Annotated in this window: 54 protein-coding genes (2 of these 54 running past the window's edge); 35 read left to right on the forward strand and 19 right to left on the reverse strand. The window is 71.0% G+C overall.

The window, feature by feature from the left end; all coding sequences use genetic code 11:
- The 8 genes from AWQ68_RS09485 to AWQ68_RS09520 form a co-directional block, all read left to right on the forward strand.
- On the forward strand, positions 1-2,065 hold the 3' portion of the coding sequence (locus tag AWQ68_RS09485) for a sensor histidine kinase (RefSeq protein ID WP_066937917.1). 383 nt of this gene lie to the left of the window's left edge; 2,065 of the gene's 2,448 nt are visible here — the last part of the coding sequence; the start codon falls outside the window, past its left edge; it ends in the stop codon at positions 2,063-2,065.
- A gap of 43 nt (positions 2,066-2,108) precedes the next feature.
- Positions 2,109-2,540 (forward strand): roadblock/LC7 domain-containing protein, encoded by a 432-nt coding sequence (locus AWQ68_RS09490; RefSeq protein ID WP_066937919.1) that lies wholly within the window; start codon positions 2,109-2,111, stop codon positions 2,538-2,540.
- Entirely contained in the window at positions 2,537-2,920 is a 384-nt protein-coding gene (locus tag AWQ68_RS09495) for a DUF742 domain-containing protein (protein WP_084463814.1), read from the forward strand. The genes AWQ68_RS09490 and AWQ68_RS09495 overlap by 4 nt, the downstream gene beginning before the upstream one ends.
- Positions 2,901-3,500 carry a GTP-binding protein gene (locus AWQ68_RS09500; protein ID WP_066937926.1) on the forward strand — a complete coding sequence of 200 codons (600 nt, stop codon included), beginning with the start codon at positions 2,901-2,903 and terminating at the stop codon, positions 3,498-3,500. The genes AWQ68_RS09495 and AWQ68_RS09500 overlap by 20 nt, the downstream gene beginning before the upstream one ends.
- Positions 3,501-3,570: 70 nt before the next feature.
- Positions 3,571-4,254: a YoaK family protein gene (locus AWQ68_RS09505; protein WP_066937928.1), complete on the forward strand. Its 684-nt coding sequence runs from the start codon at positions 3,571-3,573 to the stop codon at positions 4,252-4,254.
- Between the two features lie 79 nt (positions 4,255-4,333).
- Complete coding sequence (locus AWQ68_RS09510; RefSeq protein WP_157545078.1) at positions 4,334-4,567, forward strand: hypothetical protein; 234 nt, start codon at positions 4,334-4,336, stop codon at positions 4,565-4,567.
- Between the two features lie 236 nt (positions 4,568-4,803).
- Positions 4,804-5,910, forward strand: a complete 1,107-nt coding sequence (locus AWQ68_RS09515; RefSeq protein WP_066937933.1) for a calcium:cation antiporter — start codon at positions 4,804-4,806, stop codon at positions 5,908-5,910.
- A 104-nt stretch (positions 5,911-6,014) separates the two neighbouring features.
- Positions 6,015-6,698: a pentapeptide repeat-containing protein gene (locus AWQ68_RS09520; RefSeq protein ID WP_066937935.1), complete on the forward strand. Its 684-nt coding sequence runs from the start codon at positions 6,015-6,017 to the stop codon at positions 6,696-6,698.
- 179 nt (positions 6,699-6,877) lie between these two features.
- Here the strand turns inward: AWQ68_RS09520 and AWQ68_RS09525 are convergent, their stop codons facing one another.
- The 6 genes from AWQ68_RS09525 to AWQ68_RS09550 form a co-directional block, all read right to left on the reverse strand.
- Complete coding sequence (locus tag AWQ68_RS09525; RefSeq protein WP_066937938.1) at positions 6,878-8,029, reverse strand: RNA-guided endonuclease InsQ/TnpB family protein; 1,152 nt, start codon at positions 8,027-8,029, stop codon at positions 6,878-6,880.
- 518 nt (positions 8,030-8,547) lie between these two features.
- Entirely contained in the window at positions 8,548-10,095 is a 1,548-nt protein-coding gene (locus AWQ68_RS09530; protein ID WP_066937940.1) for an amino acid permease, read from the reverse strand.
- A gap of 10 nt (positions 10,096-10,105) precedes the next feature.
- Positions 10,106-10,384 carry a hypothetical protein gene (locus AWQ68_RS09535; protein ID WP_066937943.1) on the reverse strand — a complete coding sequence of 93 codons (279 nt, stop codon included), beginning with the start codon at positions 10,382-10,384 and terminating at the stop codon, positions 10,106-10,108.
- Between the two features lie 315 nt (positions 10,385-10,699).
- Entirely contained in the window at positions 10,700-11,614 is a 915-nt protein-coding gene (locus AWQ68_RS09540) for a sugar kinase (RefSeq protein WP_066937945.1), read from the reverse strand.
- Positions 11,615-11,775: 161 nt separating this feature from the next.
- The gene (locus AWQ68_RS42240; RefSeq protein ID WP_157545080.1) at positions 11,776-12,066 is read right to left on the reverse strand and encodes a hypothetical protein; all 291 of its coding nucleotides are present in this window, start codon (positions 12,064-12,066) and stop codon (positions 11,776-11,778) included.
- 296 nt (positions 12,067-12,362) lie between these two features.
- The gene (locus AWQ68_RS09550) at positions 12,363-13,286 is read right to left on the reverse strand and encodes a hypothetical protein (RefSeq protein ID WP_066937947.1); all 924 of its coding nucleotides are present in this window, start codon (positions 13,284-13,286) and stop codon (positions 12,363-12,365) included.
- 151 nt (positions 13,287-13,437) lie between these two features.
- On the opposite strand from AWQ68_RS09550, the gene AWQ68_RS46095 reads away from it, so the two are divergent.
- Positions 13,438-13,737: a DUF4291 family protein gene (locus tag AWQ68_RS46095; protein ID WP_373281514.1), complete on the forward strand. Its 300-nt coding sequence runs from the start codon at positions 13,438-13,440 to the stop codon at positions 13,735-13,737.
- A 29-nt stretch (positions 13,738-13,766) separates the two neighbouring features.
- Here AWQ68_RS46095 and AWQ68_RS09555 read toward each other — a convergent pair whose 3' ends face one another.
- On the reverse strand, positions 13,767-14,312 hold the full coding sequence (locus AWQ68_RS09555; protein ID WP_066937950.1) for a type 1 glutamine amidotransferase domain-containing protein: 546 nt from the start codon (positions 14,310-14,312) through the stop codon (positions 13,767-13,769).
- 93 nt (positions 14,313-14,405) lie between these two features.
- On the opposite strand from AWQ68_RS09555, the gene AWQ68_RS09560 reads away from it, so the two are divergent.
- Complete coding sequence (locus AWQ68_RS09560) at positions 14,406-15,152, forward strand: DUF72 domain-containing protein (RefSeq protein WP_066937953.1); 747 nt, start codon at positions 14,406-14,408, stop codon at positions 15,150-15,152.
- Positions 15,153-15,180: 28 nt separating this feature from the next.
- On the opposite strand, the gene AWQ68_RS09565 is transcribed toward AWQ68_RS09560, so the two are convergent.
- Complete coding sequence (locus AWQ68_RS09565) at positions 15,181-17,190, reverse strand: LuxR family transcriptional regulator (RefSeq protein WP_066937955.1); 2,010 nt, start codon at positions 17,188-17,190, stop codon at positions 15,181-15,183.
- Between the two features lie 161 nt (positions 17,191-17,351).
- Here AWQ68_RS09565 and dnaK point away from each other — a divergent pair, with 161 nt between their 5' ends.
- From dnaK to AWQ68_RS09600, 7 genes are all read left to right on the forward strand, one after another.
- On the forward strand, positions 17,352-19,250 hold the full coding sequence (gene dnaK, locus AWQ68_RS09570) for a molecular chaperone DnaK (protein WP_066937963.1): 1,899 nt from the start codon (positions 17,352-17,354) through the stop codon (positions 19,248-19,250).
- Positions 19,251-19,252: 2 nt separating this feature from the next.
- Complete coding sequence (locus AWQ68_RS09575; protein WP_066937965.1) at positions 19,253-19,897, forward strand: nucleotide exchange factor GrpE; 645 nt, start codon at positions 19,253-19,255, stop codon at positions 19,895-19,897.
- Between the two features lie 9 nt (positions 19,898-19,906).
- Positions 19,907-20,839: a DnaJ C-terminal domain-containing protein gene (locus AWQ68_RS09580; protein WP_066937967.1), complete on the forward strand. Its 933-nt coding sequence runs from the start codon at positions 19,907-19,909 to the stop codon at positions 20,837-20,839.
- The gene (locus tag AWQ68_RS09585) at positions 20,836-21,141 is read left to right on the forward strand and encodes a chaperone modulator CbpM (protein WP_066937969.1); all 306 of its coding nucleotides are present in this window, start codon (positions 20,836-20,838) and stop codon (positions 21,139-21,141) included. Before AWQ68_RS09580 ends, AWQ68_RS09585 begins: the two co-directional genes overlap by 4 nt.
- Before the next feature lies 1 nt (position 21,142).
- Positions 21,143-23,764, forward strand: a complete 2,622-nt coding sequence (gene clpB / locus AWQ68_RS09590) for an ATP-dependent chaperone ClpB (protein ID WP_066937972.1) — start codon at positions 21,143-21,145, stop codon at positions 23,762-23,764.
- Between the two features lie 90 nt (positions 23,765-23,854).
- Entirely contained in the window at positions 23,855-24,868 is a 1,014-nt protein-coding gene (glnII, locus tag AWQ68_RS09595; RefSeq protein ID WP_066938667.1) for a glutamine synthetase, read from the forward strand.
- Positions 24,869-24,942: 74 nt separating this feature from the next.
- On the forward strand, positions 24,943-25,584 hold the full coding sequence (locus AWQ68_RS09600; RefSeq protein WP_218006824.1) for a class IV adenylate cyclase: 642 nt from the start codon (positions 24,943-24,945) through the stop codon (positions 25,582-25,584).
- Positions 25,585-25,638: 54 nt separating this feature from the next.
- Here the strand turns inward: AWQ68_RS09600 and AWQ68_RS09605 are convergent, their stop codons facing one another.
- A complete protein-coding gene (locus tag AWQ68_RS09605) occupies positions 25,639-26,421 on the reverse strand; it encodes a MerR family transcriptional regulator (RefSeq protein WP_084463816.1) in 783 nt (260 codons plus the stop codon).
- Positions 26,422-26,478: 57 nt separating this feature from the next.
- On the opposite strand from AWQ68_RS09605, the gene AWQ68_RS09610 reads away from it, so the two are divergent.
- On the forward strand, positions 26,479-28,125 hold the full coding sequence (locus tag AWQ68_RS09610) for an amidohydrolase family protein (RefSeq protein WP_066937976.1): 1,647 nt from the start codon (positions 26,479-26,481) through the stop codon (positions 28,123-28,125).
- Between the two features lie 313 nt (positions 28,126-28,438).
- On the opposite strand, the gene AWQ68_RS43485 is transcribed toward AWQ68_RS09610, so the two are convergent.
- The 4 genes from AWQ68_RS43485 to AWQ68_RS46100 all read right to left on the reverse strand — a co-directional run bounded on the left by AWQ68_RS43485 (position 28,439) and on the right by AWQ68_RS46100 (position 30,733).
- Positions 28,439-29,539 (reverse strand): HNH endonuclease signature motif containing protein, encoded by a 1,101-nt coding sequence (locus AWQ68_RS43485; protein ID WP_066937981.1) that lies wholly within the window; start codon positions 29,537-29,539, stop codon positions 28,439-28,441.
- A 134-nt stretch (positions 29,540-29,673) separates the two neighbouring features.
- Positions 29,674-29,817, reverse strand: coding sequence for a hypothetical protein (locus AWQ68_RS43490; protein ID WP_169808889.1), 144 nt, complete (start codon positions 29,815-29,817; stop codon positions 29,674-29,676).
- Between the two features lie 488 nt (positions 29,818-30,305).
- A complete protein-coding gene (locus tag AWQ68_RS09620) occupies positions 30,306-30,674 on the reverse strand; it encodes a hypothetical protein (RefSeq protein ID WP_066937983.1) in 369 nt (122 codons plus the stop codon).
- On the reverse strand, positions 30,671-30,733 hold the full coding sequence (locus tag AWQ68_RS46100) for a hypothetical protein (RefSeq protein ID WP_373281516.1): 63 nt from the start codon (positions 30,731-30,733) through the stop codon (positions 30,671-30,673). The genes AWQ68_RS09620 and AWQ68_RS46100 overlap by 4 nt, the downstream gene beginning before the upstream one ends.
- Before the next feature lie 220 nt (positions 30,734-30,953).
- Here AWQ68_RS46100 and AWQ68_RS09630 point away from each other — a divergent pair, with 220 nt between their 5' ends.
- The 4 genes from AWQ68_RS09630 to AWQ68_RS09645 all read left to right on the forward strand — a co-directional run bounded on the left by AWQ68_RS09630 (position 30,954) and on the right by AWQ68_RS09645 (position 35,410).
- Positions 30,954-32,054, forward strand: a complete 1,101-nt coding sequence (locus tag AWQ68_RS09630; RefSeq protein WP_066937988.1) for a sensor histidine kinase — start codon at positions 30,954-30,956, stop codon at positions 32,052-32,054.
- Entirely contained in the window at positions 32,042-32,686 is a 645-nt protein-coding gene (locus tag AWQ68_RS09635) for a LuxR C-terminal-related transcriptional regulator (protein ID WP_066937990.1), read from the forward strand. The genes AWQ68_RS09630 and AWQ68_RS09635 overlap by 13 nt, the downstream gene beginning before the upstream one ends.
- Positions 32,687-32,717: 31 nt before the next feature.
- Complete coding sequence (locus AWQ68_RS09640; RefSeq protein WP_084463818.1) at positions 32,718-33,812, forward strand: serine hydrolase domain-containing protein; 1,095 nt, start codon at positions 32,718-32,720, stop codon at positions 33,810-33,812.
- Positions 33,813-34,027: 215 nt separating this feature from the next.
- The gene (locus AWQ68_RS09645; RefSeq protein ID WP_066937993.1) at positions 34,028-35,410 is read left to right on the forward strand and encodes a leucyl aminopeptidase; all 1,383 of its coding nucleotides are present in this window, start codon (positions 34,028-34,030) and stop codon (positions 35,408-35,410) included.
- Here AWQ68_RS09645 and AWQ68_RS09650 read toward each other — a convergent pair.
- Entirely contained in the window at positions 35,388-36,146 is a 759-nt protein-coding gene (locus AWQ68_RS09650; protein WP_066937995.1) for a FadR/GntR family transcriptional regulator, read from the reverse strand. The genes AWQ68_RS09645 and AWQ68_RS09650 overlap by 23 nt on opposite strands.
- 287 nt (positions 36,147-36,433) lie before the next feature.
- On the opposite strand from AWQ68_RS09650, the gene AWQ68_RS09655 reads away from it, so the two are divergent.
- From AWQ68_RS09655 to AWQ68_RS09680, 6 genes are read left to right on the forward strand one after another with little or no spacing between them, the layout of a single operon-like run.
- Positions 36,434-37,336 carry a proline iminopeptidase-family hydrolase gene (locus tag AWQ68_RS09655; protein ID WP_066937997.1) on the forward strand — a complete coding sequence of 301 codons (903 nt, stop codon included), beginning with the start codon at positions 36,434-36,436 and terminating at the stop codon, positions 37,334-37,336.
- A 17-nt stretch (positions 37,337-37,353) separates the two neighbouring features.
- The gene (locus tag AWQ68_RS09660; RefSeq protein WP_066937998.1) at positions 37,354-39,060 is read left to right on the forward strand and encodes an ABC transporter substrate-binding protein; all 1,707 of its coding nucleotides are present in this window, start codon (positions 37,354-37,356) and stop codon (positions 39,058-39,060) included.
- 32 nt (positions 39,061-39,092) lie between these two features.
- A complete protein-coding gene (locus AWQ68_RS09665; protein WP_066938000.1) occupies positions 39,093-40,115 on the forward strand; it encodes an ABC transporter permease in 1,023 nt (340 codons plus the stop codon).
- Positions 40,115-41,083 (forward strand): ABC transporter permease, encoded by a 969-nt coding sequence (locus AWQ68_RS09670; RefSeq protein WP_066938002.1) that lies wholly within the window; start codon positions 40,115-40,117, stop codon positions 41,081-41,083. The genes AWQ68_RS09665 and AWQ68_RS09670 overlap by 1 nt, the downstream gene beginning before the upstream one ends.
- Entirely contained in the window at positions 41,076-42,032 is a 957-nt protein-coding gene (locus AWQ68_RS09675; protein ID WP_066938004.1) for an ABC transporter ATP-binding protein, read from the forward strand. The genes AWQ68_RS09670 and AWQ68_RS09675 overlap by 8 nt, the downstream gene beginning before the upstream one ends.
- Entirely contained in the window at positions 42,029-43,003 is a 975-nt protein-coding gene (locus AWQ68_RS09680) for an ABC transporter ATP-binding protein (RefSeq protein WP_245655829.1), read from the forward strand. The genes AWQ68_RS09675 and AWQ68_RS09680 overlap by 4 nt, the downstream gene beginning before the upstream one ends.
- Before the next feature lie 237 nt (positions 43,004-43,240).
- Here AWQ68_RS09680 and AWQ68_RS09685 read toward each other — a convergent pair whose 3' ends face one another.
- From AWQ68_RS09685 to AWQ68_RS09700, 4 genes are all read right to left on the reverse strand, one after another.
- Entirely contained in the window at positions 43,241-43,591 is a 351-nt protein-coding gene (locus tag AWQ68_RS09685; RefSeq protein ID WP_066938005.1) for a YciI family protein, read from the reverse strand.
- 414 nt (positions 43,592-44,005) lie between these two features.
- The gene (locus AWQ68_RS09690; RefSeq protein ID WP_066938007.1) at positions 44,006-44,194 is read right to left on the reverse strand and encodes a hypothetical protein; all 189 of its coding nucleotides are present in this window, start codon (positions 44,192-44,194) and stop codon (positions 44,006-44,008) included.
- A gap of 113 nt (positions 44,195-44,307) precedes the next feature.
- Positions 44,308-45,606 (reverse strand): hypothetical protein, encoded by a 1,299-nt coding sequence (locus AWQ68_RS09695; RefSeq protein ID WP_066938009.1) that lies wholly within the window; start codon positions 45,604-45,606, stop codon positions 44,308-44,310.
- A gap of 86 nt (positions 45,607-45,692) precedes the next feature.
- Positions 45,693-47,309 carry a dolichyl-phosphate-mannose--protein mannosyltransferase gene (locus AWQ68_RS09700; RefSeq protein ID WP_066938010.1) on the reverse strand — a complete coding sequence of 539 codons (1,617 nt, stop codon included), beginning with the start codon at positions 47,307-47,309 and terminating at the stop codon, positions 45,693-45,695.
- A gap of 87 nt (positions 47,310-47,396) precedes the next feature.
- Between AWQ68_RS09700 and rsmI the strand changes: the two genes are divergently transcribed.
- Complete coding sequence (gene rsmI, locus AWQ68_RS09705) at positions 47,397-48,233, forward strand: 16S rRNA (cytidine(1402)-2'-O)-methyltransferase (protein ID WP_066938013.1); 837 nt, start codon at positions 47,397-47,399, stop codon at positions 48,231-48,233.
- A gap of 55 nt (positions 48,234-48,288) precedes the next feature.
- On the opposite strand, the gene AWQ68_RS09710 is transcribed toward rsmI, so the two are convergent.
- A complete protein-coding gene (locus AWQ68_RS09710) occupies positions 48,289-49,692 on the reverse strand; it encodes a hypothetical protein (protein WP_245655830.1) in 1,404 nt (467 codons plus the stop codon).
- Between the two features lie 177 nt (positions 49,693-49,869).
- Between AWQ68_RS09710 and AWQ68_RS09715 the strand changes: the two genes are divergently transcribed.
- From AWQ68_RS09715 to AWQ68_RS09740, 6 genes are all read left to right on the forward strand, one after another.
- Positions 49,870-51,135, forward strand: coding sequence for a glycosyltransferase family 2 protein (locus AWQ68_RS09715; RefSeq protein WP_066938019.1), 1,266 nt, complete (start codon positions 49,870-49,872; stop codon positions 51,133-51,135).
- A gap of 132 nt (positions 51,136-51,267) precedes the next feature.
- A complete protein-coding gene (gene metG, locus AWQ68_RS09720; RefSeq protein WP_066938023.1) occupies positions 51,268-53,052 on the forward strand; it encodes a methionine--tRNA ligase in 1,785 nt (594 codons plus the stop codon).
- Between the two features lie 21 nt (positions 53,053-53,073).
- Positions 53,074-53,931, forward strand: coding sequence for a TatD family hydrolase (locus AWQ68_RS09725; protein WP_066938026.1), 858 nt, complete (start codon positions 53,074-53,076; stop codon positions 53,929-53,931).
- 239 nt (positions 53,932-54,170) lie between these two features.
- Positions 54,171-54,461, forward strand: coding sequence for a hypothetical protein (locus AWQ68_RS09730; RefSeq protein ID WP_066938028.1), 291 nt, complete (start codon positions 54,171-54,173; stop codon positions 54,459-54,461).
- A gap of 15 nt (positions 54,462-54,476) precedes the next feature.
- Positions 54,477-55,016, forward strand: coding sequence for a TlpA disulfide reductase family protein (locus tag AWQ68_RS09735; protein ID WP_066938031.1), 540 nt, complete (start codon positions 54,477-54,479; stop codon positions 55,014-55,016).
- Positions 55,013-56,667, forward strand: the 5' portion of a protein-coding gene (locus AWQ68_RS09740; protein ID WP_066938034.1) for an ABC transporter ATP-binding protein. It continues 370 nt past the right edge of the window; 1,655 of the gene's 2,025 nt are visible here — the first part of the coding sequence; its start codon is at positions 55,013-55,015; its stop codon lies off the right edge, out of view. The genes AWQ68_RS09735 and AWQ68_RS09740 overlap by 4 nt, the downstream gene beginning before the upstream one ends.

A 56,667-nucleotide genomic window follows, 5' to 3' on the forward strand; every position in this document is an offset into this window, starting at 1 on the left:
CCGGACGGCGGTGGACGGCGGGCGGATCGGCCGGCAGCAGGCCGAGGACGCCTACAACGACATCACCGAGTCCTTCTTCCGAATGTACGAGTCCGTCGCCACCTTCAACGACGTCGACGTCGCGCGGGACGGTCGCACGCTCAACGAGCTCTTCCGGGGCCGGGAGGCGCTCGCCCAGGAGGACGCGCTGCTCGCCGGCGTCTTCGCGACCGGACGGTTCACCGAGGCCGACCACCAGCGGTTCGCCGTCCTCGTCGGCGCGCAGCGCTACATCCTGGAGCACGCCGCGGTCAGCCTCCCCGAGGCGGAGCGGGCCGCGTACGACAGGTGGAGCAAGAGCCGGGCGGTCACCAGCCTGCGCAACATGGAAGACCAGCTCCTGCAGGCCCGCCAGGTGGAACGCCCGCTGACCGTCACCGACGCCCAGTGGCGCTCGGTGGTCGAGCCCGCGCTCGACGGCCTGCAGAAGATCGTCATCGACGGCGGTGACAGCCTCGTCGGCCGGGCCGTCCCGCTCGCGGTCGGCGTCATCGTCCGCCTCGTCCTCGCCGGTGTCCTCGGCCTCATCGCCGTCGTCGCGTCGATCATTCTCGCGATCACCACGGCCCGCGCCCTGGTCCAGCAGCTGGAGAAGCTCCGCGACGCGGCGCTCGAACTCGCCCACGAGCGGCTGCCCAGCGTCGTCAACCGGCTCGGCCACGGCGAAAAGGTGGACGTCGCCGTCGAGGCGCCGCCCCTCCAGTTCGGCGGCGACGTCATCGGCCAGGTCGGCCAGGCGTTCAACGCCGTCCAGGAGACCGCGATCCGCACCGCGGTCGAGGAGGCCGAACTGCGGCAGAGCATCCGCGACATCCTGCTCAGCCTGGCCCGCCGCACGCAGTCGCTCGTCCACCGGCAGCTCACGCTGCTCGACGTCATGGAGCGACGCGAGAACGACGAGGCCGAGCTGCGCGACCTGTTCCGCGTCGACCACCTCGCCACCCGCATGCGCCGCAACGCGGAGAACCTCATCGTCCTCTCCGGCGCATCCCCCGCCCGTGCGTGGCGCCGCGCCGTCCCGATGGTCGACGTGGTGCGCGGCGCGCTCGCCGAGGTCGAGGACTACACCCGGGTCACCGTGCTCCCGATGGGCGACGTCGAGCTGACCGGACGCGCGGTCGGCGACGTCATCCACCTGCTCGCCGAGCTGGTCGAGAACGCCGTGTCGTTCTCCCCGCCGTACACGATGGTCCAGATCAGCGGGCAGGTCGTGGCCAACGGCTACGCCATCGAGATCGAGGACCGCGGTCTCGGCATGACCGAGGAGGATCTGGCCGCGACCAATGAGCGGATCGCCGATCCCCCCGAGTTCAACCTGTCCAGCACGGCCCGCCTCGGCCTCTATGTGGTCAGCAAGCTCGCCGAGCGGCACGCCATCCGCGTGGTGCTCAAGAGCTCGCCGTACGGAGGGACGACGGCGATCGCCCTGCTTCCCCACGAGCTGATAGGCGACGGCATGAACCAGCAGAGCCCGTCCGAATCCGCGGCCGACGACCGGCCGGCCGGTGAGAACGCCTTCGGCGCGGCGCGCGACGAGCAGGAGAACCCCTCGTTCCCCGTCTCGCGGATCGCTCTGGTGGGCGGCCGGGAGCCGTCGGTCCAGGCCGTGCGGACGATCCCCGACCCCGCGGCGTCCTCGGCCCCCGGGACGGCCGCCGACGCGCCCGACGTCACCGGCCCGCACACCGGCCCCTTCACCGGCCCGTTTACCGGGCCCGTGCCCGGCCCCCGACCGGAGCCGGGGCCGGAGCCGGGGCCGCGGCCGAACGACGAGCAGGGGACGCCGCCCGAGCCGGCCTTCACGCCGTCCGGCCTGCCGTTCAGGGTGCCGCAGGCGAGCATCGCCCCCGCGCTGCGCGACGACGCGCAGGCCGGAGCCGCCGACGAGGACGACGACGACCGCTCCCCGGAGGAGATCCGCAAGATCATGGGGTCGTTCCAGAGCGGCACCCGGCGGGGCAGGTCCGACGCGTCGAAGCTGGTCGGCGAGGACACCGGCCCCTTCGACGGCCGGCCGTCGGCGTGACCGTCCCCCCAGCCGTTCACCCCGTAATAAGGAGATCTCCCCGGTGACGCAGAAGACCAGCGCGTCCGCCGACCTGGCCTGGTTGCTCGATGACCTGGTCGGCCGGGTGCGCGAAGCCGAACACGGCATCGTCCTGTCCACGGACGGCCTGCTCATGGCGTCGTCCAAGGGGCTGGGCGTCGACGACGCCGAGCACCTGGCCGCGGTGGCGGCGGGCGTCCAGAGCCTCGCCCGCGGCGCCAGCGAGCGGTTCGGCGGCGGCAAGATCCGCCAGACCATCATCGAGATGAAGTCGGCCTACCTCATCGTCGGCGTGGCCGGCCCCGGCGCCTGCCTGGCCGTGCTGTGCGCGCAGGACGCCGACGTCGGCCTCGTGGCGTACGAGATGGCCATGCTCGTCGCCCGGGTCGGACAGTATCTGACCTCTCCCGCGCGAACCGTCGAACCCCCAGCCAGGAGCGAAGTGCCGCGATGAATATGGAGCGAAGTCCCGGAGACGCCCAGGAGGAGTGGCTGCTCGACGAGCCGACCGTCCGCCCGTACGTGATGACGCGCGGGCGCACCGACGCGAGGGGCAGGTTCGACCTCGTGACCATCGCGGTGACGATCCGCTCCACCACGGGAGCGGAGGTCGGTCTCGACCCCGAACACCTCACCATCGCCAGGCTGTGCCGCAGGCCCCTGTCCGTGGCGGAGATCGCCGCCCACATGGACCTGCCCGCCGGGATCGTACGCGTGCTGCTCGGCGACCTGCTCGAAAAGGGCTACGTCGCCGTCCAGCAACCCCAACCGGAGACGGACGTGCTCGACGAGAGAACTTTCAGGGCGGTGCTCGATGGCCTCCGGGCACTCTGACCCGCCCAAGCTGCCCAAGGCGATCAAGCTGCTGATCGCGGGTGGCTTCGGGGTCGGCAAGACCACCATGGTGGGCGCGGTGTCGGAGATCCGCCCGCTGCGCACCGAGGAGACGCTTACCGACCGCAGTGTGGGCGTGGACGATCTGACCGGGGTGGAGACCAAGAACACCACCACCGTGGCCATGGACTTCGGGCGCATCACCATCGGCGACGAGTTCATGCTGTACCTGTTCGGCACGCCGGGCCAGGAGCGGTTCTGGTTCGTCTGGGACGAGCTCGCCCGCGGCGCCCTCGGCGCGGTGGTGCTCGCGGACACCCGCAGGCTCGCCGACTGCTTCCCCTCCGTGGACTACTTCGAGCGCAGGGGCACGCCGTTCGTCGTGGCCGTCAACTGCTTCGACGGCACCCCGCAGTACGAGCTCGACGAGGTGAAGCTCGCGCTCAACCTCGGCTCTGCGGTCCCGGTGCTGCTGTGCGACGCGCGCAGGCGCGAGTCCGGCAAGGAAGTGCTGATCACCCTCATCAAACACGCGTACAGCAGGCGCCCGGCCGCGGCCAAGGAGGCCTCGGTCCGCTGACCGCCGCGGTGGCCGTGCCGACACGGCCACCGTCCGTGACAGAGAGTGACGGGGCAGGTAGGAACGCGGCATGACCTCGCCGCGGCTCACCCTGTTCGCCGTCATCCTCACCTTCGGCACGGGATCGGTGGACGCGGCGAGCTTCGTCCGGCTCGGCGGGGTCTTCAGCAGCGTGATGACCGGAAACCTCGTCGTGGCCGGGTCCGCGATCAGCAGCGAGTCCCTCGACACGGCGCTGCACACCGTCGTCGCGCTCGTCGGATACGTCATGGGGGCCGCCCTCGGCACGCACGTCGCGGGCCGGCCCCGGCCGGACGAGCCCGTCTGGCCGGGCCGGGTCACCGTCACCCTGGCGATCGAGCTGGGAGTGATCGCGTGCTTCGCCCTCGGATGGGAGCTGGCGGGGGAGAAGCCGGGGATCGTCGCCGAGCACGTCCTGCTCGCGCTCGCGGCGCTGGCGATGGGCATGCAGAGCGCGGCGATGCGCGGCCTCGGCGGGCGGGCCGCCCTGTCCACGACGTACCTCACCGGCACCCTGACCGGGGTGGTGGCCGCCCTGCTCACGCCCCGGGAAGGCGCGCGGTTCGACGTGCCCGGCATGGCCATCCTGGCCGCCCTCACCGCCGGGGCCGCCGCCGGGGCGGCGTTCGTCTCCTTCGCCCCGGCGTTCCTTCCGGCCATCCCCCTGACCACGCTCACGCTGGTCGTCGTACTCGCCTTGTTCACCGGACCGCCCGGCGCGGCGGCGGGGTGATCGGCGGCCCGGGGCTCTGGCCGACGAAGCCGGGCAGAGGCAGAATCATGGTGAGATCACCTGATATATGGAGGTCGCCGTGCGCACGAGGCCGGGGGAGAACAACGAGGAGCCGCCCGAGATCATTCGTGGCCATACGGAGGACGTGCACGAGTACGTCGTCGAGCAGGTCAGGGACGTGACCCGCGGCGGGAAGATCGTGCTGGAGATCGGCGGCCCCCGCGTGGACACCGCCTTCCGTGAGCTCTTCCCCGTCACCTACGACATCGTCATCGAGCATCCCGAGGACAAGACGACCGGCGAGGACAAGTAGTCGCCGAGCCCGGTCCAGGGTCGAACGCGACGGCGTTCTCCGTAGCAGGGCTCGGTCCGTGCGTGCGAACCCGGCGCGCTCCGGGGCCCGAGCGCCGCACGTCCGGGTGAGGATGTCACGCGTCGTGAATGGTGTCGTTCCGGTGCCGTGGGTAGGTGAACCTCCCGACCAAGGCGCCCGGCGCGTGTGGCCGGCCGCGAGCGGTCGTCGAGGCGATACCGAGCCGGTGGGGGAGCATGAGCCGCCTGCGCGACGTCCAGTGGATCGACGCCCTGCGATACGCCGTCCCCGTGCTCGCGGTCGCGACGCTCGGGCTCGCGTGGGGACGCGTCCTGCCGCCCGCCGTCGCGGTCATCGTCGCGCTGCTGCTGGCCGGGGCCGTGCTGTCCGCGGTCCACCACGCGGAGGTGGTCGCGCACCGGGTGGGCGAGCCGTTCGGGTCGCTCGTCCTCGCGGTGGCGGTGACCGTCATCGAGGTGGGGCTGATCGTCAGCATGATGGTGTCCGCCGGGGGCGAGACGTTGTCGCTCGCCCGAGACACGGTCTTCGCGGCGGTCATGATCACATGTAACGGCATCGTCGGGCTCTCGCTGCTCGTCGCCGCATTGCGTCATCGCGTCGCGGTGTTCAACGCGGGGGGCACCGGGAGCGCGCTCGCCACCGTGGCGACCCTGGCCACGATGTGCCTGGTGCTCCCCGCCTTCACCACCACGACGCCGGGTCCGGCCTTCTCGCCGCCGCAGCTCTGGTTCGCCGCCGTCGCCTCGCTCGCGCTGTACGTGCTGTTCGTGGTCACCCAGACGATCCGGCACCGCCGGGCGTTCCTGCCGGTGACCGAGGAGGGCGAGGTCATCGACGACGTGGAGGAGCACGAGGCCCAGCCCTCCACCAGGCTGACGGCGGGCAGTCTCGCTCTGCTGGTGGTGGCGCTGGTCGCCGTCGTCGGCCTGGCGAAGGTCGAGTCCCCCGCGATCGAGGCCGCGGTCCACGCGGCCGAGCTGCCACAGTCGGTGGTGGGCGTCGTGATCGCGCTGCTGGTCCTGCTGCCGGAGAGCATCACCGCCGTACGGGCCGCCCGGCGGGACCGGGTGCAGATCAGCCTCAATCTCGGGTTCGGCTCGGCCATGGCGAGCATCGGGTTGACCATCCCCACCATCGCCATCGCCTCGACCTGGCTGAGCGGGACCCTGCTGCTCGGCCTCGGCCCGATGCAGATCGTGCTGCTGGCCCTGACGGTCGCCGTGGCCACCCTCACGGTCGTTACCGGGCGGGCGACCCTGCTCCACGCTGGGGTCCACCTGGTGGTGTTCGCCGCCTTCCTCTTCCTCGCGGTCAGCCCCTGACCCGTTCTCCGTCCCCGCGGGGGCCGTATCCCGCGAATCGTGGGACACCGATTCCGCCTCACCACTTCCGTAGGCCGAAGCGCGCGGGGCCGTAGGCTCCGCCCATGTCTCCCTCCGTCTCTCGTCCTCAGCGGAAGCGCCCGCAGGAACCGGCCGCGCCCAAGGTGCCCACGTCACTCTCCGTCGCGCGGTTGCCCGAACACGACCTCGAAGACGACCGCACGTACCGCTCGATGGCGTTCACGGGCATCGACCTGTCGAACCGCGATGCGGAGATCGCCGACTTCGAGGGCTGCCGGCTCGTCGACACCGGCTTCGCGGGCACCCGGCTGCGGCGGGCGGGCTTCGTCGATGTGGAGTTCGAGCGCTGCGACCTGTCGACCATGGCGGCCAGGATGACGACCGTGCAGCGAAGCCGGGTGTCGTCGAGCCGCTTGACCGGAACGGCCTGGACGGAGTGCGCGTTCCGCGATGTGCTGTTCGACGCGTGTCGTGCCGATCTGGCCGGGTTCAGATTCTCGACGTTCACCGGCACCGTCTTCCGGGACTGTTCGATGCCGGAGGCCGACTTCCAGAACGCCGACCTGCGGGGCGTCCGCTTCGAGCGCTGCGACCTGACGAGGGCCCAGTTCTCCCAGGCCCAGATGGACGGAGCCCGCTTCGCCGACTGCACACTGGTGGGGATCAGCGGCGTGACCAGCCTCAAGGGGGCGATCGTCAGGAGCCAGGACGCCCAGGGCCTGCTCTACGTCCTGGCCGGCGCGATGGGCATCACCATCGAGGAATAGCCCCGTCGGCGGCCCCGGGATCCCGGGCATGCGGGTGATCGCCGGTGCCGCCGACGTGGCAGATCGTAGATCCGGCGTCAGTCCCACGTGGTCCCGGCAGGCACCCGGAAGGTGGTGGTCAGCTTCTTGGCCCTGATGGGCCGAGCTTGCAGCTCCTCTCCGTCGATGGATTCGACGGTTCAGGCCGCGTCGTCGGCAGCGTGACTCACTGCCCAGCCCGCGACACCGCGCGCGGCGATGTTGCGGGCTGCGTTGACGTCGGCGTGCTCAGCGAAGCCGCACGACGTGCAGGCGAAGGTGGCCTGGTCGGGCCGGTTCCTGTTGTCCACGTGGCCGCAGGCCGAACACCCTTTGGAGGTGTAGGCGGGGTCCACGTACACCACCGGCACCCCGCGCCGCTGGGCCTTGTAGGTGATGAACGATCTGAGTTGGGCGAAGCTCCACGAATGTAGCGTGACCCGCTGGGGCTTGCGGAGCCGTACCCTCTCGCGGATGCCGCCCAGGTCTTCCAGGGCGATCCCGCGACAGGTGCGTTCAGCCTCGGTCACGATGGTCTTCGCGATGCGGTGGTTGGTGTCGGCCGCGAAGCGGGCTTCCCGGCCGGACAGCTTGCGCAGCAGGCGTTTGGCGGATTTGGTGCCCTTGGCCTGGAGTCGGGAGCGCAGGCGGCGGTTGCGATGCCGTACCTGGTTGAGCTGCCTGCCCGCGTGCTGGATGCCGTCGCTGGTGGTGGCGATGTTGGCGATGCCCAGGTCCACGCCCAGGAACCCGTCCGGGTCGTAGACATCGGGTACGGGGACCTCACAGATGGCGTACAGGTACCAGGCCCCGCCCCGGAAAACCAGGTCGGACTCACCCCTGCGGTAGCGGGTCAGCATGCCGAGCTGGGCGGGCGAGCAGGCGAACGGGATACGCCCGCAGCGGCCGCGTACCGTCCAGATCGACACGGTGCGGGCATCGAGTTGCCAGGACAGGCAGCGGTCGTCGAACGGCTGCGCGGCGTCCTTGCGGAACCGCACCGGGATGCTTTCGACCGTTGCCCGCCGCTTGGACCCCTGTGGGCCGTAGTTCCCTGCCTTCAGGTTCGCTTTCAGCGCGGCGTAGGCCCCGGCGACCTTACGGACGACGTGGATGGCCGGCTGCGCTGACAAGCCCATCGCTTTCAGCTCGCCGTAGACGAGCCGTTGCAGGGAGGTCTTGCCTTTCACGCCTGTGGTGAAGCCGCGGCGGGAGGCGTGGTTGGCGGCCCGGTTGCACAGGGCGAGCGTCTCCCGCAGCGCCGCCTGCGTGGCGGCATCGGGATGCAGCTTTACCTGCATGACCAGTTTCACGTCAGGGTTTTACCATGCGTACCGCCGTGACGTCTGGATGACGCGATGCATTGCCCGATGCGACAGATCATGTGGGAGGTGCGCGGAGATGGGGGCGGGAGCTGCGCGAACTCAACGGCGAAGATGGACCACGTCCACCTGTTTGTGCACTATCCGTCAACCGGCTCAGGGGTGTCTCGGCGCATTACCTGCGCAAGGAGTTCACCGGCCGATCGACCGGGCGTTCATGCAAGGGCACCTGTGGTCGCCGTCATACTTCGCGGCCTCGGCCCAGATCTCGTCGGTGACCGCGCCGGGCCGGTCGAACCCGGCTGGGGCAGATCGTCCCGTCCTGGGTCGCGTGACCGTGCGGAGGCGCAGCCGACCGGGCACGTGCGGATCGGCTGCGCCCGCGCCTCCGTTGTCCACAGGGTTCGTGCACATGTCCACAGACATATCCACAGAGGGTGGCGCATCGTCCACAGCCCGTACGGCCCGCACCGGAGGGGTGTGGGCCGTACGGGGAAGCCTGTGGACGGTCAGGTGACCGGCTTGGGCTCCTCCATCTCGTCGACGGTGCGGCGGGGGCCGGTGAACCACCTGCGCGCCGAGAGGGTCCACCACAGGGCGATGCCCAGCAGCACGGCGCCCACCGCGATGGGGGCGTAGTTCACGGACGTCCAGGTGAAGTCCTCGTTGCCCGGCACGCCCGCGGGCGCGATCGGCAGCACGAAGTACACCGAGATCACCGCGATCTCGATGACGGAGATCCAGCCGAGCACCTTGTATTTGCGTCCCAGCGTCCAGGGGCCTGGCTGGAAGCCGTCGCCGGCGCGCAGCCGGAGCCAGATGGGGATGATGAAGGCCAGGTAGAGGCCGATCACCGCGATGGAGACCACGGCCAGGAACGCGACCGGCGTGGTCGTCCCCTCCGGGGCGTACAGCGCGGGCAGCGTGATCAGCAGCGCGACCGCGCAGCCGGCGATGATCGCGTTGACCGGCGTCCGGTTGCGGTCCACCCGCGACCAGAGCCGCCAGCCGGGGACCGCGCCGTCACGGGAGAACGCGTACGCCATGCGGGACATGGACGTCACGCAGCTCATGCCGCAGAAGAACTGCCCGACCGTGGAGATCCCGAAGATCACCGTGGCCAGGGTGGACGAGAGCGACGAGGTGAAGATGGCGCCGACGAACCCGCCTTCCTTGTTGACGGCGTCCACGTCGGTCGCCGCGAACAGGAACGACAGCAGCAGGATCCAGCCGCCGATCGCGGAGTAGAAGATGGATTTCCACAGGCCCTGCGCGGCCGTCCTGGCGGCGCCGTGGGTCTCCTCGGAGACGTGCGCGCAGGCGTCGAAGCCGGTGATCGTGTACTGCGTGAGCAGGAATCCGAGCGGCAGGACGTAAAGCCAGAACGTGGGGCCGGAGTCACCCGAGCCGAACCCGGAGTTGTTGAAGCGCTCGAACAGGAAGCCGACGCTCTGGTGTTCCGACGGCCCGAAGATCAGAATGAGCACGACCGCCGCCGCGCCGAACACGTGCCACCACACCGAGACGTTCTGCAGGATCGAGATCAGCCGGTGGCTGAAGATGTTGATCAGCGCGTGCAGCACCAGCACGATCGCGAACAGCAGGAACGTCTGGCGCAGCGCGTCACCCCGCGCCCAGCCGTCGCTGAACCGGCCGATGGTGATGTTGAGGAACGTGGCACAGCCGTAGTCGACGCTGGCGGTCACCCCGATCAGGCCGATCAGGTTGAGCCAGCCGGTGAACCAGCCGTGGATCGGCCGCCCCAGCTTGGCCGCCCACCAGTAGATGCCGCCCGCCGTGGGATAGGCGGAGACCAGTTCGGCCAGGCAGAACCCGATGATCAGGATGAACGCCGAGATCAGCGGCCAGCCGACCGAGATCGCGAGCGGTCCGCCGTTGTTCCACGCCTGGCTGAACGTCGTGAAGCACCCGGCCAGGATCGAGATGATGGAGAAAGAGATGGCGAAGTTGGAGAACCCGCTCCAGGTGCGGGCGAGTTCCTGCTTGTAGCCGAGTTCCGCGAGTCGTCGGGCGTCGTCGTCGAGGGTTTGCGCCATGTGGCCTCCTCTAACCGGTGGGGAGTGTCCGGCCGTCGCCGAGACGGCCGAAGCTCACGTCGCCGAGGTCCCGTACGTCCCGCACGTACGCGTCTGTGGGCGTGCGGGGGCGCGGGCGGCCTCGGCGACGAGATCGAAGTCGGGCGGCGGCGGGTCGCGGACGCGGGGTGGTCAGGACGTTTTCCCGCCTGACGGTGCGGTGGAGACCGCCATCGACCGTCCCGTACGTGACCGGACGGCCGACCTGACCGGTGACGAGCCCCAGCGCGTCCCGGACGAGGTCTGGCATGGGCCCGCTCCTTTGGTCTACGTTCAGACCATTGATCCGATTCTGCGGGCCGGACGTTACGGAATCAAGACACCTTCTGTGACATCTGAGGCGTGGGCGACGGCCGGCCACCGGCCGGAGGGTGGCACTGGGTTCATCAGGTATGCGCCGGCCGAATGTCGGGTGCCCGCGTACGCGTGTCCGGCGGGTGGGGCCGACATCGTGCGCACCGCCCGCAGGTCGAGGGCGGCGATCGGGGGTCTCTTACGCGTAGGCCGGGAAAGGAATTCGGATCAGCCCCGGCGTCAGGGCGGTCTCTGGAGGATCAGGCCGGTGTCACGGCGGCAGCTCGCCGCGGGTGGGCAGGCCCTGCCACGAGCTGGGGCTCGCCACGGCGAAGGCGGCCACGGAGATGCCCCGCTTGAGCCGGTCGGCCGGGTGCAGCCCGTCGAGCAGCGCGCTGAGATATCCCGCCACGAAGGCGCCGCCGACCTCGGTCGCGTCCACGGAAGTGACCGGGGCGGCCTGGGTGTCGTAGCGCAGCCCGTCCACCGTCGCGCTCGCCCCCTTGGAGCCCCGGGTGACGACGAGCTCGGGGACCGAGCCGATCACGGATTCGACGAGGCTCAGCTCGTCCTGGTTGGCGAAGAGGATGTCGGCGGACGCGGCCAGCTCGGTCAGACCCTGCCGGGCCTCGTCCAGGCTCTCCCAGAGGTACGGCCGGTGATCGACGTCCACGGAGATCGTGACTCCCGCGTCCCTGGCCAGCTTCACCGCGTGGTGGACCGCGCTCCAGGAGAACCCGCTCAGCGCGAGGGTGATGCCGGTGACGTGCAGGATCCGCGCCGACTGCACGGCTTCGGCCGGCACGTCGCCGGTGGAGAGCCGCGATCCCGCCGACCCCGCGCGGTAGTAGACCGCGTGCATGGACCGCCCGATCCGGCGCTGCCGTACGACCAGGCCGGTGGAGGCGGTCTCGTCGATCCGGGCGGCGGAGACGTCCACGCCCTCGCCGCGCAGCGCCGTGAGCGCTCGGGCGCCCAACTCGTCCGAGCTGACCCTGCCCAGCCAGCCGACGGAATGGCCCAGCCTCGCCAGCCCGACGGCCATGGTCAGCTCGGGCCCCTCAAGGTCGAGCCGGGCGGTGCCGTCGTGCCGGAGCCGGTCGGCCGACACGACGCCCAGAACCTCACCGAGCGTGAACACCTCGGCCCCGCCGTTCAGCAGCGCGTTGCCGGAAGAAGCAGTCATTTATGTCTTTCTCCGCGATCGATCGCGATCGATGCGGAAAGCATGGCAGAGGCGACACTGTGCGGGAAGCAATATTCGATCAAGAACGCCGTCATATGCCGCGAATCGCATCCGATCCGAGGCGCCCGCCAGCCCCAGAGAGGTGTCGGATTGGGTGCGTCCTAGACGTTGGGAAGGTCGCGGGCCGATTGCGCGGTGGCGGCTGCCCGGACCCAGGCGTCGAGCTGTTCCAGGTCGGAGCACTCGCCGATGGCCGTGCGGACGTCGTCGGGCACGTCGAGGCCGCGTGCGTCGAGCACGATGAAGATCGCCTCGGACATGCCCTTCGCCTTGCCACGAGCGAAGCCTTCAGCGAAGCCTTGAGCGAAGGCTTCGGACAAGCTTTGCGCTTTGCCTCTGGCCACGTTGTCGCGGGCCCAGTCGCTGAGGAATTCACGGGTTTTGGGATGCACAAGATTCTCCAGGTGCTTGCACGTGCTTGACCGGCGCGGTCGCTTCCTGCCAGGAGGCCGTGGGCCTCGCCACGACCAAGAGGCGCGATGCCGGAGGGGCTCCCAGCACGGAGGAGCGGGGGAGGTGTGCCATCGCGCTCTTCTGGTCGACGACTCCGGTCAGGTCGGCTACGCCCCGTATAGGGAAGGCGGGCCGGGCTTTCCGGCCTCTACTGGAAGACCTGTCGGAGAGCCCGCCGCCGGACTGAGTGTGAACGGTCCGGCAGCCGGGTTTGTCTGCCGCTATCGGCGGGGTCTTAGATGTTGAGCAGGTCGCGTGCCGATTGCGCGGTGGCGGCTGCCTGGACCCAGGCGTCGAGCTGTTCCAGGTCGGAGCACTCGCCGATGGCCGTACGGACGTCGTCGGGCACGTCGAGGCCGCGCGCGGAGAGCACCGCAAAGATCGACTTGACCCTGCCTTCCGCTTTACCTTCGGCCAGGCCTTCCGCTTTGCCTTCGGCCAGGCCTTCCGCTTTGCCTCTGGCCACGTTGTCGCGGGCCCAGTCGCTGAGGAATTCACGGGATTCGGTCTGCATGAGATTCTCCAGGTGCTCCCAGATCTTGTCGGGCAGCGCCGCGCGCACCATGTCAGCGTATAGGGCGCCTCGTTCGGGATCGAGCTTGTGCACTGCGGTGAGCAGCGCGTTCAGGATGTCGGGCCCCTCCGGGGCCGTCGCATGAGTGATGACCGAGAGAACGGCGAGTTCCGGGTCGTCGGCCGCCTCCAGAGGGTTGACGATCACGGGGACGTCGGTCGGGCCGGCGACGAGCGGGCTGAGGACCAGGCCGGGGTGGCCCAGCCCGATGGGCTGCCGAGACCAGTGGGCCACCTTCAGGTCCGGGCAGATGACCAGTAGGACCGACGGGCATTTCATCCGCGTGCGGAGGCTGACGAGGTACATCGGCCAGCTCCAGCGCTTGTCGGGGTCCGGGCTCCTTTGCACCTCGACGACGATCGCGAGGACCGGCATGGGGAGAGCATCGGGGCGTTCACGGGTGAGGACGACGACTGAGTCGGCTCGTAGCTCGGCGGGGGTCACCGCGGTGAGGTCTCCTGTTTCGACGGCCGCGTGATCGTAACGGGGGAGCGGAACGTGCAGGCTGTCCGTCAGGAGTTCGGCCGCCAGCTGGGGACGTTCGTGGAACAGGCGCACGATGGCTTCGTGTTGGACGGAGGGCATGGCGAGACGGTAGGAGTGACAGCCTGCTTGGAGCGCCGATTTTTGAACGTCCGTAATCGAACGGTTACTGAATGTGACCACTATGGTCCAATATCAATGCCTTGTCTGGGGCTCCTGATCGGACGCTGCGAGCCCGTGCGCGGCACAGCCGGTGCGGGAAAACGGTTCGCGGCGCCGGCGGGACGGATGGCAGGCTGCGCCGCATGGCGCCCCAGTACCAGATTCGTGCCGACTACGACGCCCACACGATCGTGGCCGCGACCTGATCTCCACGTTCACCGACGACTGGATCGTCGGCCTCGCCGACCTCACTCCCAACGTCCGCAAGGCCGCGTCCCTGATACAGACCGGGCATACCGCGAAAGCGCAGCGACTGTTCCCCGCGGAGCGCGTCTACCCGCTGCCCCGGGCACTGGAAGACCGCCTTGTGGATGACCGCCGACCGCGGTGAGGCCCATCGCGTGCGTGCCGTACCAGGTCTCAGCCGCCGAAGGCGTCGAGCACGGCCTGGCAGAACGCCTTCAGGTCGTCGGGCTTGCGGCTGGTGACCAGGGTGTTCCTCCCGTCGGAGTCGATCTGGACCTCCTGGTCCACCCAGGTGGCCCCCGCGTTGCGCAGGTCGGTCTTGAGGCTCGGCCAGGAGGTGAGCGTACGGCCGCGGACCACGTCGGCCTCGACCAGCGTCCACGGACCGTGGCAGATGGCGGCGACCGGCTTGCCCTGGTCGAAGAACGCCTTCGCGAACTCGACGGCCTTCGGCTCGGTCCGCAGCATGTCGGGGTTGGCGACCCCGCCGGGCAGGATGAGGGCGTCGAAGTCCGACGCGGAGACCTGGTCGAGCGTCGCGTCGACCGGGAACGACTCGGCCTTGTCCAGGTGGTGGAAAGCCTGAATCGTGCCGGGGTCGGTGGAGATCAGCCGCGGTGTGCCGCCCGCCTGCTGCACGGCCTTCCACGGCTCGGTCAGCTCGACCTGCTCGACGCCCTCCGGGGCGACGAGGAAGGCGATCGTCTTTCCCTGGATCATGTCGGCTCCCTGGTTTAACGGTGATTTGGTCGTTACGCGACCGACCTGCCCACCGACCGGGGATCTATGCGGGAACGCGGGTATGGGAGCGACATGCCCCTGTTCGTCGGCACCTCGGGCTGGCAGTACGCCGACTGGCGCGACCTGCTCTACACCGGCGTGCCGCAGCGGCTGTGGCTCGAACGGTACGGCGAGGTGTTCGCCACGGTCGAGAACAACAACGCGTTCTACCGCCTGCCGTCGCACGAGACGTTCGAGTCCTGGCGCGAGCGCACGCCCGGCGACTTCGTCATGGCGGTCAAGGCCAGCCGCTTCCTCACCCACATCAAGCGGCTGAAGGACCCGGAGGAGCCGGTGGGGCGGCTGCTCGGGGTGGCGGAGGGGCTCGGAGGCAAGCTCGGTCCCGTCCTGGTGCAGCTCCCGCCCACGATGTCGGTGGACTGCGAGCGGCTACGCGACTGCCTGGCCGCCTTCCCGAGGAGCGTCCGCGTGACGGTCGAGTTCCGGCACACCTCCTGGTGGATCGAGCGCGTACGCGAGACGCTGTGCGAGTTCGGCGCCGCCCTCTGCTGGGCGGACAGCCGCGGCCGCCCGATGAGCCCGCTCTGGCGGACCGCGCCGTGGGCCTATCTCCGGCTGCACGAGGGCCTGGCCCGGCCGCATCCCTCGTACGGCGACCGCGCGCTGCGCACCTGGCTGGAGCGGCTCGGCGACGTCCCCGACGCCTACGTCTACTTCAACAACGACCCGGGCGGCGCCGCGGTGCGGAACGCGCTGCGGTTCGCCGAACTCGCCCGGGACGCCGGGCGCGGCGTGAGCCGTACCGGCCTGCCGGACTGACGCCCCGTCCCCGCCGTGCTGCCGGTTTTCACCCTGAGGCGGGGTGCGGGCCGGTGGTGTGCTCGACGGCCAGGCGGGTGAGCTCCACGCGGGAGCGGATGTCCAGTTTGCGGAAGATCTGCCGGAGGTGGAACGCCACCGTGTGGACGCTGATGAACATCTGCTCCGCGACCTGCCGGTTCGTCCACCCCTGGGCGACCAGCAGGGAAACGGCGTGCTCGGTGTCGGTGAGGCTGTCCCACCCGGTGACCGGCCGGTCGGCGTAGCTCCAGTGGCGGTGGCGCACGCCCTCCTGGCGCAGCCTGTGGCGCAGCCGCGCGGTGTCCCGCGTGGCGCCCGCCTCCTCGTACCCGGCGAGCGCGCGGTTCAGGCTCTCGATCCCCGCGGTCCGGTCGCCGGTACGGCACAGCAACACGCCGAGGTCCTCCTCCGCCGACGCGCGGGACCAGGGGTCGGCCGCCCGTTGGGCGGCGAGGGCGAGCGCGCGCGGATCGTCGTCGAGCAGGCCGCGGGCGTGGGCGGCCTCGTCGTCGAGCACGTCGGCGGGGAGGCGGTCCAGTGCGGCCCCGACCAGTTCGGCGCGCGCACGGTCGCCCGTGCGAAGCGCGAGACGGACCAGCCAGGCGGCGCAGCCCGGTTCGACGGCGAGTACCCAGGGGTGGCGTCCCAGCGCGGAGTAGACGTCCGCGCCGGCGAGATGCTCCATGGCCGGCCCCGCACCTTCGCCCGCCTCGATCACGCGTGCCGCCGTCACGGCGCGGATCACCTCGTCGGCGGCGGGACAGGCCGGTACGGCAGGGCGGGGGGAGCGGTCTCCGGGGGCGCCGGAGAGCGCCGCGCGCAGGTCGCCGCGCCGCAGGGCGGCCGCGACCCGCAGCGACGAGGCGAGTGAGGCGTTCAGCCGCTCCGCCGACACACGGCCGAGGCGGGTGATCACGCCCACGCCGTCGTCTCCGTCCGGCTCCCCGCGGTCGGCGCGGGGGTCCTCGCCGTCGCGGGCGGCAGGACGAAGGCGACCAGCGGACCGGGACGGCTCTGGGAGGCGTTCGGCCTGGTGGCGCAGGGCCAGCCGCAGCGGGCGGGGCAGGCCGGCGAGCACGGCCCGCCAGACCAGCTCGTGGCGGAAGGTGAGCACGTCTCCGGCCGCCGCCAGCAGCCCGGCCTCCAGCGCCTCCTCAAGCGCGGGGAGCAGCGTCGCGGGGTTGGCCCCCAGCAACTCGGCCACGTCTCCCGGGGAGAACGACCGGCCGAGCACGGCCGCCGCCTCCACCAGGTGCCTGGTCTCGCGGCTCAGCCGGTCCAGCCGGCGCCGCACCAGGACCCGTACGCGCTGGGGGAGCACGGGGGACACCAGCCGGGCCCGGCCGCCCGCGATCTCGATCGCGCCCTCGTCGCGCAGCCCGTCCACCAGTTCGGCGAGCAGGAACGGGTTGCCGCCCGCGCCGGAGGCGAAGTCGAGCAGGCCTCGGTCAGGACGGGCACGCAGTGTGTCGGCGATCACGCGAGCGACGGCGTCCTCCGGCAGCGGGCCGAGCGTCACCCGGCGCGCCCCCTGCCGTTCCAGCAGGTCGAACAGCCGCTCGGCGTCGTGGTCGCGACCGCCGGTGGAGCGGGCGAGCAGCCAGGCGAGCGGCCGGGACGAGAGCCGGCAGTGCAGCGTGCGCACCGCCATGAGCGTGGCCGGGTCCGCCCATTGGAGATCGTCGAGGGTGACCAGCAGCGGTCCGGCGGCCATCCGCTTCTCCATGTGGGTCCGCAGGCGTTCCACCCGCCCTTCCAGCGACTCCGGCGCGGGGTCGCTCTCGCCCGGCAGGTCGTCGAAGGCGGACAGGAGCGGGTTCAGCGGGATGAGCCGGTCCAGTTCCTCGGCGCCGCCCGCGGCCAGGCCGAACCCCCGCGTCGCGGCCCGCTCGGCGGCGCGGGCGAGGAACGTCGTCTTGCCGGTGCCGGGCTCGCCGTCGATCAGCAGGGTGGCGCGCTCGCCGGTTCCGGCCCGATCCAACAACTCGGCGACGGCGGCCAGTTCGCGTGCCCGCATCGCAAGTCCCCCGAAATGTGTTATCTGGCGAAACGCCTGGTCACTTGATGTGACGGCTACCCGTATCCGGCACGACTACACGATCTGACGATGTGGCCGGACGGCCGTCGGGGCGACGCTCAAAAGAAGGCCCGCGCGCAGTCAGGTTGGGGGAACTCCGCATGGCGAAGGCAGTCGGCATCGATCTGGGCACCACGAACTCCGTGATCGCCGCGATGGAGGGCGGGCAGCCGTCGGTCATCCCCAACGCGGAGGGATCGCGGACGACCCCCTCGGTGGTCGCGTTCACCGACCAGGGGGAGCGGCTCGTCGGCCAGCTCGCCCGCAGGCAGGCGATCCTGAACCCCAAGGGCACGATCTACTCGGCCAAGCGTTTCATCGGCCGCCGCTACGACGAGGTGACCAGCGAGATGAACGCGGTCTCCTTCGACGTGGTGGAGGGGCCGGGCGGCGCGGTGCGCTTCCAGGTGCGCTCCAAGCAGTACGCCCCTGAGGAGATCTCCGCCCTCGTGCTCAGGAAGCTGATCCAGGACGCGGGGAAGTTCCTCGGCGAGAAGATCACCGAAGCCGTGATCACCGTGCCCGCGTACTTCAACGACGCCCAGCGGCAGGCCACCAAGGACGCGGGCAGGATCGCCGGCATCGAGGTCCTGCGCATCATCAACGAGCCGACCGCCGCCGCGCTGGCGTACGGGCTGGACCGGAAGGAGAACGAGACCGTTCTCGTCTTCGACCTGGGCGGCGGGACGTTCGACGTGAGCATCCTGGACATCGGCGAGGGCGTGCTGGAGGTCCGCGCCACCTCGGGCGACACCCACCTCGGCGGCGACGACTTCGACCGCCGCATCGTGGACCACCTCGCGGACGAGTTCCAGCGGCAGGAGGGCATCGACCTCAGGCGGGACCCGCAGGCCCTGCAGCGGCTGTTCGAGGCGGCCGAGAAGGCCAAGGTGGAGCTGTCGTCGGTCACCCAGACCACGGTGAGCCTGCCGTTCATCACCGCGGACGCGAACGGCCCCAAGCACCTCAACACGACGCTCATGCGCTCCACGTTCGAGCAGATCACCGCCGACCTGGTTGAGCGCTGCATCAAGCCGGTCGAGCAGGCGATGGCCGACGCGAAGCTCACCGCGGACGACATCGACGAGGTCATCCTGGTCGGCGGCTCCACCCGCATCCCCGCCGTGCAGAACCTGGTACGCCGGATGACCGGCGGCAAGGACCCCAACATGACCGTCAACCCGGACGAGGTCGTCGCCATCGGCGCGGCCGCCCAGGCGGCGATCATCAAGGGCGAGGTCAAGGACGTCCTGCTGCTGGACGTCACCCCGCTGTCCCTGGGCGTCGAGACCCTCGGCGGCGTGATGACCAAGGTCATCGAGCGCAACACGACGATCCCCGCCCGCCGTGCGGAGACGTTCAGCACGGCCGACGACAACCAGGGCGCGGTGGACGTGGTCGTGCTCCAGGGCGAGCGCGAGCGGGCGGCGGACAACCGCGCCCTCGGCCGCTTCCGGCTGGAGAACATCCGCCCGGCGCCGCGCGGCACGCCGCAGATCGAGGTGACCTTCGACATCGACGCGAACGGCATCCTCAACGTCTCCGCCAAGGACAAGGACACCGGAGGGGAGCAGCGCATCACGATCAGCGAGAGCTCCAACCTGGACAAGTCCGAGGTGGACCGGATGGTCGCCGACGCCGAGCAGCACCGCGGCGAGGACGCCAGGCTGCGCGAGCTGGTCGACGCTCGCAACGAGCTGGACACCGTCGCCTACGCCGTCGAACGCCGGCTGAACGAGCTGGGCCAGGCCGTGCCCGTCCACGAGAAGGCGCGGGCCGAGACGCTGGTCGTGGACGCCCGGCAGGCGATCAAGGAGGAGGTGCCGCTCGACCGGCTGCGTTCCCTCACCGCCGAGCTGCAGCAGATCTACCACGGCCTCGGCGCGTCCGCCGCCGCGCCGTCGGGCGCCCCGGGCGAGGGCGGGCCGGGCCGTCCGCCGGGAGAGGGCGGCGGAGGCGGCGACGACGTCATCGACGCCGAGTTCACCACGTCGGACTGACCATGAGCGAGCGCGAGGAGGGCCGCGCCGGCCCCGACGAGACGCGAGGGGAGCCCCGGGTGGAGTCGCGCCCGGCCGAGCCGCAACCCGAGGAGCGGGGGCGCGGCGAGATCGACGAGATGGTGGCCGATCTGGAGGGCCGGTGGTTGCGCGCCGTCGCGGAGCTCGACACCGTACGCCGCAGGATGGCCAGGGACATGGAACGGCAGCGCCAGGAGGAACGGGCCAGGGTGGCCGCGGAGTGGCTTCCTGTGCTCGACAACCTCGAACTCGCGCTGCGCCACGCCGGTGACGGCGCCCGCGGCTCCCATGGGGTTCCCGGGGCCGCGGGCGCTCCCCCGGAGGGCGCCGCCGGAGGGGGGTCCGCCCGGCTGCCGGGCGAGGGCGGTCCGGGCCACGCCGAGGCGGTCATCGAGGGCGTGCGCGCGGTCCGCGACCAGGCGGTCGCCGTGCTGGCCCGGCTCGGCTTCCCCCGCCAGGAGGCGGTCGGGCACAGGTTCGACCCCGCCGTGCACGAGGCGGTCGGCGCCGTGCCCGACCCGCACGCGGCGCCGGGGACGGTCATCGAGGTCGTACGGCCCGGCTACGGCGACGCGGACCATCTGCTGCGCCCGGCGTCCGTGGTCGTCTCCACGAAGGCGGACTGAGGGAGACCGATGGCGGCCGACTTCTACGAGGTGCTGGGCGTTCCGCGGAGCGCGAGCCAGGAGGAGATCCAGCGCGCCTACCGCAAGCTGGCCCGGTCCTACCACCCGGACGTGAACAAGGACCCCGGAGCCGAGGACCGGTTCAAGGAGATCTCCGAGGCGTACCAGGTGCTGTCCGACCCGGAGACGCGCCGGCGGTACGACGCGTTCGGCCCGGACTTCCGGCAGGTGCCGCCGGACGTGGACCCGGAGACGTGGGCCCGCGCCCGCGCGGCGGGGGCCGGCGCCGGGTTCGGCGGACGCGGCGCGCCCGCGTGGGACTTCGGCGGAGGCGACTTCGCCGGAACGGACTTCGAGGACCTGCTCGGCGGCATCTTCGCCGGTCGCCGGGGCGGCCGCCGCTGGGGTCCCGTCCGGGGCGCCGACCAGGAGGCCGAGCTGACGGTCACGGTCGAGGACGCCTACCGGGGCGCCCGTCGCACGCTCACGCTGCCGTCCGGCCGCAGGGTGGACGTGACCATCCCGGCCGGGGTGACCGAGGGGCAGCGCATCAGGCTGGCCGGCCAGGGCGGCCAGGGCGGCGACGGCGCGCCCGCGGGCGACCTCTACCTCATCGTGCGGTTCGCGCCCCATCCCCGCTACAAGGTCCAGGGGCGGGACATCCACGTCGCCCTCCCGCTGGCCCCGTGGGAGGCGGCGCTCGGAGCGACGGTCGCGATCGACACGCCGGGCGGGGAGGCCAAGGTGCGCGTCCCGGCCGGCACGCCGAGCGGCCGCCGGCTGAGGTTGCGCGGGCGGGGGCTGCCCAACCCGCGCGGCACGCCCGGAGACCTGCTCGCGGAGGCCAGGATCATGGTGCCGTCGGAGCTCACCGACGAGGAGCGGCGGCTGTACGAGGAGCTGTCCTCGGTCTCCCGCTTCGACCCGAGGAGCCGTCGATGACCTACCCCCTCGTCCCGGCCGGCCTGCCGCGGATGGATCTGGAGACCTTCGCGCGGGCCGCCGGCATGCACCCCGACCTCGTGCGGCGGCTCGTCGCGCTCGGGCTGCTCGACGCCGCCCCGGACGCGGCGGGCCGGCCGTGCCTCGCGCCGTCCCAGCTCGCCGTGGTCGCCCGGATCCAGCGGCTGCGCGCCGGTTTCGCCGTCAACTACGCCTCGATCGGCCTGGTGATCGATCTGCTCGACCGCGTCGCCGAGTTGGAGGCCGCCCTGCGCGCCCGTACGCGTCAGACCGGAGGTTGACATGGACCCGAACCGCCTGACCCAGAAGTCCCAGGAGGCCCTGAACGACGCTCAGGCCGTGGCGGTGCGCCTCGGGCAGACCGAGGTCGACGGCGAGCACCTCCTGGTGGCGCTGCTCACCCAGCCCGACGGGCTGGTGCCCCGCCTGCTCACCCGGGCCGGCGCCGACCCGGAGCGGCTGCGCAGGGAGCTGGAGGAGAACCTGCGTCGCCGCCCCTCGGTCAGCGGTCCGGGCGCGACACCCGGGCAGGTCTTCGTCACCCGGCGGCTGTCCCAGGTCCTCGACGCCGCCGACCGGGAGGCCGCGCGGCTCAAGGACGAGTACGTGTCGGTCGAGCACCTGCTCCTCGCGTTGATCGACGAGGGCACGGAGACGGCGGCCGGCCGCCTGCTGCGCGAGGAGGGCCTCACCCGGGACCGGTTCCTCCAGGTTCTCACCGAGGTCAGGGGCCATCAGCGGGTCACCTCGGCGACGCCGGAGGTCGCGTACGAGGCCCTGGAGAAGTACGGCAGGGACCTGGTCGCGGACGCGGCGGCGGACAAGCTGGACCCGGTGATCGGCCGGGACTCCGAGATCCGCCGGGTGGTCCAGATCCTGTCCAGGAAGACGAAGAACAACCCGGTGCTCGTCGGCGACCCCGGCGTCGGCAAGACGGCGATCGTCGAGGGCCTGGCCCAGCGGATCGTCCGCGGGGACGTGCCGGAGGGGCTGCGCGACAAGACGATCTTCAGCCTGGACATGGGCGCCCTGATCGCCGGGGCGAAGTACCGCGGCGAGTTCGAGGAGCGGCTCAAGGCCGTGCTCGGCGAGGTGAAGGGGGCCGAGGGGCGCATCCTGCTGTTCGTCGACGAGCTGCACACGGTCGTGGGCGCGGGCGCGACCGAGGGCGCCATGGACGCGGGCAACATGCTCAAGCCGATGCTCGCCCGCGGCGAGCTGCACATGATCGGCGCGACGACGGTGCAGGAGTACCGCAAGCACATCGAGAAGGACGCCGCCCTGGAGCGCAGGTTCCAGCCGGTGCTCGTGGACGAGCCGTCGGTCGAGGACGCCATCTCGATCCTGCGCGGGCTGCGCGAGCGTCTTGAGGTGTTCCACGGCGTGAAGATCCAGGACAACGCGCTGGTCGCCGCGGTCGTCCTCAGCCACCGCTACATCTCCGACCGCTTCCTCCCGGACAAGGCGATCGACCTGGTGGACGAGGCGTGCGCGATGCTGCGCACCGAGATCGACTCGATGCCGGCCGAGCTGGACGAGCTGACCCGCCGGGTGATGCGCCTGGAGATCGAGGAGGCGGCACTCGCCAAGGAGACGGACCCGGCGAGCGGCGCCCGCCTTGAGGACCTGCGCAGGGAACTGGGCGACCTGCGCGCCGAGGCCGACGCGATGCGGGCGCAGTGGGAGTCCGAGCGGCGCGCGCTGCGCAAGGTGCAGGCGCTGCGCGAGGAGATGGAGACGGTGCGCCGCGACGCCGAGATCGCCGAGCGCAGCTACGACCTCAACCGGGCCGCCGAGCTGCGACACGGCCGGATGCCGGAGCTGGCCCGGCGGCTCGCCGCCGAGGAGGAGCAGCTGGAGGCCAAGCAAGGACGCCACCGGCTGCTGCGCGAGGTCGTGACCGAGAACGAGATCGCGGCGATCGTGTCGCGCTGGACGGGCATCCCGGTCAGCCGCCTGCAGGAGGGCGAGCGGGAGAAGCTGCTCCGCCTGGACGACATCCTGCACGAGCGGGTCGTCGGCCAGGACGAGGCGGTCCAGCTCGTCGCCGACGCCGTCATCCGCGCCAGGTCGGGCATCAAGGACCCGCGCCGCCCGATCGGGTCGTTCATCTTCCTCGGCCCGACCGGCGTCGGCAAGACGGAGCTGGCCAAGGCCCTGGCGGCGGCGCTCTTCGACACCGAGGACAACATGGTCCGGGTCGACATGAGCGAGTACCAGGAGCGGCACACCGTGAGCCGGCTCGTCGGCGCCCCTCCCGGCTATGTCGGCTACGAGGAGGGCGGCCAGCTCACCGAGGCCGTGCGGCGCAAGCCGTACTCGGTGGTGCTCTTCGACGAGATCGAGAAGGCGCACGCGGACGTGTTCAACACGCTGCTCCAGGTGCTCGACGACGGTCGGCTGACCGACGCCCAGGGCCGTACGGTCGACTTCAGGAACACCGTCATCATCATGACCTCGAACATCGGGTCGGAGTACCTGCTGGAAGGGGTCACGCCGAGCGGTGAGATCAAGCCCGAGGGGCGGGACCAGGTCATGGCCGCGCTGCGGCGGCACTTCCGGCCGGAGTTCCTCAACCGGGTGGACGACATCGTGCTGTTCAAGCCGCTGACCGAGGCGGAGATCGAGCGGATCGTGGACCTGATGTTCGGCGAGATCAGGGCCAGGCTGGCCGAACGGCGGATGACGCTGGAGGTGAGCGAGGAGGCCCGCCGGCTGATCGCCAAGGAGGGCTTCGACCCCGTGTACGGCGCGCGCCCGCTGCGGCGGTTCATCTCGCGCGAGGTGGAGACGCGGATCGGCCGGGCGTTGATCGCGGGGGACGTCGAGGACGGCGCGACGATCGACGTCGGGGTCAGCGGGGGCGAGCTGGCGGTCGGATTCCGTAATCCGCGCCAGGATTAACATCCCGTTCACATTCGGGCAAAAGGTCGGAAACGGGCGGTTGCCATCCTCGGGCGTGTCGATGAAATGCACGCTCGTGAGGGGATCGACGTGAGCTACAAGGCTGAGTACATCTGGATCGACGGCACGGAGCCCACGGCCAAGCTCAGGTCCAAGACCAAGATCGTCAAGGACGGTGCGCCGCTCCCGAACTGGGGCTTCGACGGATCCAGCACGAACCAGGCCGGCGGCCACTCCTCCGACCGCGTGCTCAGGCCCGTGTTCACCTGCCCGGACCCGATCCGCGGCGGCGACAACGTGCTGGTGCTGTGCGAGGTGCTCAACCCGGACATGTCGCCGCACGCCAGCAACACCCGCGCGCTGCTCACCGAGGTGGCCGAGCGGTTCGCCGACCAGGAGTCGTGGTTCGGCATCGAGCAGGAGTACACCTTCTTCAAGGACGGCCGCCCGCTCGGCTTCCCGATCGGCGGCTTCCCGGCGCCGCAGGGCGGCTACTACTGCGGCGTCGGCGCCGACGAGGTCTTCGGGCGCGACGTCGTCGAGAAGCACCTCGACCTCTGCCTGGAGGCCGGCCTGGAGATCTCCGGCATCAACGCGGAGGTCATGCCCGGCCAGTGGGAGTTCCAGATCGGCCCGCTCGGTCCCGTCGAGGTCGCCGACCACATGTGGATCGCCCGCTGGCTGCTCTACCGCGTCGCCGAGGACTTCGACATCGCCGCCACGCTCGACCCCAAGCCGGTGAAGGGCGACTGGAACGGCGCCGGCGCGCACACCAACTTCTCCACCAAGGCGATGCGTGAGGCGTACGAGCCGATCATCACCGCCTGCGAGGCCCTCGCCGAGAACGCGATGGAGCACGTGCGGAACTACGGCCACGGCATCGAGGACCGTCTCACCGGCCACCACGAGACCGCGCCGTGGGACAAGTTCAGCTACGGCGTGTCCGACCGGGCCGCCTCCGTCCGCATCCCGTGGCAGGTCGAGGTCGAGCGCAAGGGCTACATCGAGGACCGCCGCCCGAACGCCAACGTCGACCCCTACGTGGTGACCCGCCTGATCGTGGACAGCTGCTGCACCGCGCTGGAGAAGGCCGGCCAGGTCTGATCCCCGCCCCCCTTCGTACGGCTCCCGCCCCACACCGGGCGGGAGCCGTACGCGTTGGTGGAACGTGCGCTTTCATGACGGAGAACCCGACCATGGTGACGCCCGCTTCCACGGCGAAGAAGGAGATCATGAAGCACGAGTACGAGGCCACATTCCTGTCCGTCGACGTCACGGGCCTCCGGGCCAAGCTGACCTCCCTGGGCGCGATCCAGGTCTTCCCCCGCACTCTCCTCACTCGCACGATCTTCGAGGGCGACACTCTCGACAGTGGCCAGTGGCTCCGTCTGCGCGACGAGGGAACCCGCTCGACTCTCACCCTCAAGCAGGTCACGGACGCCACCACCATCAACGGCACCACCGAGATCGAAACCGAGGTCGCCGACCTTGAGGCCATGACGGAGATCCTCCGCCGTCTCGGCCTGCGCCAGGTCCGCTACCAGGAGAACTACCGCGAGGAGTGGCGCCTGGACGACATCGCTTTCGACATCGACACCTGGCCCGATCTGCCGACCTTCGTCGAGATCGAAGGGCCTGACGAGGCGGCGGTCCGCCGAGGGGCGTCCCTTCTGGGATTCGACTACTCCGAGGCCCGGTTCGGTAGCGTCGATGAGATTTACAAGAGCGAGATCGGCCGCGACATCCTCGCCGAACCCACCCTCCTCTTCTCCGAAGCCGACAAGGACGAGCAGGTCTCCGGGACCGTGACCGGCGGCTGACCTTCCCGGGTGTCCCTGTGGAACAGGCGGGAGCCGTACGCGTGCCGGGGTGTCTCATTCGCGGCCTCGTGCCGGGACGTAGCCGAGCCGCCGGACGGCGTAGGCGCGGATCGCGTCGGCGAGCCACGGAGGAAGAAGCGGGTCGATCTCCTCGATCATGGCGCGCTGGTTGGGATTGCCGGTCACGACGTCCGCCAGGGCGTGGTAGGCCGCCGCGTCGGCCGGCCACAGCAGCCGGACCCCCTGGTAGTGCTCGGACATGAGGTCGAGGACGGCGGCGCTGCCGGGGGCCGTGCCGCTGGAACGCGCCTCCGAGAGCCGCCGCAGCAGGCGGCGGCCCTGCGCCGCGGCCTGCTCGTGCTCCTCGCGGGTCCAGCCGCCGGTGACCGTGTCCGCGCCGGTGAAGTGCTCCCCGGCGGCGGCCCCGTACCGGGCCTCGAGGTCCCGCCGGAGATCGTCCCGCCGTGCCGACAGGCCGGTGAAGAACTCCTCCTCGCTGAGGTGCGCCTGACCGGTGAGATCGGCGATGGTGCGGTCGACGGTCGCGATGATCTCCTCAAGCCGGTCGCGGTGGGCGACGAGGTCCGCGCGGTGCCGCCGCAGCGCGGCGACCCCGTCCCGGTCGCCGTCCAGGATCCGGCCGATCTGGGCGAGCGGGACGTCCAGCTCCCTGAGGAACAGGATCCGCTGCAGGCGCAGCAGCTCCCGGCGCCCGTACCAGCGGTAGCCGTTGCTCGCCGTCCGTACGGGGCGCAGCAGCCCGATGTCGTCGTAGTGCCTCAGTGTGCGCGAGGTGAGGCCGGACATGCGGGCGACCTCGCTGATCGAGTGCTCCACATCCGCACCCTAAACGGCTGGACCTTCTCGTTACGTCAACTTCTAGCGTCGGGGGGCATGAGCACGCACCCGCCCTTCACCATCACAGACGTCCGCGTTTTCAGCGGCGGCGGCCTGATCCCCGGTGTCACGCACGTCCGCGTCAGCGCCGGCCGGATCGCCGCGGTCGGGGACGCGTCCGTGAGCCAGGCGGGCGACGCCGTCGTCGACGGCTCCGGCGCGACACTCCTGCCCGGTCTCATCGACGCGCACGTCCACCTGCTTCCGGGCTGCACGCAGTTGGCGGCCGCATTCGGAGTGACGACGGTCCTCGACATGTTCAGCAAGCCGGAGACCATCGTCCCCGAGCGGTCCGCCGTCGCCGCGGCGGCGCTCGGCGGGGGACCCGTCCACGCCGACATGCGAACGTCGAGCGTCGGCGCGACCGCACCCGGCGGGCACCCGACGATCGCGTACGCCCCCTTCCCGTACGTCACCGGACCGCGGGACGCGGCGCCCTTCGTCGCCGACAGGGTGGCCGAAGGAGCGACGCACCTCAAGGTGATCTACGACGACGGCTCGGGCGCGATGCTCGACATCCCCGCTCTGGACGTCCCGACGATCGAGGCGCTCGTCACCGCCGCCCACGAGGCCGGCCTGCGTGTCGTGGCGCACGCGTCGTCCGCGGCCGGGGCGGTGACGGTGGCCCGGTGCGGGGTCGACGTCCTGGCCCACGCGCCGTTCGACCGGATGACGGACGCGCAGATCCGCGACGTGGCCCGGTGCGGTGTGGCCGTCATCGCGACGCTGAGCGTCGTCGACGGGTTCCCGGGCCGGGACGGCGTCATGCCGCTGCTGGCCCAGCCGCACCTGGCCGGGCGGCTGGGCGCTCGGTGGCGGCGCCTGATCGAGCGCCAGGCCCTGCGGTGGATGCCGCCCGAGCCGCCGGACGGCGCCGCGCAGCGGTACAACACCGTGGCGTTCCTGGAGTCGGGCCTGCGGGTGCTCGCCGGTACGGACGCCCCCAACCCCGGGCTCGTGTTCGGAGCGAGCCTGCACCGGGAGCTGCAGCACCTGGTCGGCGCCGGGTTCACCCCGGGTGAGGCGCTGGCCGCCGCGACCTCGGCGCCGGCCGAGGTCTTCGGCCTGGCCGACCGCGGCGAGATCGCCGTGGGGCGCCGGGCCGACCTCCTGCTCGTCGAGGGCGACCCGACGGCCGACATCGCCGCGACCCAGCGGATCCGGGACGTGTGGGTGCTCGGCCGGCGCGTCGATCCCGGCGCCTACGCCGGCAGCGAGGCCGAGCGCGCGGGCGTGCGCTGGCAGAGGGACTCGGCACAGAAGATCGCCACGGCGATCGGGGAGATGTGGCCGGGCTTTCCCGCGCCCCAGGAGGTACGGCGCGACGACGGCGAGCCGGTGGGCCGGGTGGTGCCGACCTCCGGAGGCTGGCAGGCCATGACGGTCTTCGGGGCGCCGCTCGGTGACCCCACTGATCACGACGAGGCCGTCGCCGTCCTGCGTGCCCGCGGGCTGGCCTGCCTGGCCGACCCCTGGTGGGCCCGCGTCGGCGACGACCCCGCCTGGCGGGAGGCCAGAATCGTCGAGGCCGCCCCCGACCGCGTCCGGCTCCGCTGGGCCGACCCCATGATCGATCAGCCGCCGTCCGGCCAGTGGTACGGCCTCGACGACCTGGACCTGTCGCTCGACCGGCCCGCCATCTGAGCGGCCGAACTGTGCGTAGGGGCCGACCGCCGGCGTGAGCGCGGGGCTCTGCCCAGGTCGGTGGTGGATACCGGTCGAGCCCGGCCAGCGCGGTCCGCCAGTCCTTCGTGATGGCCTTCTGTGCTGCGGCGAGCCGTACAGTTCCCGCGCGGACCGTCTTGTGCAGCCTGGCATGAGCAAGTTCGGGCATGCTGCCAAGCCGGTCCGTGGGCGGGGCCGGATCACCAGGTGGCCGCCGCGATCAACCTCGCCGCCCCCGATTACGGATCGTCGATCGCGGTTCGTGGCTCGCGGGTCGTTCGGTGATTGTTGGTCACTGTCTGTCGGTCCAGCGTCGGGGGCGGAGCTTGGAATACCGGTGGAACCGCATCGACACCGTCCCGTCCCCCTGATCGATCACCTCTACCCGGTCGGGGTGGCGGGACTTCCATTTGTTGTCCGCCGCGCACAACGGTGCCAGGTTGTCCAGGTCGGTGCGGCCGGTCGGGTACCAGGGTTCGATGTGGTCGATCTCGGCCAGGTAGGCGGGGACGTCGCAGCCTTCGCGGCAGCAGGTCCGGTATCGGGCCAGGATCGCTTCCCGCTGGTCGGCCGAGGCCAGCCGGCGTGCCCGCCCGAAGTCCTTCACGATGCCGTTCGCGTCGCGGAGCACCCGCCGGAGTTCGGCGGTGTAGGCCATCCGGCGGGCGTCCTGCGCGGGGATCGCCGTGCCGTCCTCCAGATGCGCCGGCTCCTCCGACTCCCCGGTCAACGTCTGCTCGGTGACCATCACGTGCATCACGGTCCGCCTGCCGCCCTCGGACAGGCGGGTGGCGAGGGCGTCGGCCATCCGGCGGGCGTGGCTGCGCACATCGGTGCTGTCGGTTTTGACCGCCAAGGGTTCCAGCCAGGTCTTCAGCTGCATCTTCAGCTCTGGGTCGAGCAGCCCGCTCAGGCGGCCCATCCCATCGGCGGTGTCGGCGATGGTCAGGTGCTGGCGTTCGGTCTTGGCCGCCGCCCGCCTCAGCCTGCCCTCCGGGTCGATCGTCTCGAAGATGGTGTGACCGGCGCGGGCCACGTCCTCCACCGTGGACCCCGACGCCCCCGCCAACTCCACCAGGATCGGCTCCGCCAGCTCGGTTTCGGCGTCGTCCAGGTGGTGGGCGGCGGAGGCGATCGTCGCCGCATACCCGTATGACAGCCGGCCGGAGGCGAACAGGCCGGCGGTGTGCGGCAGACGCGGCAGCTGCCGGGCCAGGGTGACGCGTTCTCCCGCGCGGGCGGCGCGTGAGCCGGTGGCCGCCGCCAGCCATGCTCCGATCGACCGCCGCCCGAACAGGTGGTGGCCTTTCCCAGCTTCAGCCACGCGGAGGCGGGTGGCGATCGCGGCTTCGGCCAGATCGATCGCCCGGGCCAGGGCCACGATCTCCGCCATCGCCACCTCAACCTCAGCCCTGGTCTCGGTCTCGGTTTCGCCCGGGCTCGCTCCCGCAGCTGCGGCCAGCCGCTCGGCACGAGCGAGCAGGTCCCTGACGTCGCGGCCGGCCAGGTTCGGGTCGGGCCAGTCCCCTACCCGGCCATCACCACCAGCGGCCGGGCCCACACTGTTCTGGCCAACATGACCGGCGCCTCGGCGATCACCACCAGCGTCATCGCGTCTGCGGCGGCGGCCTTGCCAGATTCCGTCCCAGGCCGATAGGCCGCCGCGGTCATGCCCTGGCTTCTGGCCTTCTGCCGCGTCCGGGAGGCCGAGCAACCGCCGCGCCCAGGACAGCGCCTCATCCGGCTCTCCCCATCGCCCACCTCGCCCCTCGGGGCGCGTCATGTCGTGCGCTGCGGGATCAGGGGCTCCTCCGCGACTGCTGGAGCTGCGGGGGTGATCGAGGAGCCCGACACTGCGGGCGTGGTCGAGGAGTACCGCACCGTAGGAGTCACCGGAGAAGCGATCGGATCCGATGAACGGCGTGTGCCGCCTCGGCTCGCGCCGTCGTGGGGACGTGGAAGGCGCGGTGGATGATCGGGACGGAGGCGCGTCCTTTGGCCGGCGCGACAGCAGTACGCCACCCGAAAGCATCATCTCTTCGCGCCTTCCCTTCCGATCTAATGGCTGATCCTCGGCGAATATATCGCTTGCGCGTTCGATAAACAACTCTAAGTAATCACACTTGCACTATTTGTGAGCATCGTGGACGGCATTCCGTTTAGTGGGCATTCGTGAGCGGAGAAGGCGCGCCAAGGCTGGCGTCTCTGGTGTCGGCGTCGTCGCTGCCGACTCCGCGCGGAGTGAGAGATTGGGCCCGGCGAAGCCTGACGGCCAGTTGGCGAAGTGCGTCGCCGAGCTCGACGGGCTCGATGTCGTATAGGTCGGCGTCGAAGGTGACGAACAGGCCGGCGACTCCCATCCAAGACCAGCCGCCGATGGTGAGCGTGCAACGTCGCTCGTCGACGTGTTCGACCACGGAGCCGCCAGGTGCCCAGCGGGCGACGACGCTGGCGGGCAGATCGATGGTTGCGCTGCCACGACACGGCCACTGCGCGGCGGTGTCGCCGCAGTCGGGGTTCTGAATCACGACGGATAACCAAGCTCGCGCAGAGTGTGGACATCCCTCGGCAAGGTGCGGGCGCTCACGCCCAGTCGCGTGGCGAGTTCGGCGCCGGGCCACTCGGTTCGCGCTCCATCCAGGGAGAGGTCGAAACCGCCGTCATCTCCACCCTCTTCGACACCGACCAGACCACCGTCAACACCGTCAACACCGCCCTCAAACACCTCCTGACCCGAGCCGTATCCCACTGAATGGTGGGGCAGGCTGTAGTGACCGTGCGCTCGGGCGGCGGGAAGACTGGCCGTCATGCGCGAGAGATGGACGCAGGCCACCCGGAGCTGTGGCTACCTGCTGTCGGGACTGGGATGCGGTCCGGCGACTCTCGTCCTGCTGCTCGCGGCGGCGCTCCCTGGAGGTGCGGCCAGGCTGCGGCGGTGGACGGGGTGGAATCGGCGCCAGGCCGCCGCTCTCCTCAGCCTTCCTGATACCGGGTCACCGGGTGGGCGGCTGGTGCCGTGGGGTCTGGAGTTCGCCCTCACCGGGGCGCTCGCCGGATTCGTCACGTTCATCGCGGCCGCCCGGGTCGCGGTGGTTCCCGTGTGGTGGCTCTACCCGCAGGATCGGCCGATCGTGCTGCTCGCCCCGGTCGACAGCTGGGGCTCCGCACTCGGGTACGGCGCCCTCGGGCTGGTCCTTCTCGGCTGGGCGGGCCCGCCATTCGCCCGAGCGCTGGCCCGCCGGCGACTGTCGGGGCCCGCGGAGCGGGAGCAACTCGCCGAGCGGGTGGCCGAACTCGGCGAGAGCCGCGCCGCAGTCGTCGACGCCCACGGTGCCGAGCTGCGCCGCATCGAGCGCGACCTGCACGACGGCGCGCAGGCGCGGCTGGTCACCATCGCCATCCGGCTCGGCGTGGCCAGGGAGGCGCTCGGCGAGAGCGGCCCTGTCGCCCAGCTGCTCCGTGAGGCGCACGAAGGCGCGGAGGAGGCGATGGTGGAACTGCGGGAGGTAATCCGCACCATGTATCCGCCGGTCCTGGTCGACCGTGGCCTCGGCGGCGCCCTCGCGGCCCTGGCGGCCCGCTGCGACGTGCCCGTACACCTGGACGACTCCGTGCGGGAGCAGTTACCGGCAGCGATCGAGGCGGCGGCTTACTTCATCATGGCCGAAGCCCTCACCAACGTCTCCAAGCACGCCGGGGCGCGCCGGGCGAATGTCCGGCTCGCCCGCGAGGGTGGCGTCCTCCTGCTCGAGGTGGCCGACGACGGCGTCGGCGGCGTGGACGAGGCGCGCGGCACCGGCATCGTCGGCATTCGGCGCCGTGCCGCCGCCCTGGACGGCTGGGTTTCCATCACAAGCCCGACCGGCGGACCGACCCGCGTCGTGGTGAGGCTGCCGTGCGCGTCGTGATCGCCGAAGACAACGTCCTGTTGTCGGCCGGGATCGAGCTGCTGCTGGCGAGCAAGGGCATTGAGGTCGCCGAGGTGGCCGCCGACGGCCGGGGCTTCGTCGCCGCCGTGCGCCGGCACCGGCCCGATGCGACCATCGTGGACGTACGGCTGCCGCCCGCCTTCCGCGACGAGGGCGTGCGCGCGGCGCTCCAGGCCAGGCGCTGCCTGCCGGGCCTGCCTGTCCTGGTGCTGTCTCAGTACGTGGAGCGCGTCTACGCCCGTGAGCTGCTGTCCGACGGCGGCGGCTCGGTAGGTTACCTGCTCAAGGACCGTGTGGCCCGGGTCAGCGAGTTCGTCATGGCGTTGCGCGCGGTCGCGGCCGGCGGCACCGTCATGGACCCCGACGTCGTGGATCAGCTGATATCCGGCCGCGACCGCCTCGTCGACACCCTCACCGCCCGCGAGCGCGAGGTGCTCGCTCTCATGGCGCAGGGCCACGCCAACGCCGTCATCGCCCGGCAGCTCGTGATCACCGAGAACGCGGTGCACAAGCACGTCGGCAACGTCTTCACCAAGCTCGGCCTGCCGCCCGACGAGGGCGGCCACCGCCGCGTGCTCGCAGTCCTGGCCTACCTCGACAGCGAGCGCTGATCTCACCCCTGCTCGACCACCTAGGAGAACCATGCCCGTTTTCCGGCGCATCGCCGTGTCCGCGGCCGCCGCCATCACCCTCATCGGCCTTCTTCCGTACAGCGCGGCCGCCCGCGAACAACCCGGCGACCTCGGTGCCGCGTTCCGCCCAGCCCTGGAGGACACGGTGGCCGCCGGCTCGGTGGCCGCGCTCGCCGAGGTGCGCGACGCCGGCCGTACCTATCGGCTGGCCGCGGGCAAGGCCGAGTACGGCAGGCCGCGCCCGGCACCGGCCGCGGGCAGGTTCCGGATCGCCAGCGTCACGAAGCTCTTCACCGCGACCGTGGTCCTGCAGCTGGCCTCCGAGGGCAGGCTGCGGCTGGCCGACCCGGTGGGTAAATGGCTGCCCGGCATCGTGGACAAGGCCGACGACATCACACTCGAGCAGCTGCTGCGGCACACCAGCGGCATCCCCGACTATCTGCCCGGCCTGCTCGACAGCTCCGGCGTCGTCCGCGACCCCGTGCGGACCTGGCAGGACAAGGAACTGGTCGCCCTGGCCAACCGCCTGCCGCGCGTCTTCGAGGTGCCCGGGACCCGCTTCTCCTACTCCAACACCAACTACGTCCTGCTGGGCATGGTCGTGGAGGCCGCGACCGGCCGGCCGTACGCTCGCGAGGTCACCGAGCGCGTGATCGTGCGCGCGAGGTTGACCCGCACATCCGCGCCGAGCGACACCACCCGGATCACCGGGCCGCACCCGCGGTCCTACGCCATGGTCGGCGGCGCCGTCACCGACATCACCACGCTCAATCCGACCATCCTGGGAGCGGCCGGCGGCATCGTCTCCACCACCACCGACCTCAACCGGTTCCTGCGAGCCCTGCTCGGCGGCCGGCTTCTGCCTCCCGCCGAGCTCACGCTGATGAAGACGCCCGTGCCCGGCACCACCTACGGGATGGGCCTGTCGACCCTGCAGACGCCCTGCGGCGTCTTCTACGGTCAGGCCGGCGGGATCGGCGGCTACTTCGCCGCGGCATTCCACCGCCAGGACGGCCTCCGCGAGGTCAGCCTGGCCGCCACGCCGTACACGGGAAAGCCCGATCAGGCCCTTAACGCCCTGCTCCAGCGCACGGCCTGCGCCTGACATCCGGAGAATCCCTGCCGATCTCATATCACCAGGAACGCCCGTCGAGCGGCAAACCGCACGATGGCCGGCTGCTACGTCGACCTCGGTCGTGCCGTCGGAGCGCCGGGGTCGTATCGCATGGTGAGCGGGGTCCCTGGTCAACGGGAGGGTCTTTATGGTTCACTCAACGGACCATTTTCCCTTTCTGGAACTTCCCCCGTTAGGAGTGCCTCGTGGAGGTGTCCTTCTCCCCGCACGCGCCCGCCGAGGTCCGTGCCGATCTCCTCGTCCTGCCCGCGTCCGCCGGTCCGGACCTGGGCATCGAGATCCAGCTCGCCGGCTTCGCCGGGCGGCCGGGCGAGGAGCTCCTGCTGCCGCGCCGCGCCGGGGACCCGTTCCAGGCGGGCGCCGTCCTGCTGGTCGGCCTGGAGCCGGACGCCGACGAGCAGGCCGTACGGCGGGCCGTGGGCCACGCCGCGCCCAGGATGGCGGGCTTCGGCACGGTCGCGGTCGCGCTGCCGTACCCCGGGGCGGTCGTCGAGGGCGTCCGGCTGGGCGGCTACCGGTTCGACCACTACAAGAGCGCGCCGGAGAGCCGGGCGGTCGAGCGGCTGCTCCTGCTCGCCCCCGAGGACCGGGACGCGGTGGTCCGGGCCGAGGTGGTGGCCGAGGCGGTGACCTTCACCCGCGACCTGGTCAACACGCCGGCCGGGGACCTCGTCCCGATGACGCTGGCTCAGCGGGCCGTGGAGATGGCGGAGGAGGCGGGCCTCGACGCGCGCGTCCTCGCCGCCGACGAACTGCGCGAGGGTGGTTTCGGCGGCATCCTCGGCGTCGGCGCGGCCAGCGCCAACCCGCCGTGCCTGATCGAGGTGAGCTACCCCGGCGACGGGAAGAGCGGTCTCGTCGGCCTGGCGGGCAAGGGCATCACCTTCGACGCGGGCGGTCTCGGCATCAAGAGCCAGAAGGCCATGGCGACCATGAAGAGCGACATGGCGGGCGGCGCGACGATGCTGGCCGTGGTCCGGGCCGCGGCCCGGCTCGGCCTGAACACCGGCGTCGTCGCGGTGGTCCCGGCGGCCGAGAACATGGTCAGCGGCTCGGCCACCCGCCCCGGCGACGTCCTGCGGCACCGCAACGGCATCACCACCGAGGTCGTGGACACCGACGCCGAGGGGCGGCTGGTCCTGGCCGACGCCCTGGCCTACCTCGCCGAGCGCCGTCCGGACGCGATCATCGACGCGGCCACGCTCACCTACTCGGTCATGCACGCGCTCGGTGAGGACATCACCGGCGTCCTCGGCAACGACCCGGCGCTGCTCGGCGCGATCAGGGCGGCGGGCGAGGCGCAGGGCGAGCCCCTGTGGGAGATGCCGATGTGGCGTCCCTACCTGGAGCGCATCAGGTCGGACGTGGCCGACTTCAAGAACGACGGCGGCGCGCACGCCGACGTGATCCTGGCCGCGCTGTTCCTGGAGAACTTCACCGGCGGCGTCCCCTGGGCGCACCTGGACTTCGCGACCACGGCCTACCTCGACAAGGCGACCGACCTCGGACCCGCGGGGGCCACCGGGGCGATGGTGCGGACCCTGATCAGCTATCTCGCGAGGCGTTGAGACCGCGTTCGAGCATCGCCCTGATCACGTCCGCGGTCAGGGTGAAGTGGCGCTCCGCGATGGACCCGGCCCGTTCGGCGTCCTTCGCGGAGATCGCCTCGTACAGCGCGCGGTGCTCGTTCAGGGCCTGCTGGTACGTCTCCGGGTCGTCGTCGCCGTACGGCTCCGTCGGGAAGCCGAGGCTGACCCGCATGAGCAGGTCGCGGCTGAGTGTGTTGATCTGGGGGTTGCCCGCGGCCGTGACCACGGCCGTGTGGAACGCCGCGTCGGCCTCCTGCTCCTCGCGGAGGATGGACGCCCCGGCGTAGGCGTCGAGCGCGGCCCGCATCGCCTCCAGGTCCGCGTCCGTACGGCGCAGCGCCGCGGTCCTGGCCGCCATGCCCTCGACCAGGCCGCGCAGGTCGAAGAGCTGCTCCAGCTCGGGCCAGCGCGGCACCAGGGTGCGCCGGACGGCCGCGGCGGTCGCCTCGGTCCAGCTCGTGCGGACGTACGCGCCGCCGGTGCGGCCGCGCCTGATCTCGACGATGCCGACGGCCTGCAGCCGCCCGATCGCCTCGCGGATCGTGGCGCGGCTGACGTCGAGCAGAGCGGCCAGCTCGCGCTCGCCCGGCAGGCGCTGGCCCGGGAGGTAGTCGCCGATCGCGATGGCGGTCATGAGGCGGTCGGCCACCTCGGTGGCCACGGACCGTACCCGCACCGGGCCGAGCACGCCCGACGGCCGGCCGCCGTCGAGCACCTGGCCGAGGACGCGGGTCAGGTCGTCCGCGGGGGGATCGGCGTCAGGCGCCCGCGAGGGGAGGCGGCGGGGCGGCTCGCGGCGCGCGGGCGACGGTTCCTCGGCGGGGGTCCGGGGAGTCAGGGAAAGGTCCTTTCTGCGGGCATGGTGTGATCCGCACCTTACTCGACCGGCCGATTTCAAAAAAGGTCTTGTGTCCAGGCCATTTATCCATATGCTGTCCAGACAACGGACATCTGTCTCATCTGGCGACATCTCGTCTCCCCTGTTCTCCCTGGAGCTGCGCCTTGGCCATCCCCGAACCGACCGCGCAGGGCCTCGCGCCCTTCGGCGAGTGGCGGACCTGGTACCGGGTCACCGGCGACCTGGACTCCCCCAAGGCGCCCCTCGTCGTGCTGCACGGAGGGCCGGGCGCGGCCCACGACTACACGCTGCGGATCGCCCGCCTCGCCGAGCGCGGCCGGCCCGTCGTCCACTACGACCAGATCGGCGTCGGGCTCTCCACGCACCTGCCGGAGAAGGGCGCCGACTTCTGGACGGTGGGGCTCTTCCTCGACGAGCTGGACAACCTGCTCGCCCACCTGGGCATCGCCGGCCGGTACCACGTGCTCGGCCAGTCCTGGGGCGGCATGCTCGCCGCGGAGCACGCCGTACGCGTGCCGTCCGGGCTGCGTGGCCTGGTCATCGCCAACTCGCCTGCATCGATGGAGCTGTGGCGCGAGGAGTGCGACCGGCTGCGGTCCGAGCTGCCCCCGGACGTGGAGCGCACCCTCCGCGAGCACGAGGCGGCGGGCACCACGGACAGCGCCGAGTACCGGGCGGCGGAGAAGGTGTTCAACGCGCGGCACGTCTGCACGATCGTGCCGAACCCGCCCGAGGTGCTGGCCAGCGACGCCAAGACCGCCGAGGACCCGACGGTGTACCACACCATGAACGGCCCGAGCGAGTTCCACGTCGTCGGCACGCTGAAGGACTGGTCGGTCGTCGACAGGCTCGACAAGATCGCCGCCCCCACCCTGCTCGTCTCCGGCCGGAACGACGAGGCGACCCCTCGCACCGTCCAGCCCTTCGTGGACCGCATCCCCGACGTCCGCTGGGAGCTGTTCGAGCACTCCAGTCACATGCCGCACATCGAGGAGGAAGAGCGCTACCTCCAGATCGTCGGCGACTTCCTCGACTCCACCGACTGATCGTGAGGGATCCCCGCATGAAGCGCATCACCGCCATGGCGACCCGGACCGCCGGCGCCGCACTGCTGGCCGTCGGCGTCGCCGCCTGCTCCGGAGGCGGCGGCGCCGCCACCTCCGCCACGGACGGGGCCGGGCAGCCCGCCCAGACCACCGCCGCCGGGTTCCAGGAGCAGCACAAGGGGGGCACGCTCCGCCTGCTGGCCAAGTCGGGTGACGGCACGCTCGACCCGCACATCAACTACAGCAACGGCAACTGGCAGATCTTCCAGGCCCTCTACGACGGCCTGGTCTCCTTCCGCAAGGTCGGCGGCAAGGCGTCGTACGACATCGTCCCGGACCTCGCCGAGGAGATGCCGCAGGTCAGCGCGGACGGCAAGACGTACACCTTCAAGCTGCGCAAGGACGTGAAGTTCGCCACCGGCGAGGCGGTCACGGTGGACGACGTCGTGGCGTCGTTCCAGCGGATCTTCCGGGTCTCCGGCCCGACGTCCGGCACCTTCTACTCCGGCATCGTGGGCGCCGCCGACTGCGTGAAGAAGCCCGCGGGCTGCACCCTGGACAAGGGGGTCGTCGCCGACGCCGCGGCGAACACCATCACGATCAACCTCGTCGCGGCCGACTCGGAGTTCCTGCAGAAGCTCGCGCTCCCGCACGCCGTCGTGCTGCCGAAGGGCACCCCCGACAAGGACCAGGGCACCACCCCGATCCCGGGCACCGGGCCGTACAAGGTGGAGTCGTACAACCCGAACAAGCAGATGAAGCTGGTTCGCAACCCGAACTTCACCGAGTGGTCGCGGGACGCGCAGCCGCAGGGCTACCCCGACGAGATCGACTACAACTACGGCCTCACCCCCGAGGGCGCGGTCACCGCGGTGCAGAACGGCCAGGCTGACTGGATCTTCGACCCGCTGCCCGCCGACCGGCTCACCGAGATCGGCACCACGTACGCCGAGCAGGCGCACGTGAACCCGCTCGCCGCCTTCTGGTACATCCCGGTCAACGTCAACCTCGCGCCCTTCGACAAGCCCGAGGCCAGGGAGGCGCTCCAGTGGGCGTTCGACAAGAACGCCCTGGTGAAGATGTTCGGCGGCGCGAACGTGGCGCAGCCGGCCTGCACGATCCTGCCCCCGGCCTTCCCCGGCCACGCCGACTTCTGCGACTTCCCGCAGCAGGACCTGGCCAAGGCCAAGGAACTGGTCCAGCAGTCCGGCACGTCCGGCCAGGAGGTCTCCGTCGTGGTCTCCGACGACGACGTGAGCAAGCAGATCGGCGAGTACGTCCGGAGCACCCTTGAGCAGATCGGCTACCGGGCCAAGCTGAAGGTGATCTCCACCAACATCCACTTCACCTACATCCAGAACACGAAGAACAAGGTCCAGCTCAGCGTCTCCCAGTGGTACGCCGACTATCCCGCGGCCTCGAACTTCATCAACGTCCTGCTCTCGTGCGCCTCGTTCCGCGAGGGGAGCGACGCCAGCATCAACATCTCCGGCTTCTGCGACAAGGACGTGGACGCCAAGATCGCCGAGGCGATGAAGCTGGACCAGAGCGACACGGCCGCCTCCGGCAAGCTCTGGGGTGAGCTCGACCGCGAGCTCATGAAGAAGGGCCCGATCGTCCCGCTGTTCAACCCCAAGCAGATCGACTTCGTCTCCAAGAACGTCGGCAACTACCAGTTCCACGCGCAGTTCCACGCGCTGCTCGACCAGATGTGGGTCAAGTGACGTCCCCGGTCAGGGCCACAGCCGAGGAGCCGGTGACCGACACGCCGGCGGCCGGGCGGGCGGCGCGGCCGTCCGCCGGGCCCTGGCGGCGGGCGCTCGGCCGGCTGCGGCGCAACCGCTCCGCGATGATCGCCGGAGCCGGGCTGCTGCTCATCGTGCTCGCCTGCGTGCTCGCGCCGGTCTACGCGAACGCGATCGCGCACACCGACCCGTTCACGTCCAACGCCTCCGGCACCGTGGTCGTGAACGGCGCACGGGTGCCCGTCCTCGCCCAGAGCACCGAGGGCCTCGGCCTGGGCGTCACCCCGGTCGGGCCGACCTGGGACCCCGGCAACTACTTCCTCGGCGCGGACAACCAGGGCCGCGACGTGATGGCCCGGCTCCTGTACGGCGGGCGCAACAGCCTGCTGATCGGCCTGTCCTCCGCGGTGGTGTGCTGCGCGCTGGCCACGGTGCTCGGCGTGCTGGCCGGATACTTCGGCGGCTGGATCGACGCGGTCCTCTCCCGCTTCTTCGACGTGATCTGGGCCTTCCCGGTCTACCTGCTGGCGATCTGCCTGTCGGTGGTGCTGCTCACCAGCGGACTGCACCTGGGGCCGATCCACATCGACGCGGGCAGCCTCGCGCTCCCCGTCGTCATCATCGCGCTGATCTACGTGCCGTACGTGGCCCGGCCGCTGCGCGGCCAGGTGATGGCGCTGCGGAACAAGGAGTTCCTGCACGCCGCCGTCGGGCTCGGCGCGTCCGACCTGCGGATCATGCGGCGCGAGGTGCTGCCGAACGTGCTGCCCACGGTCGTGGTGTTCCTGCCGCTGATGACCGCGCTCAACATGCTGACGGAGTCGGCCCTGTCGTTCCTGTCGGTGGGCGTGCAGTCGCCGGACGCGAGCTGGGGGACGATCATCAACGACGGCCTCGCCCTGCTCTACACCCGGCCCGCGATCACGATCGCGGCCGGCCTCTGTGTCGGGCTGACCGCGGTCGCGCTCAATGTCCTCGGCGACGGCGTGCGCGACGCGCTCGACCCGAACGCCCGGCTGCGGGGAGGCGCCTGATGATCGGTTACATCCTGCGCCGCTTCGGCGCCGCCCTGCTCGTGCTGTTCGCGATCAGCGTGCTGGTCTTCCTGATCTTCTTCGCCACACCCGGCGTGGACCCGGCCGCCCGCATCGCGGGCAAGAACGCCGACCCGGCCACGCTGGCCCAGGTGCGGGCGTCGTTCGGGTTCGACAAGCCGCTGCCCGTCCAGTACGCGCTGATGATGAAGCACCTGTTCATCTCCCACGACCTGACCTCGTTCGTGAACCGGGGCACCCTGGTGATCCCGCAGATCATCGAGGCGGTCCCGGTCACGCTCTCGCTCGTCGTGGGCGCGGCGGTGATCTGGATGGTCCTGGGCGTGGGCATGGGCACCCTCGCCGGGGCCATGCGCGGCACGCTGGTCGACCCGCTGGTCATGCTGCTCGGCGTCTTCGGCGTCTCGCTCCCGGTCTACTGGCTGGGCGAGGTCGTCAACCTCATCACCCAGAAGCAGCTCCACGACTCGGTCTTCTCCTGGGTGCCGCCGCTCGGCTACGTGCCCATGTCGGAGGGCATCGGCCAGTGGGCGCTTCACCTGCTCTTCCCCTGGCTCACGCTGGCCCTGCTGTACGCCGGGATCTACGCCCGGCTGCTGCGCGGCGAGCTGATCAACGCGCTGAACGAGGACTACGTGCGCACCGCCCGCGCCAAGGGCCTGTCGGAGCGGCGCATCCTCGTCAAGCACGCGCTGCGCTGCTCGCTGATCCCGATCGTGTCGCTGTTCGGCCTGGACTTCGGGGCGCTGGTCGGCGGCGCGGCGCTGCTGACCGAGGTGGTCTTCGGCCTCCCGGGGGTCGGCAAGCTCACCTACCAGGCGCTGCAGAACCTCGACCTGCCCGTGATCATGGGCACGGTCCTGTACGCCGCCTTCTTCGTCGTGCTGGCCAACGCCGTGGTGGACGTCCTGTACGCCCGGCTCGACCCGAGGGTGCGCCGTGCCTGAACCGTTGCTTGAGGTCAGCGACCTGCGGATCCGCTTCGGCGGCTTCACGGCCGTCGACGGGCTGTCCTTCTCCGTACGGCCCGGCGAGGTGCTGGGCGTGGTGGGGGAGTCGGGCTCGGGCAAGAGCGTGTCGATGCTCGGCGTGCTCGGCCTGATCCGCACCCCGGGCGCCGAGATCTCGGGGAAGGTCGTCTTCCGCGGGCGCGACCTGCTCACACTGAAGAACGCCGAGATGCGGGCCATCCGGGGACGCGAGATCGCCATGATCTTCCAGGACCCGATGACCGCGCTCACCCCCGTGTACACGATCGGCTGGCAGATCGCCGAGCAGATCCGCGCCCACGAGAAGGTCTCCCGGCGGGCCGCCCGCGACCGCGCGATCGCGCTGCTCGGCGAGGTCGGCATCCCGGCCCCCGAGCAGCGCGTGGACGCCTACCCGCACGAGTTCTCCGGCGGCATGCGGCAGCGGGCCGTCATCGCGATGGCGCTGTCCTGCAACCCCGCCCTGCTCATCGCCGACGAGCCGACCACCGCGCTCGACGTCACCACGCAGGCGCAGATCCTCGATCTCATGCGCCGCCTGCGCGCCGATCACGGCTCGGCCGTCGTGATGATCACGCACGACATGGGCGTGGTGTCGGAGATCGCCGACGAGGTCCTCGTGATGTACGGCGGGCGGGCCGTCGAGCGGGGGAGCCGCCGCCAGGTCTTCCACACCCCGCGCCACCCGTACACCTGGGGGCTGCTCGACTCCGTGCCGCGCGTCAACGGCCCCCGGGCGCGCCGCCTGCCCACCATCCCCGGCACCCCGGGAGCGTCCGGGCAGGGGTGCCCGTTCGCCGACCGATGCGCGCACAGCTTCGCCGCGTGCGCCGAGGTCCCGCCGCTGACCGGCGATTCCGGCCACCTCGACGCCTGCTGGCTGCCAGAAGAGAAGAGGACGCGTTGAGCACGTTGCTGAAGGCCACGGACGTGGTCAAGCACTTCCGCGCGGGCCGCGGCCGCGTACACGCCGTGAACGGGGTCTCGCTGGAGGTCCGCGCCGGCGAGACGCTCGGCGTGGTGGGCGAGTCCGGGTGCGGCAAGTCCACGCTCGGCCGCTGCCTGGTCCGGCTCACCGACCTCACCTCAGGCACGGTGGAGTTCCAGGGGCAGGACATCACCACGCTGTCGCGCCGCGCGCTGCGCCCGCTGCGCCCGGCCATGCAACTGGTCTTCCAGGACCCCTACGCCTCGCTCAACCCGCGCCGCACGGCCGGCGACGCCGTCGCCGAGCCGCTGCGCATCCACAAGTACGGCGACGCCGCCGCGATCAGGAAGCGGGTCGCCGAGCTGTTCGACCTGGTGGGCCTCACCCGGGCGCACCTGGACCGCTACCCGCACGAGTTCTCCGGCGGGCAGCGCCAGCGGGTCGGCATCGCCCGGGCCATCGCGCTCAACCCCAAGCTGGTCGTGGCCGACGAGCCGGTCTCGGCGCTGGACGTCTCGGTGCAGGCCCAGGTGCTCAACCTCTTCGCCGACCTCCAGGAGGAGCTGGGCCTCACCTACGTCTTCGTCGCCCACGACCTGGGCGTGGTGCGGCACGTGTCCGACCGGATCGCGGTGATGTACCTGGGCGAGGTCGTCGAGGTGGCCGACGCCGAGGAGCTCTACCCCAGCCCCGCCCATCCGTACACCAACGCCCTGCTGTCGGCCGTACCGGAGATCGACGACGGGTCGGACGCCCCGCGCCGCGAGCGCGTCGTGCTGACCGGGGACGTCCCGAGCCCCATCGACCGGCCGGGCGGCTGCTCCTTCCACCCGCGATGCCCGCTGGCGCGGGAGCGCTGCCGCACCGAACGGCCCACCCTGCGTACGGCGGACGCCGCCGGCCGCCAGGTGGCCTGCCACTTCCCGATCTCCCCCACCGGCGCGTCATGATGGCCGCCGAGGCGACGACGTCCCACAGTCGGGGCTGAAGGCCGGGGACACCTGCTCGTTCACGCGCGGGGGATCACGACCGGGCCTGGTTCGCTCCGGCACCCGCTCAGCCGGTGACGCGCGGGGCCGTTCCGGTCGATCGGATGCGTTCGATGAGGAAGTCCTGCTCGGCGGCGTTGCCGGTGAGCGCCAGGGCCGCCCGGTAGGCCTGGACCGGTTCGGCGTCCCGGCCTTCGGTCAGCGTTCCTCCACCACGTCGAAGCCGATCAGTGGCCTGATCTCGACACCACCGTTCATGATCGGTGTCAGTTGGGCCAGCGCCAGCGCGTGGTCGAGGTCACGCGCCTCCAGGACGAAGACCCCGGCCAGCGCCGCCTCGGTCTCGATGAAGGGCCCGTCCGTCACCAGGTCGCCGCGGATCGAGGTCGCCGTACCGGACTGCTCCAGCGCCATCCCGGCGACGATCCGGCCGCCTCCCTCGGCGACCCGCGCCGGCAGTTCCTCATGGGCCCGCATGACCTCCGGCGGGATGTCGGCCACGCGGCCGGGCGTCTCGCGCTCGTAGATGAGCACCGCGTATTGCGTCATCGCACCTGCTCCTCGCTCGTGAACACCTCATCCGGCCACGCGCCCCCCTTGCCGGGCCGCCGCCTCGTCGGCGTCCGTGACGAACAGGTGGTGCGCCACACCGATCGGCCACCCCCACGCGTCCCGGCCGTAGGAAGGCCCGTCTTTCCCTCCGACATCGCCGTCCCGAACCCCTCTGCCCGGGCCTCCATCACGTACGACACATAGGAGGTCCGGAAATCGACAACGGCGCAGAACTTTTCGCCAGTGATCCAGGTTCGCTCGTCCGTGGCCGAAGGCGCCCCGCACCGCGGCGCGCCGCACGATCCGCGCCACCGGAGGAGATGCCCCGGGTGACCCAGCGGGATCGTCCGGCGCGTCCCGCGATGCGGAGGTGAGGGACGCCCCAGGCGGCTCTACCGGACGGCCGGAGGCCTAGTTCTCCAGGCCGCGCGTCTCCTGTTCGAGCCGGGCCAGATCAGACTCCATCCGCCTGATCACCCGCTGGTAGCCGTCCCATCCGTACATCCTGATCAGTTTGGCCTTCACCCTGCGGGTCTCCTCCGCGACCATCTCCGGGCTCCGCTGTTTCAAGCCGAGCAACGGATGGTGGGGGCGGTTCATGATGGCGATGTCCTTCCATGGCAGCGACAACGTCGTACCTAACCAGGACGCGCCGGGCGGCAGATCGGGTGACCGCCGCCGGAACCTGAAGAAAACCTGGCAGAAAACGCCTATCAGCCCATGCCGGCGTACTGCCGCGGCCGCAGCGCCTGGGTGCGCAGCGCGGAGAGCGCCGCCGCCCGGCCCACCGTCGTGAGCTGCCACGGCTCCCGCCACGAGCAACCGGTACGCAGATCGAGCGCGTCGAGCCGGCGCTGCAGCTCGCCCAGCGGGGCGGACAGGTCGAGCGGCGCCACCTTGGAGCCCGCGGCCGAGCGCCAGCCCTCGCCGTTGACGACCTCCAGGATCCGGTCCCGCAGCTCCTCGTACGGCAGGGCCGCGCCGTCGGCGAGCAGCATCAGCGCCGCCTCGCGGACCGAGATCTCGAAGTCGTGCTCGCCCTTGGCCGGGAGGAGGAGCGTGGACGTGGCCGCTGCCCACAGGTTGTCCGGTCGCCCGACCAGCCCGCGCCCCGCCGAGGTGAGTACCAGCTTCCTGCCCGTACGGCGCAGCGCCCGCAGGTCCTGGACGGCGATCTCCCTGAGCGTGGTCAGCGTCGGCACGTCGGCCTCGCCGCGGACCGAGCCGGCGGTCATGGCGTCCCACCCGAACCTGTCCACCGACTCCGTGACCATGGCACGGGACACGTTGAACTTCTCGGTCAGCTTCACGCCCTCGACCGCCATGCCGAGCAGCCACCACAGCGGTTCCAGGTGCGGCTCGGCCGGCATCGGGATGGGCGCGTGCAGCCGCACCTCGAAGGGCTGGGCCAGCTCGCGGCGGGCGTTCCCCCGGCCGAGGACCCAGCGGTTCAGCCGTTCGCCGTGGACACGGTGCAGCCAGCAGTCGCCGCCGAGCTCGGGCCGGGGCGAGGTCAGCCAGCGCCGGGTCAGCGCCTCGCGGCCGACCGGGTCGCCCGACATGATCGCCAGTTCGAGCGCGGCCGCGCAGGCGACGTGCGCGCCCAGCTCCTCCGGCCCCATGATCGAGCTCCAGGCCAGCTCGGGGACGTCCGGCGGCAGTACGCCGGTGGCCTCGAGCGCCGCCTGGTAGGCCGCGGTCCCGGCCTCCTCGCCGTCCCGGGCGTACGCCTGCAGGATCTCGGTGGTCGCCGGCGAGTCGCACAGTGCGGCGTAGCGGTGCATGCCGCCCAGCCGCAGCAGCCGTCCGAGCGCCCGCGCGATCACCTGGCGGTCGCCCGTGACCTTGACCGGCAGCGTGTACCAGAGGAACTCGCACACGTCGAGCTGGCTGATCGTCTCCAGCGCCTCGCCGCCCGTCAGCCACTCGACGGCGACACGGGCCGGCTCGGCGGCTTCCGGCTCGGAGCGCTCCAGCTCGGCGAGGAGCGCGGCCACGTCAGGTGCGGGCATGACTCGCAGTCTGCCGTATTGCGCCCATCGTCCGCGACGACCCATGGTCACTCGCCGCCACCCCCTCGGACCAACCATATGAGGGCCTAGATCCAGCCCTTCGAGCCGCGGATGAGCATGCGGGCGAGCCAGTCGGTGTAGGGGATCACCTCGGCGGCGATCACGGGGTAGAGCCAGGCGAAGTTCGCCAGCGCGAGCAGCGCGAAGACGCCGACGCCCACCGACCCGACCTGCCGTCGCCATCGCGGCGCGGCCGCCGGTCCCAGGATCAGCCCGCAGGCCAGCACGATCGCGAGGATCATGAACGGGACGACCGGGATCATGTAGTACAGGAACATCGTCCGGTTGTCGACGATCGCGTAGTAGAACCACGGCAGCCAGCCCACGGCGTACGACAGCAGGACCGCGCCCGCCCGCCAGTCGCGGGTCGCCACATACCAGGCGATCATGCCGATCAGCGCGGCGAGCCCGCCGTACCAGATGATCGGGGTTCCGGTGCCGAGGATCGCCTGGGAGCAGCTGTCGGCGCCGCAGCCGTGTGGCGACTCGTAGAAGAACGCCACCGGGCGCAGCAGCAGCGGCCAGCTCCACGGCTCGGACTTGTAGTTGTGCGGCTGGGACAGGCTCGTGTGCGAGCCCAGGGTCTGCACCTGGTAGGAGATCCAGGAGCGCAGCGAGTCGAACGCGAAGAAGAACGGGTTCCCCTGCGACGTGGCCTGGTCCCAGTGCCGGTTCCAGCCCTTGTCCGTGAAGAACCAGCCCGCGAACGAGACGATGTACGCCACCCCGGGCACCACGGCCATCCACGCGGCGGCGAGCGGCAGCTCCAGCTTGAGCGTCTCGACGTACGGCCGGCGCAGCCCGACCGCGCGGCGCGCGCCCGCGTCCCACACCAGCGTCATGACGGCGAAGGCGACGATGAAGAAGACCGTCGTCCACTTGGTCGCCAGGCCCGCGCCCAGGCACAGCCCGGCCGCGAGCCGCCACGGACGCCACCCGAGCCGGGGGCCGACGTCGAGCGAGGCGGCGGACTCGCGCCACTCGACCAGTGCCTGCCGCGCCTGGTCCCGGTCGACGACCAGGCAGGCGAAGCCGGCCAGGATCCAGAACATCAGGAAGATGTCCAGCAGCGCCGAGCGGGACAGCACGAAGTGCAGGGCGTCGAGGGAGAGCAGGAGCCCGGCCAGGCAGCCGAGCAGGGTGGACCGGGTCATCCGGCGGGCGACCCGGGCGAGGATGAAGATCGACAGCGATCCGATCAGCGCGGCGGCGAACCGCCAGCCGAAGGGGTTCAACCCGAAGATCGCCTCACCGGCGCCGATCATCCACTTGCCGAGCGGCGGGTGCACCACGTACGCGGCGCAGTCGCTGACCTGCGCACAAGTCTTGAAGATGCCCGTCTTTCCGGCGATCATCAGGTCGTTGGCGTTGTCGACGAACGCCCGCTCGGTGCCGAACTTGATCGTCGAGTACGCGTCCTTGGCGTAGTACGTCTCGTCGAAGACGACCGCGTTGGGCGTCCCGAGGCGATAGAAACGCAGGAACGCTCCGAACACCGCCACGATCAACGGTCCGAGCCAGCCCCACAAAGGGCTGCCGGGCATCCGCGGCACCAGCCGCTCCCGCAGGGACACCGGCGCCCCGGCATCCCGATCGGATTCGGGCTGCTCGAACGCCTGATGTGAGAAGTCGGTCACGGCCACCTGGACAGACTACTGTCGAGTCCCCGTGGTGACCATGAAGTTCGGGTCTATTACCGGCATCCAACTCTTCAATGATGAACCTTTCATATGGTGGGAAACGTGCTAATTCTGGCGGGAGCCCCGATCGGCCAGGTGGGGGACGCATCCCCCCGACTGCGGGAGGCCCTGGAGACGGCCGGCGTGATCGCCGCCGAGGACACGCGCCGGCTCAGGCGGCTCGCGTCCGACCTTGGCGCGACCCTGACCGGGCGGGTGGTGTCCTATTACGACGCGAACGAGGCCGCGCGGTCCAAGGAGCTGCTCGACGAGTTGCTCCAGGGTGAGACCGTCCTCGTGATCACCGACGCGGGGATGCCCGGCGTGTCCGACCCCGGATACCGGCTCACCCGGCTCGCCGTGGAGGCGGGCGTCCGCGTCACCGCGCTGCCCGGCCCGTCCGCCGTCACCACCGCCCTCGCGATCTCCGGGCTGCCGAGCGACCGGTTCTGCTTCGAGGGCTTCCCGCCGCGCAAGCAGGGGGAGCGCGCCCGCCGCCTGGAGAGCCTGGCCCGCGAGGAGCGCACCATGGTGTTCTTCGAGGCGCCGCACCGCCTGCACGCCTGCCTGGCCGCCATGGCCGAGGCGTTCGGCACCGACCGCCCCGCCGCCGTCTGCCGCGAGCTCACCAAGACCTACGAGGAGGTGCGCCGGGGGACCCTGGCCGAGCTGACCGACTGGGCCGCGGGCGAGGTCAGGGGAGAGATCACCCTCGTCGTCGCCGGGTACGCCCCCGAGGCCGCCGAGCCGGACATCGACGACCTCGTCGAGGAGGTCGCCCGGCGCGAGGCCACGGGCGTCTCCCGCAAGCAGGCCATCGCGGACGTCGCGAAGGCCGCCGGCGTCCCCAAACGCGACCTCTACAACCGCGTCCACGGCGGTACCTGATCGCCTCAAAGCCGCCGTCTGACGGCCTTCGAGGCGATGACCCGCCTCCGCGGGGTCACGAGGCGGGCCGGGGCCTCCTGCGCGGCAGCCGCAGGTGGCGCAGCGAGATCGCGGCCGCGAGGCACGCGACCGGTACGGCCGGCAGCAGGTAGCGGTAGTCGAACTCGGCCGTCGCGGCCGGGGCCAGGATCAGCCCCACCGCGGCGAGCCAGGGCAGCAGCACCGGCCCGCCCAGCCTGCGCCATCGGGCGGCGACGCCGTACAGGCCGGCGAGCAGCAGCAGACCGAGCACCGTGCCGGGGAGCCGCACGGCCTTCTGGTAGCCGATCATGATGTCGGACCACGGCTTGACCTCGTGGGTGGCCGCCGGGCCGTTCTCGTACCGCTCGGCGTCCTTGTCCGTCATGCCCTTGTACGACGACCAGGCGGGCAGCTTCTGCGTGTAGTAGTTGCCGAACTGGTACTGCAGGTACGTCTTGGCGTCCGGGAACAGCGGGCGCCCCCAGCCGAAGGCGCGGAAGAAGTCCTTGCCCACGGCGGCGAGGTAGGCGCCCGGCTGCGCGAGGATCGCCTTTTTGGCGAACGCGCTCGCGTTGGCGTTGATCTCCGGGGTGAACTTCATGCCCGAGCCGAAGACGTGGAGCTGGTTCTGGTCGTCCCACCACAGGTACGCCTGTGCCGTACGGCCCCGCTCGGCGGGCGGCGTGTTGATGCACAGGAGGGCGAGCTCCAGCTCCTCGCGCTTGTCGAGCTTCATCTTGTGGCAGTCGGCGAAGAGGGCGGTCCGCATGTAGAGGATCACCCCGTCGCTGTTGGTCATCGCGAACTGCCCGTTGACCGCCTTGAACCACCCCATGTACGCGAGGACGGGCAGCGCGCAGGCCGCGATCATCGCCGTGATCGGCTTCCACCCGGCCCGCTTGACCAGCAGGTAGACCACGACCAGGGCGAGGATCGGCAGGCCGATGCTGCGGGTCAGCGCGGTCAGCGCGAGCAGCGCCCCGACCGCAGCGCCCACGTGCCAGGACATCTTCCTGTGCCACAGGACGAGGGTGACCACCGCCGTGACCAGCAGCGTGAACATCGCGTCCGACATGATGAGCTGCTCGAGCTGGATCTGGTACGCGTCGAACAGCACGGGCACGGCCGCGAGCGTCGCCCCCCAGCGCGGCAGGCCGAATTTTTTGGTCAGCAACGCGTAGATCAGCAGACCGGAGCCCAGGCCCATCAGGTGCTGGGTGAACACCACGAACGCGAAGCTGTGCACCGGCTTGAGCAGCAGGAGCCAGAACCCGTAACCGTCCGGGCGGATCGGGTGCGGACGCGGGTGCAGCGCCACCGAGACGTAGTCGTAGGAGTCGTTGAACCACATGGCCGGGCCGAAACCCAGCATGGTGACGACGCGCAGAAGCGCCCCGAGCCCGAGCGCCACCGCGAACACCCGGTGGCGGACGAGCACGGCCAGAAGGCGCTTCCACCTGCTAACAGGGGGGGCGTCTAATGACGAAGGCTCCGCAACCGCGACCATGGTTACAGAATGCCAGCCGTTTCGGTGACTTGCCCCGGGCACCTCCGGGCAGAGGGCATCATGGTTGACTGCTTAGGGCGATCACAAATGTAGACGAAGGGTTGCGACGTGGAACTGACCGTAGTCATGCCCTGCCTCAATGAAGCCGAGACCGTCGAGACATGCGTCCGCAAAGCCATCGCCTGCATGCGTGAGAACGGCATCGACGGCGAGGTGGTGATCGCCGACAACGGCAGCACCGACGGGTCGCAGCAGCTCGCCCGCGACGCCGGAGCCCGTGTGGTCCACATCGACGCCAAGGGGTACGGCAACGCCCTCATGGGCGGCATCCGTGCCGCGCGCGGCAAGTACGTGATCATGGGCGACGCGGACGACTCGTACGACTTCACGAACCTGATGCCGTTCGTCGAGCAGTTGCGGGACGGCGGCGAGCTGGTCATGGGCAACCGCTTCAGGGGCGGAATCGCCCCCGGCGCGATGCCGCCGCTGCACCGCTACCTCGGCAACCCCGTCCTGTCGTTCGTCGGGCGGCTGTTCTTCCCGAGCGCCATCGGCGACTTCCACTGCGGGCTGCGCGGCTTCCGGCGCGACTCGATCCTGCGGCTCGGCCTGCAGACCGGCGGCATGGAGTTCGCGTCCGAGATGGTGGTGAAGGCCACCCTGCAGGGACTCGACGTCCGCGAGGTGCCGACGACGCTGTCGCCGGACGGCCGCTCCCGCCCGCCGCACCTGCGCTCCTGGCGGGACGGCTGGCGCCACCTGCGCTTCCTGCTGCTCTACAGCCCGCGCTGGCTGTTCTTCATCCCCGGCCTGGTGCTCACCGCCATCGGCCTGATCATGGGCGCCGCGCTGTCGTTCGGCCCCGTCTACATCGGCAAGCTCGCCTTCGACGTCGACACCCTGGTCGGGGCGTCCGCCATGGTGGTGATCGGCTTCCAGGCGGTGCTGTTCGCCCTGTTCACCAAGGTGTACGCCGCCGAGGAGGGCTTCCTGCCGGAGGACAGGCGGGTCCGCAAGCTCGTGGACATCGTCACCCTGGAGAAGGGCCTCGTCGCGGGCGGCCTGCTCGCCCTCGCCGGTCTCGTCGGCCTGGTCGCGTCCCTGGCCCACTGGGGTGGCAGGGGCTTCGGCGAGCTGATCCCGGCCGAGTCGCTGCGCCTGGTCGTGCCGTCCGCGACCGCGTTCGTGATGAGCTTCCAGACCATCTTCGCGTCGCTGTTCATCAGCATCCTGGGCATCCGCCGCTCGAAGGAGACCCCGGCGGACATCGCCGCCTCCGCCGCCGAGGAGGCCGCCGAGGCCGTCAGCCGCGGCTCCGCCGAGAAGACGGACGAGGCCGTGTCGCAGGACTCCACCGGTACGAGGGGCGCGTAGCCGTCCCACCCGTCGCCCGGAACCCCGGCGAGGATCTGTGGGACGCGGCCGGAACCTTTACCTCCGGGCCCGGCGGCCGGCGGTCCTGTAATCGGTTCGAGACGCTGTGCCCGTGCCTCTAGTCTTGGAACCATGTCCCAGCACATCTTGACCGCCGTCGCGTGGCCCTACGCCAACGGTCCTCGCCACATCGGGCACGTCTCAGGGTTCGGCGTGCCGTCCGACGTCTTCAGCCGCTACCAGCGGATGGCGGGCAACAAGGTGCTGATGGTCTCCGGGACCGACGAGCACGGCACACCCATCCAGGTGCAGGCCGACAAGGAGGGGCTGACCGCCCGCGAGATCGCCGACCGCTACAACCGGGTGATCGCCGAGGACCTGACCGGGCTCGGTCTCTCCTACGACCTGTTCACCCGGACCACCACCGGCAATCACTACGCCGTCGCCCAGGAGATCTTTCTCGGGCTGTACAAAAACGGCTACATCTTCCCCAAGACCACGATGGGCGCCATCTCCCCGTCCACCGGGCGGACCCTCCCCGACCGCTATATCGAGGGCACCTGCCCCATCTGCGGGTACGACGGGGCGCGCGGCGACCAGTGTGACAACTGCGGCAACCAGCTCGACCCGATCGACCTGATCAACCCGAGGTCGCGCATCAACGGCGAGACCCCGGTGTTCGTCGAGACCGAGCACTTCATGCTCGACCTGCCCGCGTTCTCCGAGGCGCTCGGGAGCTGGCTGCAGTCCAAGCAGGGCGAGTGGCGGCCCAACGTCCTCAAGTTCTCGCTCAACCTGCTCGGCGACCTCCAGCCGCGAGCGATCAGCCGCGACCTCGACTGGGGCGTGCCGATCCCGCTGGACGGCTGGCGTGACCGGAGCGACAAGCGGCTCTACGTCTGGTTCGACGCCGTCATCGGCTACCTCTCGGCCTCCATCGAATGGGCCAGGCGCAGCGGCGACCCGGACGCCTGGCGCCAGTGGTGGCAGAACCCGGACGCCCGCGCCTACTACTTCATGGGCAAGGACAACATCGTCTTCCACTCGGAGATCTGGCCGGCGATCCTCCTCGGCTACAACGGCGAAGGCGCCCGGAACGGCACCGTCGGCTCGCTCGGGAAGCTCGCCCTGCCCTCGGAGGTCGTGTCCAGCGAGTTCCTCACGATGGAGGGCCGCAAGTTCTCCTCCTCCCGGCAGGTCGTGATCTACGTCCGCGACTTCCTGGAGCGCTACTCCGCCGACGCCCTGCGCTACTACATCGCCGTCGCCGGTCCGGAGAACCAGGACACCGACTTCACCTGGTCCGAGTTCGTCAACCGCAACAACGGCGAGTTGGTGGCGGCCTGGGGCAACCTGGTCAACCGTTCGATCTCCATGGCGGCGAAGAACTTCGGCGCGATCCCGGAGGCGGGCGACCTCACCGACGCCGACCGGGCCATGCTCGAGCTGTCCAGGAACGCCTTCCCCAAGGTCGGCGCCGAGCTCGGCCGCTCCCGGTTCAAGAACGCCGTGAACGAGGCGTTCGACGTGGTCCGCGAGGCCAACAAGTACCTCGCCGAGCAGGAGCCCTGGAAGATCAAGGACGACCCGGAGCGGCAGAAGTCCATCCTCCACGTCGCGCTCCAGGTCGTGGACGACGCCAAGACGCTGCTCACGCCGTTCCTGCCCAGCTCGTCCAACAAGATCTTCCAGATGCTGGGCGGCGAAGGCGTCTGGTCCGGCATGCCGGAGATCCAGGAGGTCAACGAGGACGGCGGCCCCGACTACCCCGTGATCACCGGCGCGTACGACGAGGGCGCCGCCCGCTGGGAGCACCGGCCGATCCAGGCGGGTGTCCCGCTCGCGCCCCCGACCCCGCTGTTCGCCAAGCTCGATCCCAAGATCGTGGACGAAGAGCTCGCCCGGCTCGGCGACTGACCAGGCAGGAGATCTCGCACGATGTCCCGGGAGCTGCCTGTGATGCCCGAGCCGCTGTCGGCGGAGGTGTTCGACAGCCACTGTCATCTCGACATCATGGTGGGCGACCGCAAGGCGTCCTCGGGCGATCAGGTCGCGCTCGCCGCGCAGGCGGCGGGCGCGTCGGTCGAGGCCATCCTGGCCGACGCCCGCATGGTCGGGGTGACTCGGCTGGTGACCATCGGATACGACCTGCGCTCGTCCCGCTGGGGCGCCGAGGTCGCCGCGCGGCACGACGACGTCTACGCGGGAGTGGCGATCCACCCGAACGAGGCCCACGCGGCCACGCCGGAGACGCTCGCCGAGATCGAGGAGCTGGCGCGGCTGCCGCACGTGCGGGCCGTGGGGGAGACCGGGCTCGACTACTTCCGCGACTGGGCCTCCCGGGACGACCAGCACGCGAGCTTCCGCGCGCACATCGAGATCGCCAGGCGCACCGGCAAGGCGCTGGTCATCCACGACCGCGACGCCCACGACGACGTGCTCGCCGTGCTGGCCGACCAGGGCGCGCCGGACGTCGTGATCTTCCACAGCTTCTCCGGTGACGGCGAGATGGCCAAGAAATGCGCCGACGCCGGCTATTTCATGTCGTTCTCCGGGCCGGTGACGTACAAGAACGCGGAATATCTCCGCGAGGCGGCCCGGGTGGCGCCCGCCGAGCTCATCCTCGTGGAGACCGACGCGCCCTACCTCCCACCCACCCCGCACCGGGGCAAGCCGAACGCGCCCTATCTCATCCCGCTGACCCTGCGCTGCCTGGCCGAGGTCAGGGGCGTGGACGTCGCCGACCTCGCCGGCGCCATCATGGCCAACGGCGAAGCCGCCTTCGGCGCCTGGTAGCCCGAACGTTCCGCCCACGCCTGGTCGACCGCCGACCGGCAGTGGACATATGGCGGCGCCGGTGCGTGCCTCCTTCGTGAACTCCCACATTTTCGGTGCATTTCATGTCCATGGGCGAGTGACGCGCCGGCGAACGTCGCCGCCGAGTCCGGTGGAAAAGTGCCGGCAGCCCTGCCGGCCCGTGCGCGGCCTCGGGGAATATGCCGTGATTGTTTCGGGGTGAACGGCGCGGATGCGCGATGCGATTTCACCGATCCAACGGCCCGGTTTCATGCCGGTGCTTCGGCGCGTCCCCGATCCCCCTGGGGGCGGAACACGTCGCCCGCAACGTCGTTCTGGCGGTCCTCGCCGCGGCAGGAGCGGTCACCACCGGGATCCTCCCGGCGGGTGAGACCGCGCACCCCGCGGGCGTTCTGGTCGCCGCCGTCGGCGGCCTCACGCTCGGCGCGCTGATCGCCGTACTCGACGACGTCCTCGGACTTTTCCGTCCCATGAGCCGGGTCGGCCCCTCGGGCGGCCGTCTCCGATGAAGCAGGAGGAGAGCCATGCCGTTTCTCATCGCCGCCGTCGTCCTCGTCGGAGTCGTGTGCCTGGTCGACCTGGTCCTCACCGTGGGCGTGATCAGGCGGTTACGGGAGCACACGGAGTTCCTCACGACCCTCGGCAGGGAGGCGCCGGGGCTCGGCGTGGGTGAGGAGGTCGGGCCGTTCGCCGTCCACGCCGCCGACGGCGGCCCGCTCACCCGCGACCATCTGACGAGGGAAACCCTGTTCGGCTTCTTCTCCCCCGACTGCGAGCCGTGCAAGGCGAAGCTCCCGGCGTTCGTCCGGTACGCCGCCGAGATGCCGGGCGGGCGTGACCGGGTCGTCGCCGTCATCGCGGCCGACGAGGGGGCGGACGGTGAGTTCCGCAGCCGGTTGGGCGAGGTGGCGCGGGTCGTCGTGGAGGACCACACCGGGCCGTTGAGCGCCGCCTTCCGGGTGCGCGCGTACCCCTCCCTCTTCCTCGTCGCGCCGGACGGCGCCGGCCGGGTCGTGGTCACGACGGACGCTCCCGAGCTGAGCCGGGCCGTCGGCGTGGCATGAGCGGCGCAGGCGCCCGGGACCGGCCCCGGGAGCAGGGCGGGCCGGGGGCGGGGGCCTCCCGGCCGGACCGTGACGGAACGCTGAGCCCCGAGGGCGTCGACAGGGCTCCTCTCCCGGCCGCCGGTGTCGCCACGTGGGTGAGGCGGCTGGCCATCGCGCTCTCCCTCGCGGCCGCGGCCGCGCCTGGCACGCTCGCGCTGTACGTGTCGCTGACCCTGGTGGCCGGGGCGTTCCCCGTCGTGGCCACCTGGCTGACCAAGAACGTCATCGACCACCTGATCGCCGGATCCCCCCTGGGCACGCTCGCCGGGCTCGCGGTGGGGCTGGCCGTCGCCGGGACGATCACAGCGGCCCTCCCGCAGGTGACGCACTACCTGCGCGCGGAGGCGGATCGCGCCGTCGGGATGATCGCGCAGGACCGCCTGTTCGCCGCCGTCGAAGGGTTCGTCGGCCTGGGACGGTTCGAGAACCCCCATTTCCTGGATCGGCTGCGTCTCGCGCAGCAGGCCAGCATGGTGGCGCCCGCCCAGGCCGTGGACGGGGCACTCGGGGTCGGCGGCGCGCTCGTCACCCTCGTCGGGTTCCTCGGTTCGCTGCTTCTGCTGAGCCCGGCGTTGACGCTTCTCGTCCTGGCGGCCGGCGTGCCGACGTTGATCGCGGAGATCGCGATGTCCCGCCGGCGGGCCGGGATGCTGTGGACCATCGGATCGGCCGAGCGGCGCGAGATCTTCTACAGCCAGCTCCTCACGAGTGTGCAGGCGGCCAAGGAGGTGCGCCTGTTCGGCATCGGTCCCTTCCTACGGGGACGGATGCTCGCCGAAAGATCCACCGCCAACAGGTCGAAGCGGGCGGTCGATCGCCGGGAGACGGTCATCCAGACCGGGCTCGGGCTGCTGGCCGCGCTGGTGTCCGGCGTCGGGCTGTTCTGGGCGGTGATCTCCGCGCACTCCGGCCGGATCTCCGTCGGCGATGTCGCGATGTTCGTCGCCGCGATCACCGGCACGCAGGGCGCCCTGGTCGCGATGGCCGGCGACGCGGCTCGCGCGAACCAGGCGCTGCTGATGTTCGACCACTACGTCGCGGTGACGACGGCAGGGCCGGACCTGCCGGTGCGGGCGGCGCCGACGCCACTGCCGCCGCTGCGGCACGGCATCGAGTTCCGGGACGTGTGGTTCCGGTACTCGGACGACCACTCCTGGGTACTGCGCGGCGTCAATCTACGCGTCCCCAAGGGGGCGGCCGTGGCCCTCGTCGGACTGAACGGCGAGGGCAAATCGACGCTGATAAAGCTCCTGTGCAGGTTCTACGACCCGACCAGGGGCGCGATCCTCTGGGACGGCGTGGACATCCGCGACGTCGACGTGGCCGAACTGCGCCGCAGGATCGGCGCCGTTTTCCAGGACTACATGAGCTACGACATGACCGCCGGGGAGAACATCGCCCTCGGCGACCTGACCGCGCTGGACGATCGCGACCGGCTCGCGGCGGCGGCGCGCGCGGCGGGGATCCACGACAAGATCATGGAACTGCCGTCGACGTTCGACACGCTGTTGACCCGCATGTTCTTCATGGAGAGCGAGAAGGAGGACGCCAGGAACGGCCACATGCTGTCCGGCGGGCAGTGGCAGCGGCTCGCCCTGGCCCGCGCGTT

Origin of the sequence: Microtetraspora fusca, assembly GCF_001570365.1 — a bacterium.
Classification (GTDB): Bacteria; Actinomycetota; Actinomycetes; order Streptosporangiales; family Streptosporangiaceae; genus Microtetraspora; species Microtetraspora fusca.

Coding starts and splice junctions, on each gene's coding strand:
- AWQ68_RS09495 (WP_084463814.1), top strand. CDS start 2,537: ATGAATATGGAGCGAAGTCCCGGAGACGCCCAGGAGGAGTGGCTGCTC.
- AWQ68_RS09500 (WP_066937926.1), top strand. CDS start 2,901: ATGGCCTCCGGGCACTCTGACCCGCCCAAGCTGCCCAAGGCGATCAAG.
- AWQ68_RS09505 (WP_066937928.1), top strand. CDS start 3,571: ATGACCTCGCCGCGGCTCACCCTGTTCGCCGTCATCCTCACCTTCGGC.
- AWQ68_RS09515 (WP_066937933.1), top strand. CDS start 4,804: ATGAGCCGCCTGCGCGACGTCCAGTGGATCGACGCCCTGCGATACGCC.
- AWQ68_RS09520 (WP_066937935.1), top strand. CDS start 6,015: ATGTCTCCCTCCGTCTCTCGTCCTCAGCGGAAGCGCCCGCAGGAACCG.
- AWQ68_RS09530 (WP_066937940.1), bottom strand. CDS start 10,095: ATGGCGCAAACCCTCGACGACGACGCCCGACGACTCGCGGAACTCGGC.
- AWQ68_RS09535 (WP_066937943.1), bottom strand. CDS start 10,384: ATGCCAGACCTCGTCCGGGACGCGCTGGGGCTCGTCACCGGTCAGGTC.
- AWQ68_RS09540 (WP_066937945.1), bottom strand. CDS start 11,614: ATGACTGCTTCTTCCGGCAACGCGCTGCTGAACGGCGGGGCCGAGGTG.
- AWQ68_RS09550 (WP_066937947.1), bottom strand. CDS start 13,286: ATGCCCTCCGTCCAACACGAAGCCATCGTGCGCCTGTTCCACGAACGT.
- AWQ68_RS09555 (WP_066937950.1), bottom strand. CDS start 14,312: ATGATCCAGGGAAAGACGATCGCCTTCCTCGTCGCCCCGGAGGGCGTC.
- AWQ68_RS09560 (WP_066937953.1), top strand. CDS start 14,406: ATGCCCCTGTTCGTCGGCACCTCGGGCTGGCAGTACGCCGACTGGCGC.
- AWQ68_RS09565 (WP_066937955.1), bottom strand. CDS start 17,190: ATGCGGGCACGCGAACTGGCCGCCGTCGCCGAGTTGTTGGATCGGGCC.
- dnaK (WP_066937963.1), top strand. CDS start 17,352: ATGGCGAAGGCAGTCGGCATCGATCTGGGCACCACGAACTCCGTGATC.
- AWQ68_RS09575 (WP_066937965.1), top strand. CDS start 19,253: ATGAGCGAGCGCGAGGAGGGCCGCGCCGGCCCCGACGAGACGCGAGGG.
- AWQ68_RS09580 (WP_066937967.1), top strand. CDS start 19,907: ATGGCGGCCGACTTCTACGAGGTGCTGGGCGTTCCGCGGAGCGCGAGC.
- AWQ68_RS09585 (WP_066937969.1), top strand. CDS start 20,836: ATGACCTACCCCCTCGTCCCGGCCGGCCTGCCGCGGATGGATCTGGAG.
- clpB (WP_066937972.1), top strand. CDS start 21,143: ATGGACCCGAACCGCCTGACCCAGAAGTCCCAGGAGGCCCTGAACGAC.
- AWQ68_RS09600 (WP_218006824.1), top strand. CDS start 24,943: ATGACGGAGAACCCGACCATGGTGACGCCCGCTTCCACGGCGAAGAAG.
- AWQ68_RS09610 (WP_066937976.1), top strand. CDS start 26,479: ATGAGCACGCACCCGCCCTTCACCATCACAGACGTCCGCGTTTTCAGC.
- AWQ68_RS43485 (WP_066937981.1), bottom strand. CDS start 29,539: ATGGCGGAGATCGTGGCCCTGGCCCGGGCGATCGATCTGGCCGAAGCC.
- AWQ68_RS43490 (WP_169808889.1), bottom strand. CDS start 29,817: ATGACCGCGGCGGCCTATCGGCCTGGGACGGAATCTGGCAAGGCCGCC.
- AWQ68_RS09630 (WP_066937988.1), top strand. CDS start 30,954: ATGCGCGAGAGATGGACGCAGGCCACCCGGAGCTGTGGCTACCTGCTG.
- AWQ68_RS09640 (WP_084463818.1), top strand. CDS start 32,718: ATGCCCGTTTTCCGGCGCATCGCCGTGTCCGCGGCCGCCGCCATCACC.
- AWQ68_RS09660 (WP_066937998.1), top strand. CDS start 37,354: ATGAAGCGCATCACCGCCATGGCGACCCGGACCGCCGGCGCCGCACTG.
- AWQ68_RS09670 (WP_066938002.1), top strand. CDS start 40,115: ATGATCGGTTACATCCTGCGCCGCTTCGGCGCCGCCCTGCTCGTGCTG.
- AWQ68_RS09685 (WP_066938005.1), bottom strand. CDS start 43,591: ATGACGCAATACGCGGTGCTCATCTACGAGCGCGAGACGCCCGGCCGC.
- AWQ68_RS09690 (WP_066938007.1), bottom strand. CDS start 44,194: ATGAACCGCCCCCACCATCCGTTGCTCGGCTTGAAACAGCGGAGCCCG.
- AWQ68_RS09695 (WP_066938009.1), bottom strand. CDS start 45,606: ATGCCCGCACCTGACGTGGCCGCGCTCCTCGCCGAGCTGGAGCGCTCC.
- rsmI (WP_066938013.1), top strand. CDS start 47,397: ATGGTGGGAAACGTGCTAATTCTGGCGGGAGCCCCGATCGGCCAGGTG.
- metG (WP_066938023.1), top strand. CDS start 51,268: ATGTCCCAGCACATCTTGACCGCCGTCGCGTGGCCCTACGCCAACGGT.
- AWQ68_RS09725 (WP_066938026.1), top strand. CDS start 53,074: ATGTCCCGGGAGCTGCCTGTGATGCCCGAGCCGCTGTCGGCGGAGGTG.
- AWQ68_RS09730 (WP_066938028.1), top strand. CDS start 54,171: ATGCGATTTCACCGATCCAACGGCCCGGTTTCATGCCGGTGCTTCGGC.
- AWQ68_RS09735 (WP_066938031.1), top strand. CDS start 54,477: ATGCCGTTTCTCATCGCCGCCGTCGTCCTCGTCGGAGTCGTGTGCCTG.